Origin of the sequence: Pseudonocardia hydrocarbonoxydans (assembly GCF_006539565.1) — a bacterium.
Taxonomy (GTDB): domain Bacteria; phylum Actinomycetota; class Actinomycetes; order Mycobacteriales; family Pseudonocardiaceae; genus Pseudonocardia; species Pseudonocardia hydrocarbonoxydans.
This window is the reverse complement of sequence record NZ_BJNG01000001.1, coordinates 56,424-113,558: the sequence shown is the minus strand read 5'-3', so window position 1 is coordinate 113,558 and position 57,135 is coordinate 56,424. Positions and strand designations below refer to the sequence as shown.

52 protein-coding genes and 1 pseudogene (2 of these 53 running past the window's edge) are annotated in these 57,135 nt (G+C 74.8%); 28 read left to right on the top strand and 25 right to left on the bottom strand.

The genetic code is table 11. The features are described 5' to 3' along the window. Positions 1–146 carry the 5' portion of an Lrp/AsnC family transcriptional regulator gene (locus tag PHY01_RS00525; RefSeq protein ID WP_246085585.1) on the bottom strand. Its footprint begins 334 nt before the window's first position, so only the first 146 of its 480 coding nucleotides appear in the window; the start codon lies at positions 144–146; its stop codon lies beyond the left edge, outside the window. Between PHY01_RS00525 and PHY01_RS00520 the strand changes: the two genes are divergently transcribed. Both PHY01_RS00520 and PHY01_RS00515 read left to right on the top strand, forming a co-directional pair. Next, complete coding sequence (locus tag PHY01_RS00520; RefSeq protein WP_141276173.1) at positions 145–1,428, top strand: arginine deiminase; 1,284 nt, start codon at positions 145–147, stop codon at positions 1,426–1,428. The genes PHY01_RS00525 and PHY01_RS00520 overlap by 2 nt on opposite strands. Positions 1,429–1,459: 31 nt before the next feature. Continuing rightward, a complete protein-coding gene (locus PHY01_RS00515) occupies positions 1,460–2,497 on the top strand; it encodes a glycoside hydrolase family 183 protein (protein ID WP_141276172.1) in 1,038 nt (345 codons plus the stop codon). 49 nt (positions 2,498–2,546) lie between these two features. On the opposite strand, the gene PHY01_RS00510 is transcribed toward PHY01_RS00515, so the two are convergent. Beyond that, positions 2,547–3,878, bottom strand: a complete 1,332-nt coding sequence (locus PHY01_RS00510) for a replication-associated recombination protein A (RefSeq protein WP_246085606.1) — start codon at positions 3,876–3,878, stop codon at positions 2,547–2,549. 216 nt (positions 3,879–4,094) lie between these two features. Between PHY01_RS00510 and PHY01_RS00505 the strand changes: the two genes are divergently transcribed. From PHY01_RS00505 to PHY01_RS00470, 8 genes are all read left to right on the top strand, one after another. After that, positions 4,095–5,243, top strand: a complete 1,149-nt coding sequence (locus PHY01_RS00505) for an aminotransferase-like domain-containing protein (protein WP_141276171.1) — start codon at positions 4,095–4,097, stop codon at positions 5,241–5,243. A gap of 10 nt (positions 5,244–5,253) precedes the next feature. Continuing rightward, on the top strand, positions 5,254–5,745 hold the full coding sequence (locus PHY01_RS00500; RefSeq protein WP_170183585.1) for an Lrp/AsnC family transcriptional regulator: 492 nt from the start codon (positions 5,254–5,256) through the stop codon (positions 5,743–5,745). A 10-nt stretch (positions 5,746–5,755) separates the two neighbouring features. Next, positions 5,756–6,904, top strand: coding sequence for an aminotransferase class I/II-fold pyridoxal phosphate-dependent enzyme (locus tag PHY01_RS00495; protein WP_141276170.1), 1,149 nt, complete (start codon positions 5,756–5,758; stop codon positions 6,902–6,904). A 73-nt stretch (positions 6,905–6,977) separates the two neighbouring features. Continuing rightward, the gene (locus tag PHY01_RS00490; RefSeq protein WP_141276169.1) at positions 6,978–7,175 is read left to right on the top strand and encodes a hypothetical protein; all 198 of its coding nucleotides are present in this window, start codon (positions 6,978–6,980) and stop codon (positions 7,173–7,175) included. Between the two features lie 174 nt (positions 7,176–7,349). Further along, positions 7,350–8,648, top strand: coding sequence for an extracellular solute-binding protein (locus PHY01_RS00485; RefSeq protein WP_141276168.1), 1,299 nt, complete (start codon positions 7,350–7,352; stop codon positions 8,646–8,648). A gap of 73 nt (positions 8,649–8,721) precedes the next feature. Then, positions 8,722–9,684: a carbohydrate ABC transporter permease gene (locus PHY01_RS00480; RefSeq protein WP_141276167.1), complete on the top strand. Its 963-nt coding sequence runs from the start codon at positions 8,722–8,724 to the stop codon at positions 9,682–9,684. Next, complete coding sequence (locus PHY01_RS00475; RefSeq protein WP_141276166.1) at positions 9,685–10,518, top strand: carbohydrate ABC transporter permease; 834 nt, start codon at positions 9,685–9,687, stop codon at positions 10,516–10,518. Positions 10,519–10,526: 8 nt separating this feature from the next. After that, on the top strand, positions 10,527–11,768 hold the full coding sequence (locus PHY01_RS00470) for an ABC transporter ATP-binding protein (RefSeq protein WP_141276165.1): 1,242 nt from the start codon (positions 10,527–10,529) through the stop codon (positions 11,766–11,768). A 72-nt stretch (positions 11,769–11,840) separates the two neighbouring features. Here the strand turns inward: PHY01_RS00470 and PHY01_RS00465 are convergent, their stop codons facing one another. The 4 genes from PHY01_RS00465 to PHY01_RS26805 all read right to left on the bottom strand — a co-directional run bounded on the left by PHY01_RS00465 (position 11,841) and on the right by PHY01_RS26805 (position 17,905). After that, on the bottom strand, positions 11,841–13,034 hold the full coding sequence (locus PHY01_RS00465; protein WP_141276164.1) for a hypothetical protein: 1,194 nt from the start codon (positions 13,032–13,034) through the stop codon (positions 11,841–11,843). An 11-nt stretch (positions 13,035–13,045) separates the two neighbouring features. Next, positions 13,046–13,987: a DUF389 domain-containing protein gene (locus PHY01_RS00460; RefSeq protein WP_141276163.1), complete on the bottom strand. Its 942-nt coding sequence runs from the start codon at positions 13,985–13,987 to the stop codon at positions 13,046–13,048. A 6-nt stretch (positions 13,988–13,993) separates the two neighbouring features. Beyond that, positions 13,994–15,805 (bottom strand): aspartate--tRNA ligase, encoded by a 1,812-nt coding sequence (aspS, locus tag PHY01_RS00455; RefSeq protein ID WP_141276162.1) that lies wholly within the window; start codon positions 15,803–15,805, stop codon positions 13,994–13,996. A gap of 90 nt (positions 15,806–15,895) precedes the next feature. Further along, positions 15,896–17,905 (bottom strand): intein-containing Rv2578c family radical SAM protein, encoded by a 2,010-nt coding sequence (locus PHY01_RS26805; RefSeq protein ID WP_141276161.1) that lies wholly within the window; start codon positions 17,903–17,905, stop codon positions 15,896–15,898. 267 nt (positions 17,906–18,172) lie between these two features. Here PHY01_RS26805 and PHY01_RS00445 point away from each other — a divergent pair, with 267 nt between their 5' ends. From PHY01_RS00445 to PHY01_RS00435, 3 genes and pseudogenes are all read left to right on the top strand, one after another. Next, complete coding sequence (locus tag PHY01_RS00445; RefSeq protein WP_141276160.1) at positions 18,173–18,745, top strand: gluconokinase; 573 nt, start codon at positions 18,173–18,175, stop codon at positions 18,743–18,745. Further along, positions 18,745–20,128, top strand: a pseudogene (locus PHY01_RS00440) (GntP family permease); the annotation flags it as partial. The gene PHY01_RS00445 and the pseudogene PHY01_RS00440, both read left to right, overlap by 1 nt. Positions 20,129–20,502: 374 nt before the next feature. Continuing rightward, positions 20,503–21,627, top strand: coding sequence for a YibE/F family protein (locus PHY01_RS00435; RefSeq protein WP_141276288.1), 1,125 nt, complete (start codon positions 20,503–20,505; stop codon positions 21,625–21,627). 15 nt (positions 21,628–21,642) lie between these two features. Here PHY01_RS00435 and PHY01_RS00430 read toward each other — a convergent pair whose 3' ends face one another. From PHY01_RS00430 to PHY01_RS00420, 3 genes are read right to left on the bottom strand one after another with little or no spacing between them, the layout of a single operon-like run. Further along, complete coding sequence (locus PHY01_RS00430) at positions 21,643–22,173, bottom strand: class I SAM-dependent methyltransferase (protein ID WP_246085584.1); 531 nt, start codon at positions 22,171–22,173, stop codon at positions 21,643–21,645. Further along, positions 22,166–23,431: a histidine--tRNA ligase gene (gene hisS, locus PHY01_RS00425; RefSeq protein ID WP_141276159.1), complete on the bottom strand. Its 1,266-nt coding sequence runs from the start codon at positions 23,429–23,431 to the stop codon at positions 22,166–22,168. The genes PHY01_RS00430 and hisS overlap by 8 nt, the downstream gene beginning before the upstream one ends. Then, entirely contained in the window at positions 23,428–24,123 is a 696-nt protein-coding gene (locus PHY01_RS00420; protein WP_141276158.1) for an MBL fold metallo-hydrolase, read from the bottom strand. The genes hisS and PHY01_RS00420 overlap by 4 nt, the downstream gene beginning before the upstream one ends. 67 nt (positions 24,124–24,190) lie before the next feature. Here PHY01_RS00420 and PHY01_RS00415 point away from each other — a divergent pair, with 67 nt between their 5' ends. After that, the gene (locus tag PHY01_RS00415; protein WP_141276157.1) at positions 24,191–24,994 is read left to right on the top strand and encodes a peptidylprolyl isomerase; all 804 of its coding nucleotides are present in this window, start codon (positions 24,191–24,193) and stop codon (positions 24,992–24,994) included. A gap of 177 nt (positions 24,995–25,171) precedes the next feature. Continuing rightward, positions 25,172–25,768: a DUF4232 domain-containing protein gene (locus PHY01_RS00410; RefSeq protein WP_141276156.1), complete on the top strand. Its 597-nt coding sequence runs from the start codon at positions 25,172–25,174 to the stop codon at positions 25,766–25,768. Positions 25,769–25,778: 10 nt separating this feature from the next. On the opposite strand, the gene PHY01_RS00405 is transcribed toward PHY01_RS00410, so the two are convergent. From PHY01_RS00405 to ruvC, 8 genes are all read right to left on the bottom strand, one after another. Then, entirely contained in the window at positions 25,779–27,992 is a 2,214-nt protein-coding gene (locus PHY01_RS00405) for a RelA/SpoT family protein (RefSeq protein WP_174824065.1), read from the bottom strand. 242 nt (positions 27,993–28,234) lie between these two features. Beyond that, positions 28,235–28,783, bottom strand: a complete 549-nt coding sequence (locus PHY01_RS00400; protein ID WP_246085583.1) for an adenine phosphoribosyltransferase — start codon at positions 28,781–28,783, stop codon at positions 28,235–28,237. Continuing rightward, positions 28,780–29,964, bottom strand: a complete 1,185-nt coding sequence (gene secF / locus PHY01_RS00395; RefSeq protein WP_141276154.1) for a protein translocase subunit SecF — start codon at positions 29,962–29,964, stop codon at positions 28,780–28,782. Before secF ends, PHY01_RS00400 begins: the two co-directional genes overlap by 4 nt. Before the next feature lies 1 nt (position 29,965). Further along, positions 29,966–31,747, bottom strand: coding sequence for a protein translocase subunit SecD (secD, locus tag PHY01_RS00390; protein WP_141276153.1), 1,782 nt, complete (start codon positions 31,745–31,747; stop codon positions 29,966–29,968). Positions 31,748–31,811: 64 nt separating this feature from the next. Next, the gene (gene yajC, locus PHY01_RS00385; RefSeq protein WP_141276152.1) at positions 31,812–32,150 is read right to left on the bottom strand and encodes a preprotein translocase subunit YajC; all 339 of its coding nucleotides are present in this window, start codon (positions 32,148–32,150) and stop codon (positions 31,812–31,814) included. A gap of 53 nt (positions 32,151–32,203) precedes the next feature. Continuing rightward, on the bottom strand, positions 32,204–33,229 hold the full coding sequence (gene ruvB / locus PHY01_RS00380) for a Holliday junction branch migration DNA helicase RuvB (RefSeq protein ID WP_246085582.1): 1,026 nt from the start codon (positions 33,227–33,229) through the stop codon (positions 32,204–32,206). A gap of 63 nt (positions 33,230–33,292) precedes the next feature. Continuing rightward, the gene (ruvA, locus tag PHY01_RS00375) at positions 33,293–33,895 is read right to left on the bottom strand and encodes a Holliday junction branch migration protein RuvA (RefSeq protein ID WP_141276150.1); all 603 of its coding nucleotides are present in this window, start codon (positions 33,893–33,895) and stop codon (positions 33,293–33,295) included. 143 nt (positions 33,896–34,038) lie between these two features. Then, positions 34,039–34,605, bottom strand: a complete 567-nt coding sequence (ruvC, locus tag PHY01_RS00370) for a crossover junction endodeoxyribonuclease RuvC (protein ID WP_141276149.1) — start codon at positions 34,603–34,605, stop codon at positions 34,039–34,041. A gap of 154 nt (positions 34,606–34,759) precedes the next feature. Here ruvC and PHY01_RS00365 point away from each other — a divergent pair, with 154 nt between their 5' ends. From PHY01_RS00365 to PHY01_RS00355, 3 genes are all read left to right on the top strand, one after another. After that, entirely contained in the window at positions 34,760–35,788 is a 1,029-nt protein-coding gene (locus PHY01_RS00365; RefSeq protein WP_141276148.1) for an NAD(P)-dependent alcohol dehydrogenase, read from the top strand. Positions 35,789–35,861: 73 nt separating this feature from the next. After that, positions 35,862–39,248, top strand: a complete 3,387-nt coding sequence (locus tag PHY01_RS00360; RefSeq protein WP_170183584.1) for an ATP-binding protein — start codon at positions 35,862–35,864, stop codon at positions 39,246–39,248. 39 nt (positions 39,249–39,287) lie between these two features. Further along, a complete protein-coding gene (locus PHY01_RS00355; protein ID WP_246085581.1) occupies positions 39,288–39,860 on the top strand; it encodes a class I SAM-dependent methyltransferase in 573 nt (190 codons plus the stop codon). On the opposite strand, the gene PHY01_RS00350 is transcribed toward PHY01_RS00355, so the two are convergent. Beyond that, the gene (locus PHY01_RS00350; RefSeq protein ID WP_141276146.1) at positions 39,857–40,441 is read right to left on the bottom strand and encodes a P-loop NTPase family protein; all 585 of its coding nucleotides are present in this window, start codon (positions 40,439–40,441) and stop codon (positions 39,857–39,859) included. The two genes, PHY01_RS00355 and PHY01_RS00350, sit on opposite strands and share 4 nt — an antisense overlap. Before the next feature lie 19 nt (positions 40,442–40,460). On the opposite strand from PHY01_RS00350, the gene PHY01_RS00345 reads away from it, so the two are divergent. From PHY01_RS00345 to PHY01_RS00335, 3 genes are all read left to right on the top strand, one after another. Next, positions 40,461–40,991, top strand: coding sequence for a molybdenum cofactor biosysynthesis protein (locus PHY01_RS00345; protein WP_246085580.1), 531 nt, complete (start codon positions 40,461–40,463; stop codon positions 40,989–40,991). A 223-nt stretch (positions 40,992–41,214) separates the two neighbouring features. After that, positions 41,215–41,841 (top strand): AMP-binding enzyme, encoded by a 627-nt coding sequence (locus PHY01_RS00340; RefSeq protein WP_141276144.1) that lies wholly within the window; start codon positions 41,215–41,217, stop codon positions 41,839–41,841. A gap of 54 nt (positions 41,842–41,895) precedes the next feature. After that, positions 41,896–42,300, top strand: a complete 405-nt coding sequence (locus PHY01_RS00335; protein WP_141276143.1) for a hypothetical protein — start codon at positions 41,896–41,898, stop codon at positions 42,298–42,300. Positions 42,301–42,351: 51 nt separating this feature from the next. Here PHY01_RS00335 and polA read toward each other — a convergent pair whose 3' ends face one another. From polA to PHY01_RS00320, 3 genes are all read right to left on the bottom strand, one after another. Further along, positions 42,352–45,144, bottom strand: coding sequence for a DNA polymerase I (gene polA / locus PHY01_RS00330; protein WP_141276142.1), 2,793 nt, complete (start codon positions 45,142–45,144; stop codon positions 42,352–42,354). Positions 45,145–45,199: 55 nt separating this feature from the next. Then, complete coding sequence (locus PHY01_RS00325; RefSeq protein ID WP_141276141.1) at positions 45,200–46,072, bottom strand: DUF3824 domain-containing protein; 873 nt, start codon at positions 46,070–46,072, stop codon at positions 45,200–45,202. Between the two features lie 119 nt (positions 46,073–46,191). Beyond that, a complete protein-coding gene (locus PHY01_RS00320; RefSeq protein WP_141276140.1) occupies positions 46,192–46,689 on the bottom strand; it encodes a GNAT family N-acetyltransferase in 498 nt (165 codons plus the stop codon). A 173-nt stretch (positions 46,690–46,862) separates the two neighbouring features. Between PHY01_RS00320 and PHY01_RS00315 the strand changes: the two genes are divergently transcribed. The 7 genes from PHY01_RS00315 to PHY01_RS00290 are packed head-to-tail and all read left to right on the top strand — an operon-like array spanning position 46,863 to position 53,225. After that, positions 46,863–47,438, top strand: a complete 576-nt coding sequence (locus PHY01_RS00315) for a TerD family protein (protein WP_141276139.1) — start codon at positions 46,863–46,865, stop codon at positions 47,436–47,438. Between the two features lie 16 nt (positions 47,439–47,454). After that, positions 47,455–48,150 (top strand): TerD family protein, encoded by a 696-nt coding sequence (locus PHY01_RS00310; RefSeq protein ID WP_141276138.1) that lies wholly within the window; start codon positions 47,455–47,457, stop codon positions 48,148–48,150. Between the two features lie 53 nt (positions 48,151–48,203). Beyond that, positions 48,204–49,367, top strand: coding sequence for an HpcH/HpaI aldolase/citrate lyase family protein (locus PHY01_RS00305; RefSeq protein ID WP_141276137.1), 1,164 nt, complete (start codon positions 48,204–48,206; stop codon positions 49,365–49,367). Between the two features lie 32 nt (positions 49,368–49,399). After that, positions 49,400–50,758 (top strand): phosphoribosyltransferase family protein, encoded by a 1,359-nt coding sequence (locus tag PHY01_RS26930; RefSeq protein ID WP_218029950.1) that lies wholly within the window; start codon positions 49,400–49,402, stop codon positions 50,756–50,758. After that, entirely contained in the window at positions 50,755–51,900 is a 1,146-nt protein-coding gene (locus PHY01_RS26925; protein ID WP_218029949.1) for a cysteine protease StiP family protein, read from the top strand. The genes PHY01_RS26930 and PHY01_RS26925 overlap by 4 nt, the downstream gene beginning before the upstream one ends. After that, positions 51,897–52,739 (top strand): HAD family hydrolase, encoded by an 843-nt coding sequence (locus PHY01_RS00295; RefSeq protein ID WP_141276136.1) that lies wholly within the window; start codon positions 51,897–51,899, stop codon positions 52,737–52,739. The genes PHY01_RS26925 and PHY01_RS00295 overlap by 4 nt, the downstream gene beginning before the upstream one ends. A gap of 30 nt (positions 52,740–52,769) precedes the next feature. Beyond that, positions 52,770–53,225 carry a tellurite resistance TerB family protein gene (locus PHY01_RS00290; protein ID WP_141276135.1) on the top strand — a complete coding sequence of 152 codons (456 nt, stop codon included), beginning with the start codon at positions 52,770–52,772 and terminating at the stop codon, positions 53,223–53,225. Between the two features lie 48 nt (positions 53,226–53,273). Here the strand turns inward: PHY01_RS00290 and PHY01_RS00285 are convergent, their stop codons facing one another. From PHY01_RS00285 to PHY01_RS00270, 4 genes are all read right to left on the bottom strand, one after another. Further along, complete coding sequence (locus PHY01_RS00285; protein ID WP_141276134.1) at positions 53,274–53,852, bottom strand: TerD family protein; 579 nt, start codon at positions 53,850–53,852, stop codon at positions 53,274–53,276. Beyond that, a complete protein-coding gene (locus tag PHY01_RS00280; protein WP_141276133.1) occupies positions 53,849–54,961 on the bottom strand; it encodes a DUF475 domain-containing protein in 1,113 nt (370 codons plus the stop codon). The genes PHY01_RS00285 and PHY01_RS00280 overlap by 4 nt, the downstream gene beginning before the upstream one ends. A gap of 128 nt (positions 54,962–55,089) precedes the next feature. Continuing rightward, positions 55,090–57,051: an Ig-like domain repeat protein gene (locus PHY01_RS00275; RefSeq protein ID WP_141276132.1), complete on the bottom strand. Its 1,962-nt coding sequence runs from the start codon at positions 57,049–57,051 to the stop codon at positions 55,090–55,092. After that, positions 57,044–57,135, bottom strand: the final stretch of a protein-coding gene (locus tag PHY01_RS00270) for an Hsp70 family protein (protein WP_141276131.1). 1,588 nt of this gene lie beyond the right edge of the window; only the last 92 of its 1,680 coding nucleotides appear in the window; its start codon lies off the right edge, out of view — the gene reads right to left on this strand; it ends in the stop codon at positions 57,044–57,046. Before PHY01_RS00270 ends, PHY01_RS00275 begins: the two co-directional genes overlap by 8 nt.

Here is a 57,135-nt window from a genome sequence, read left to right as displayed (position 1 = left end):
CGGTCGACGCGCCGCTGCACCGCCGACGCCGACAGTCCCACCCGCTGCCCGAGGTCGGCGTAGCTGCGGCGGCCGTCGTCGACGAGCAGGGCCACGATCTGCTCGTCGAGCCGGTCGAGGTCCACGCGGTGCAGGATGTCACGCATGTCCCGCCCCGAATCCCTGCGCGCAGAGTCCTCCAGCGCAGGGTCCTTCCGCGTCGACTCCGAGGTCGGGCAGCTCCGCCAGGTCATCCTGCACCGCCCCGGCCTGGAGCTGAAACGGCTGACGCCGGGCAACAAGGACCGCCTGCTCTTCGACGACGTGCTGTGGGTGCAGCGCGCGCAGGAGGAGCACGACCGGTTCGCGCAGGTGCTCACGCAGCGCGGTGTCACCGTGCACCTGTTCGGTGAGCTGCTGCGCACGACCGTCGGGATCCCGGAGGCGCACGCCCACGTGCTGGACCGCATCTTCGACGAGCGCGTGTACGGGCCGATGGCGATCGACGCCCTGCGCAACTGCTTCGACGCGATGGACCTCGACACGCTCACCGCGCACCTGGTCGGCGGGATCACCAAGCGCGAGGTCCTCGACCGCATCCCCGAGCCCCGGTCGGTGGCCTTCCACGTCCTGGACCCCGACGACTTCGTGCTCGAGCCGCTGCCCAACCACCTCTACACCCGCGACACCTCGGCATGGATCGGCGGCGGCGTGGCGATCAACAGCATGCGCAAGCAGGCGCGGATCCGGGAGACCGTGCACTACGAGGCGGTCTACCGGTGGCACCCGCTGTTCGCCGACGCCGGGTTCCGCGTCTGGTCGGCGGGATCGGAGAACGGGGTGGCCACCACCGAGGGCGGCGACATGCTGGTGCTCGGCGCCTCTGTCGACGGGGGCGGGAGCGCCGTGCTGGTCGGCATGAGCGAGCGGACGACGGCCGCGGGCGTCGAACGGCTGGCCAGGGCGCTGTTCGCGGGGGGCGACGTCGACCGGATCGTCGCGCTGCGGATGCCCGAGACGCGCGCGCTCATGCACCTGGACACCGTGATGACGATGGTCGACCCGGAGACCTTCACCAAGTACGCCGGGCTCGGGATGCTCCCGGCGTACACGGTGCGCCCGGGCGACAACGAGAAGGAGCTGCACGTCACCGACCACGCCCCGGACGGCATGCACGCGGCCATCGCCGAGGCGCTCGGGCTGCCGGGGATCCGGGTGCTCACCGCGGAGCAGGACGTGCACGCCGCCGAGCGCGAGCAGTGGGACGACGGGTGCAACGTGCTGGCCGTCGCGCCCGGCGTCGTCGTCACCTACGAGCGCAACGTCACGACCAACACCTTCCTGCGCCGCCACGGCGTCGAGGTGCTGGACATCCCCGGCGGGGAGCTGGGCCGCGGCCGCGGCGGGCCGCGGTGCATGAGCTGCCCGATCCAGCGGGACGGCGTCTGACCCCGCCGCCGGGCGTGGGAGGCTCGCCGGCATGAACGCGGCGAGCGGGTCCCCCGTGCTCCGGGCCCCGGCCACCAAGGTCGCCGACCTCACCGGGCCGGGGCACACCGACGCGTTCGGCATCGGCGGCACCGACCTCGGGACCACCACCACGGCCCCGGACGGGCGGCTGGTGTCGGTCTTCGGCGACACCTTCGCCTCGCCCCGCGCGGGCGGGCGGGGCTGGCGCTCACCGGTCGTGCTGTTCGGCGACCCGGCCTCGGTCCCCACGGGCGTGCGCTGGACGGGCAGCGCCGGACGCGGGCCCCGGGCCCGGCAGGTGGTGCGCTACCTGCACCAGTTCCCGCGCTGGTTCGCCCGCAGGCCCCGCCGCGTCACGACCGTCCTGCCGACCGACGTCCTGACCGTCGGCGACACGATGTACCTGCACGTCATGGTGTGCCGCGAGCTGGGCCACGTGCACTGGACGGAGATCCACTCCTCGCGCGACCACGGCGTCACGTGGCGGCCCACCGGGGTGCGCTGGCCCGGCGGGCACCTCGGCGGCCTGTTCCAGATGCTCACCTGGGAGCTCGGCGACGACGGCTGGGTGTACGCGTTCACCACCGGGTTCCAGCGCGCGCACGGGCTGGTGCTGCACCGGGTGCCGGCCGACCGCCTCACCACCCCGGGCGCCTGGGAGAGCTGGGGCTTCGTCCCCGGGCAGGGGTGGGCGTGGGGCCTGCCCCCGACCGTCGCGCTGCCCGGCGCCTACGGCGAGCTGAGCCTGCGCCGGGTGCAGGACCGCTGGCTGCTGTCGGCGTTCGACGCCGGGAACTACCGCATCGACGTGCTCGACCTCGCCTCCCCGCTCGACGACCTGCACACCGCCCGCCGCGTGACGGTCCTCGACGGCTGCGCGTGGGAGCACGAGGACCACGCCGGCGGCCGGGTGGCCCAGCTCTACGGCGGCTACGTCCTGCCCGGGTCCCGGCTCGACGACCTGCACCTGGTGGTGAGCCAGTGGAACACCGCGCGGAACTGGCCGTACCGGGCGATGCAGTTCCGCACCGACCTGACCGGGGCCTGACCCGCAGCGGCCGGCGGACTCGGTCGCACGGATGTCCCGACTCGCGGGGTCAGCGGCCGCGGACGGCGCGGCGCAGCCGGGCCAGGCGCTCGCCCAGGGTCCGCTCGCCGCCGTGCGGGGTGGGCCGGTAGTAGTCCCTCCCGACCAGTGCGTCGGGCGGGTACTGCTGGGCGAGCACGCCGTCACCGGAGTCGTGCGGGTAGCGGTAGCCCACCGCGTTGCCCAGCTTCTCCGCCCCGGCGTAGTGCCCGTCGCGCAGGTGCGGCGGCACCGCGCCGACCGCGCCGCCCCGGACGTCGGCCATCGCCTCGTCGATGCCGACGATCACCGCGTTCGACTTCGGCGCCGTCGCCAGGTGCACCGTGGCCTGGGCCAGCGCGAGGCGGGCCTCGGGCATCCCGATGAGCTGCACGGTCTGCGCGGCGGCGACCGCTGCGAGAAGCGCGGTGGGGTCGGCGAGCCCGATGTCCTCGCTCGCGTGCACCACCAGCCGCCGCGCGATGAACCGCGGGTCCTCCCCCGCCACGATCATGCGGGCGAGGTAGTGCAGCGCGGCGTCGGGGTCCGAACCCCGGATCGACTTGATGAACGCGCTGATGACGTCGTAGTGCTGGTCGCCCTGGCGGTCGTAGCGCACGGTGGCCTCGGTGACGGCCCGCTCGACGGCCGGCACGTCGATCACCGAGCCCCCGGCGCCGGCCAGCCCGTCCGCGGCGGCCTCCAGGGCGGTGAGCGCGCGCCGGGCGTCGCCCGCGGCCAGGCGCACGAGCGCGTCCTCCGCGTCCGGCGCCAGCGCGACGGCACCCGCGAGGCCCCGCGGGTCGGCGACCGCCCGGCGCAGCAGCGCGCGCACGTCGTCCTCGGTGAGCGACTGCAGCTGCAGTACCAGCGAACGCGACAGCAGCGGCGAGACCACCGAGAACGACGGGTTCTCCGTGGTGGCCGCGACGAGCAGCACCAGCCGGTCCTCGACGGCGCCGAGCAGGGCGTCCTGCTGGGTCCGGGAGAAGCGGTGCACCTCGTCGATGAACAGGACGGTCTGCTGCTCGTGGTGGTCGCGCCGGCGCCGGGCGTCGGCGATCACCTCGCGCAGCTCCTTGACCCCCGACGACAGCGCGGACAGCGCGACGAAGTGCCGGGAGCCGACCTGCGAGAGCAGCCGCGCGATCGTGGTCTTCCCGGTGCCGGGCGGGCCGTAGAGCAGCACCGACGCCGCCGCCCCGCCCTCGACGAGGCGGCGCAGCGGGGCGCCGGGGGCGAGCAGGTGGGCCTGGCCGACGACCTCGTCGAGCGTGCGGGGGCGCATCCGGGCGGCCAGCGGGGCGGTCGCGCGCGGCGCCTCCGCCCGTGCCGTGGGCGCGGGCCCGTCGAGCTCGAACAGCCCGTCCGCGTCGGTGGTCACGCCACCAGCCTGCCACCGGCGCACGACCGTTCCCGCGGCACCCACGCCCCGCTCCCGACCTCGTTCCCATTGAATGAGATGTCGGTTCCGTAGAACGGGACGGTGCGGGAGCATCGGTGAGGGCCCGCCACCCCGCGCCCGCACCCGTCACCGCCCTGCCGATCCAGGACGCCCCGATCGGACGGAAGGCGTCCCGTGCACCTGTCCACCGCGTCCCGCGCCGTGCGCGGCTCCGCGATCCGCGACCTGCTCTCGCTCACCTCCCGGTCGGAGGTGATCAGCCTGGCCGGGGGCCTGCCCGCCGCCGACCTGCTGCCCCGCGAGCGGATCGCCGCCGCCGCGGCGGCGGCGCTCACCGACCCCGCGGCGGTGCAGTACGGCGAGACCGCCGGGCTGCCGTCCCTGCGCGCCGTCCTCACCGCCCACGAGACGGCCCTCTGCGGCCGCCCGGTCACCGACGTGGTCGTCACCTCGGGGTCGCAGCAGGGCCTCGACCTCGTCGCCCGCGCCCTGCTCGACCCCGGTGACCCGGTGGTCGTGGAGGAACCGGCCTACGTCGGGGCCCTGCAGGTGTTCCAGGCCGCCGGCGCCGCGATGCACCCCGTCCCGCTCGACGCCGACGGCCTGCAGGTCGACGTGCTGGAGCGCCGCCTGCGCGACGGGCTGCGCCCCCGGCTGGTGCACACCGTCCCGACGTTCCACAACCCGCGGGGGGTCACCCTGTCCGCGCAGCGGCGCGTCCGGCTCGCCGCGCTGGCCGAGCGGTTCGGCTTCCTCGTCGTGGAGGACGACCCGTACGGCCTGCTCGCCTTCGACGGCGTGCCGCCGGTGCCGGTCGCGGCCCACTCCGACCGCGTGGTGCGGCTGGGGAGCGCGTCGAAGGTGCTGGCCCCGGCCCTGCGCGTGGGGTGGCTGTCCGGGCCGCCCGAGCTGCTCGCCGCCGTGGAGCGGCTCAAGCAGTGCACCGACCTGTGCACCTCGTCGCTGACCCAGACGATCACCGCCGACCTGCTCGGCGACCCCGCCTGGTTCGACGCGCACCTGCGCCGGGTCCGCGACGCCACCGCGGCGCGTGCCGCGGCCTTCACCGCCGCCGTCGCCGGGCACCTACCGGGCGCGAGCTGCTCGGTCCCGGCCGGCGGGATGTTCTGCTGGCTGGAGCTGCCCGGCGTCGACACCACCGCGCTGCTCCCCCGGGCGCTCGGGCACGGGGTCGGGTTCGTGCCCGGCAGCGCGTTCGCGGTGGACACCCAGCAGCCGCACTCGCTGCGGTGCTGCGTCGTCTCACACCCCGAACCGGTGGTCACCGAGGCGGTGCGCCGGCTCGCACGGGCCGCGACGTAGGGTCGCCGACGTGCGCCAGATCCTCGAACTGCTGGAACGCGACGCCCAGCTCTCCCACGACACCCTCGCCACGATGACGGGCATCCCGGTGGCCGAGGTGAGCGCGGCGATCGCGGCATGGGAGTCCTCCGGCGCGATCCGGCGCTACAAGGCCGTGGTCGACTGGGACGCCGTCGACGGCGACTCCACGGCCGAGACCGTCACCGCCTTCATCGACGTCTCGCTGGCCCCGGCCCGCGGCGTCGGCTTCGACGACGTGGCCGAGCGCATCGCCCGGTTCCCCGAGGTGCGCAGCGTGTACCTGGTCTCGGGCAGCCAGGACCTGCGCTGCACCGTGGAGGGCCGCACCATCCGCGCGGTGTCGGACTTCGTCTCCCAGAAGCTGTCCACGATCGACCGGGTGCGCGCCACGGCCACACACTTCGTGCTCAAGACCTACAAGCGCGACGGCGACTCCTTCGCCACCCCCGAGGCCGACCACCGCCTGCCGGTGACCCCGTGAGGAGGACACAGTGAGGCCGCTCAACCCGGTCATCGCGGCGTGCCCGCCGTCGGGGATCCGGCGGTTCTTCGACATCGCGGCCGAGATGGACGACGTCATCTCCCTCGGCGTCGGCGAGCCCGACTTCGTGACGCCGTGGCGCATCCGCGAGGCCGGGATCTACGCCCTGGAACACGGCTATACCACCTACACCTCCAACGCGGGCCTGCCGAGGCTGCGCGAGCTGATCTGCGACGACCTGGCCACCCGCTACGGCGCGACCTACGACCCGCGCGAGGAGTGCCTGATCACCACCGGCGTCTCCGAGGGCCTGGACCTCGTGCTCCGCGTGCTGCTCGAGCCCGGTGACGAGGTGATCGTGCCGGAGCCGTGCTACGTGGCCTACGAGCCGTGCGTCGGGTTCGCCGGCGGCACCCCGGTGCGGGTGCCGACGCGCTGGGAGGACGACTTCGCGATCGACGCCGACGTCGTCGCCGCCGCGATCACCCCGCGCACCAAGGCGATCCTGATCGGCTCGCCCGCCAACCCGACCGGCGCCGTGCAGCCCCGCGCCGCCCTCGACGCGCTGGTCCGCCTCGCCCGCGAGCACGACCTGTACCTGGTCTCCGACGAGATCTACGACCGGCTGACCTACGACGGGGCGCACACCTGCCTCGGCACGCTGGCCCCCGAGCGCACCGTGCTGCTCGGCGGCTTCTCCAAGGCCCACGCGATGACGGGCTGGCGCGTCGGCTGGATCTGCGCGCCGCAGGCCGTCGCCGAGCTGTGCGTGCGGGTGCACCAGTACACGATGCTGTGCGCGCCGCACGTCTCGCAGCTCGCCGCGGTGGAGGCGCTGTCCGGCCCGGACGACGACGTCGACGCCATGGTGGCCGACTACGACCGCCGCCGTCGCGTGTTCGTCAAGGGCCTGCGCGAGATCGGGCTGGACTGCCCCGAGCCCGGCGGCGCGTTCTACGCGTTCCCCTCGATCCGCTCCTCGGGTCTCGATTCGGAGACCTTCGCCGAGCGGCTGCTGCACGCCGAGAGCGTGGCCGTGGTGCCGGGCAACGTGTTCGGCCCGTCCGGTGAGGGGCACATCCGCTGCTCCTACGCCACGGCGCTGCCGCAGCTGGAGGAGGCGCTGGTGCGCATCGCGAGGTTCCTGAACGCCGGGTAGTCGGACGTCCACGCACTGCAGGTTTCCCGCGCCGTTCACACACCGGAAAAGCGGGGCGGCCAGGCTCGACGCCATGGACACCTGCCCCCTGTGCGCCCTCCCCCACACCCCCGGCGACCTGGCCTGGAGCAGCCAGCACGAGGTCGACGGCTCCATCACCCGGATCTGCCCGACCTGCACCCGGGCGCAGCTCTGGCTCATCGAGGCCGGCCTGACGTTCGCGACGCCGTGGGCGCCCGCGGCGCCGGTGCCGTCCCGCCGCGCCGCCTGAGGGCCGTCCGGAACGCGGCCTTCCTCCGGTCGCTCGGTTGCGGATGGGCCGCAACCCTGGATTTTGTCCGGGATGCCGGGTTGCATGACGTGATGGATCTCTCCGATTCGCCGAACCCGTCCGCAGGGTCGAGGCTGTCCGGGTGATCGACCGTCGACCCGATGGAGGAGCAGCATGCGTCAACGACGACGGCGTCGCCTGGGCACCGCGGCTGTGGCCGCGCTGGCCCTGTGCGGCCTGGCCGGATGCGGGGTCTCCGACCCTGGGCCGCCCACTCTGACCTGGTACATCAACCCCGACTCGGGCGGCCAGGAGGAGATCGCCGCCCGCTGCTCCGCCGCGGCGGGCGGCGCCTACGACATCGACGTCTCGGTGCTGCCGCGCGAGTCCTCCGAGCAGCGCCAGCAGCTCGTGCGGCGCCTCGCGGCCGGTGACTCCTCGATCGACATCATGAGCCTGGACCCGCCCTACATCCCGGAGTTCGCCCAGGCCGGGTTCCTCGCCCCGATGCCGCCCGAGGTCGCGAGCGACGTCTCCGACGGCGTGGTGCAGAGCGCGATCGACGGTGCCACCTGGGACGGGCAGCTGGTGACGGTGCCGTTCTGGGCCAACACCCAGCTGCTCTGGTACAAGAAGTCCGTCGCCGAGGCGGCCGGGCTGGACATGACCCAGCCCGTCACCTGGGACCAGCTGGTCACCGCGGCGCAGGAGCAGGACACCCAGATCGCGGCCCAGGGCCGGCGTGCCGAGTCGCTGGTCGTGTGGTTCAACGCGCTGATCGCCTCCGCGGGCGGCGCGGTGATCGCGCAGACCGCCGACGACCCCGCCGACATCCAGCTGGGGCTCGACACCCCGCAGGCCGCACGCGCGGCGGAGGTCATGCGCGCGGTGGCCGACAGCGGGGCGGTCGGCCCGGCGTTCACCACCGCGGGCGAGGACGAGAGCGTCGCGTCGTTCGAGAACGGCGACGCCTCCTTCATGGTCAACTGGCCGTTCGTGTGGGGCCGGGCGGGCAGCGGCGTCGAGGGCGGCACCCTGGACCAGTCCGTCGTCGACGACTACGGCTGGGCGGTGTACCCGCAGGTCGAGGCGGGCACGCCGAGCGCGCCGCCCTACGGCGGCATCAACCTGGGGGTCGGCGCGTCGAGTCGCCACCCCGACCTGGCCTACCAGGCCACGCAGTGCATCACCTCCGACGAGAACCAGGCCTACTACTTCGTGTCCAACGGCAACCCGGCGGCCAGCCTCGCGGTGTTCGAGGACCCGGAGGTCGTCGCGGAGTTCCCGATGGCCCCGGTGATCGCGCAGTCCCTGCAGCAGGCGGCCCCCCGGCCGCAGACGGCGTACTACAGCGAGGTCTCCGGCAGCCTGCAGCGCATCTACCACCCGCCGACCGCCGTCACACCCGACGTCACCGGCCCGGCCGCGGCCGAGCTGATCCGTGCCGTCCTGTCCGGGGAGGAGCTGCTGTGACCGAGCTTGCGAGGGCACCATTCGACACAGCGACCCACGGAACGGCTCCGACGAGCGCCAGCGAGGAGGAGTCGTGACCACCACCGCACCCCCGCCCACCGACGTCGCCACCGGCCGTCCGGCGCCGACCGGTGGGGCCAGCGACCGCGTCCGCGCGGAGCGGCGCCTGGGCTGGATCCTGGCCGGCCCGGCGTTCGCGGTGATGCTGCTGGTCACCGCGTACCCGATCGTCCAGGCCGTCTACGACTCGCTGTTCTCCTACCGGCTCACCGACCCCGGCAACCGGTCCTTCGTGGGCCTGGGCAACTACTGGGTCGTGCTCACCGACACGCTGTGGTGGCAGTCCTTCGGCGTCACGGTCCTGATCACCGTCGTCACCGTGGCCGTGGAGCTGGTGCTCGGCTTCGCCCTCGCACTGGTGATGCTCAAGGCCCTCAAGGGGCTGCGGCCGATCCTGCGCGCGGCGATCCTGCTGCCCTACGCGATCATCACCGTCGTCTCGGCGTTCGCCTGGCAGTTCGCCTTCGACCTCACCTCGGGCTTCGTGAACACCTGGTTCGCGTGGCTGCCGGGGGTCTCGGCCGACACCGACTGGTTCGGCGGCACCGGCACCTCGCTGCTGGTGATCTGCCTGGCCGAGATCTGGAAGACCACCCCGTTCATCTCGCTGCTGCTGCTCGCGGGCCTCGCGCAGGTCCCCGACGTCCTGCAGGAGGCCGCCCAGGTCGACGGGGCGACCTGGTGGCAGCGGATGCGCAAGGTGACCATCCCGAACATGAAGGCCGCGATCATGGTGGCCCTGCTGTTCCGCACGCTCGACGCGTTCCGCGTGTTCGACAGCGTCTTCGTCATGACGGCGGGGGCCAACGGCACCGAGACGGTGTCGTTCCTGGCCTACCGCCAGACCATCGCCCGACTCGAGATCGGCCTGGGTTCCGCGGTGTCGGTGCTGCTGTTCCTGTCGGTCGTGCTCATCGCGTTCGGGTTCATCAAGGGGTTCAAGGTGGACCTGTCGCAGGCCAGGGGGGAGAAGTAGATGTCCACACGAGAACGCAACTGGTGGATCGTCGCGGGCATCGGGATCATCCTCTACGCGTTGTTCCCGATCGCCTGGATCGTGTCGCTGTCGTTCAAGGCGCCCGCCGACATCGCCAACGGCCAGTTCCTGCCGACCGTGTTCACCTGGGAGAACTACTCGCTGATCCTCACCGGGGACGCGAGCGAGCTGTTCCTGCCCGCCCTGCTCAACTCGTTCGGGATCTGCCTGATCGCCACGTTCCTGTCCTGCCTGCTGGCGATGTTCGCCGCCTACGCGATCGCCCGGCTCGACTTCCCCGGCAAGAAGATCATCCTGTCCACCGCGCTGGCCGTGGCGATCTTCCCGGTGATCTCGATCGTCACGCCGCTGTTCAACCTGTGGCGCCAGATCGGGCTCTACGACACCTGGCCCGGCCTGATCATCCCCTACCTGTCGCTGACGCTGCCCATCTCGATCTGGACGATGTCGGCGTTCTTCCGGGAGATCCCGTGGGAGATGGAGCAGGCGGCCCAGGTCGACGGGGCCACCACCTGGCAGGCGTTCCGCAAGGTCATCGTGCCGCTGGCGGCGCCCGGGGTGTTCACCACCGCGATCATCGCGTTCTTCCTGGCCTGGAACGACTTCGTCTACGGGATCTCGCTGACCTCCACCGGGGCCGCCCGACCGGTCCCGGCCGCGCTCGGGCTGTTCTCGGGCGCGTCGCAGTTCGAGGACCCGACGGGCGCGATCGCGGCGGCCGCGGTGGTCGTCACCATCCCGGTGATCATCCTGGTCCTGTTCTTCCAACGGCGCATCGTCGCCGGTCTCACCAACGGCGCGGTCAAGGGTTAGGAGAAGTCATGGCTTCGATCGAGATGCGCAACATCGTCAAGAAGTACGGCGACGGCTTCCCCGCCGTCAACGACGTCAGCCTGGACATCGCCGACGGTGAGTTCATGATCCTGGTCGGCCCGTCGGGCTGCGGGAAGTCCACGCTGCTGCGGATGATCGTCGGGCTGGAGGACATCACCTCGGGCGACATGGTCATCGGCGGCACGCGCGTCAACGACAAGGCGCCGCGCGACCGCAACCTGTCGATGGTCTTCCAGAACTACGCCCTCTACCCGCACCTGTCGGTCTACGAGAACATCGCGTTCCCGCTGCGCCTGCAGAACGCACCCGACGACGAGGTGCGCAAGCGGGTCACCGAGGCGGCCGACGTGCTGGAGCTGCACGAGCACCTGGACCGCAAGCCGGCGAACCTGTCCGGCGGGCAGCGCCAGCGCGTCGCGATGGGGCGGGCGATCGTCCGCGCCGCCGACGCGTTCCTGTTCGACGAGCCGCTGTCCAACCTCGACGCCAAGCTCCGCGGGCAGATGCGCACCGAGATCGCGCGTCTGCAGCGGCGGCTGGGCATCACCACGGTCTACGTCACCCACGACCAGACCGAGGCGATGACGCTGGGCGACCGCGTCTGCGTGCTGCGCAAGGGGCTGATCCAGCAGGTCGCGTCGCCGCGCGAGCTCTACGAGCAGCCGGTCAACCTGTTCGTGGCCGGGTTCATCGGCTCGCCGCCGATGAACTTCCTGCCCGCCACGGTGTCCGGGTCGAGCCTGGAGACCCCGTTCGGGACGATCGAGCTCGACGAGCGGCGGGCGAAGGCCGTCGAGGGCAAGGAGCTGGTGCTGGTCGGCATCCGCCCCGAGTACTTCGAGGACGCCTCGCTGGTCGACGAGGCGAAGCGGCCGCTGGGGTCGGTGTTCACCGCGCGCGTCGACGTCACCGAGTGGCTCGGCGACTCGCAGTACGCCTACATCCCCTACGACGCGCCCGAGGACGTGACGCTGCAGCTCAAGGAGCTCTCCCGCGAGCTCGACTCCGACCAGCTGCGGACCCAGGCCATCGTGTCGATCGACGCGACCAGCCGCATCCGCGAGGGCCGCGAGGCCGAGTTCTGGCTCGACAGCCGCAAGGTGCACGTGTTCGACCCGGAGACCGGGGACAACCTGACCCGCGACGCCGACGCGGGTGCGGAGCTGACCCGGATGGCCGCGCAGGACCGGGTGGAGCAGGTCGAGCAGGCGCGGCAGAAGGCGGGCTGAGCCCGGGGCGCGGCGGGTGCCGGTCCATCCCGGGCCGCACCCGCCGCGCCCCGCCGCCCAGGTTTCCGAGGCTCAGGCGACCGACCGGAACGCCGGGTACACCGCGAGCTCGTCCGGGGCGTCGATGTGCCGGTCCCGCAGCACCTCGGCGACCGCGACGCCGAGGTCGGCGCTCGCGTGGCGCCCGGCCGCCGCCGCGGACGCGGCCATCTCGCGCCAGTAGTGCGCGAGCACGGTGCTGATCCGCGGGGTGCGGGTCGGGTCGGGCCCCAGCAGGGCGTCACGGCCACGGATCCGCGGCAGCAGCCACCACGTGCACAGCCACACCCACAGCAGCTGCGCGTCGAGCAGCCGGCGCCCGAGCAGCTCCGGGTCGTCGAGATCGGGCCACACCCCGGAGATCTCGTTGCGCCAGGCATCCAGCATCACCGCGGTCACCCCGGGCGGCAGCGCGAAGCTCGCCTCGCAGGCCGGGAACGGCACGCGGAAGTAGGCGGCGTCCAGCGCGACGTCGCGGAAGCAGCCGCCCTCGAAATCGACGAACCGCACCCCGCGGCTGGTGACGAGGTTGTTGTCCGGGCAGGTGTCCGACGGGCTGAACGCGCGGTAGCGGGTGCCGCCGAGCAGCCGCGCGGAGCCCTGGGCGTCGCGCAGCGCCGCGTCCGGCACCGGCACGCCGAGCACGTCGGTGAGCATCGCCGAGACCCCGGCCAGCGCGGCGCGGGCGTCCTCGGCGACGGGGTCGCGCCAGGACCGCTCCCCCAGCCGGCGCAGCAGCGCCCCGAAGTCGTTCTCCCGGCCGGCCGTGGTGGCCTGCATCCGGCCCAGGCCGCGGGCCCACCCCAGCAGGCAGCGCTGCGCGGCGGCGGGGTCGGGGCCGAACAGGGCGTCGGCGAGGGTGGAGCTGCGCCCCAGGTCCTCCAGGACCAGCAGCCGAGCCTGCGGGTCGTGGGCGATCAGCTCCGGGCTGGCGCGGGCCTCGGAGGGCAGGGCGGTGAACAGCTGGCAGCTCGCGACCTCGTGGTGGAACGGGTCGGGCCTGCCCGGCTCGGGGTCGGCCAGGTAGTGCTTGACCACCAGCGTGCGCGGCAGGGAGAACGGGTTGCGGGCCACCCGCGCCCGGGCCACCACCGACCGGTCGCTGCCGCCCAGGTCCTCCGGGTCGGCCAGGACGACGCTCGCCCCCGCCCGGCGGGTGAGCAGGCGTTCGGCTGCAGCCAGCGCCATGAGCACCGGTCTGGGGAAGGCGCCCAGGTTGCTGACCATCGCCCGCGACACTACCCCGTGGACAGCCGCCTCAGCCGGTGGCGCCGCCCCCGGGCCCGGCGGGACAGCAGCAGCACCACCACCGCGGCGAGCACGATCCCGACGAGGTTCACGACCAGCTGCGTGACCGAGCCCGCCGCCTCGGCGAAGCGACCCTCGACCAGCGCCACGCTGGCGAAGGCGGCCGCGGGCACGGTGGTGACGGAGATGAACACGCCCACCAGCGACGCCGACTTCGCCGAGGTCAGGGCCAGCATCCCGGCGGCCCCGGCCAGCAGCGCGACGATGAGGGAGAACCAGCCGACCTGGTAGATGAAGTCGACCTGGTCCAGGGTGTCGAGGGTGGTGGCGTCGAGCAGGCCGAGCGCGTCGAACGCCAGCGTGGCCACGGCCGTCACGGCCATGGCGAGCGGGAAGCCTGCGGCGAGCGCGATCCCGCCCCGGCGGACGAGGTCGCCGCGCCGCAGGACGACGCCGACGGCGACGGCGGCCAGCGGCCCGAACTCGGGGCCGAGCACCATCGCGCCCACCACCGTGACCGGCGAGTTCGTGATCGCGCCGATCGCCGCGAGCAGGCAGGCGACGGTGAGGAAGATCTGGAAGCTGATCGACAGCCGGGAGTCCTCCCCGGTGCGCGCCACGACCTCGTCCCAGATGACGGCGTCCTGCGGGTCGCCCGGCACCACCTCCTCGGCGGTGTCGGCGGCGTCGGACAGCGTGGTGTCGATGGCCTCCAGGGTCACCCCGCCGGAGCGGTCGACGCCCAGGGCGCACAGCCCGTCGAGCACGGAGTCGACCGCCTCGCGGGTGACGTCGGCCTCGACGACGTCCCCGGCCGGCTGGATCGCCGCCCCGGCCAGCACCGTGACGTGGGTGGCCCCCGGCTCCGCGACCAGCAGGTCGCGGACGGCGGCGGTCGACGCCGCCGGGGAGATGACCCGCAGGTGCTGCACCGCGGGCTACCGCGCGTCGGGCGCGGGGGCCGCGGCGGGGCGGGCGGGCTTGGCGTCCACCCCGGCCTCCCTGCGCTGCTCCGGGGTGATCGCGGCGGGTGCGGCGGTGAGCGGGTCGTAACCGCCACCGGTCTTGGGGAACGCGATGACCTCACGGATCGAGTCGACCCCGGCCAGCAGCGCGGTGATCCGGTCCCAGCCGAACGCGATGCCGCCGTGCGGGGGCGGGCCGAACGCGAACGCGTCGAGCAGGAAGCCGAACTTCTCCTGGGCCTCCTCCTCGCCCAGCCCCATGATCTCGAAGACCCGCTTCTGCACATCGGCGCGGTGGATTCGGATGGACCCGCCACCGATCTCGTTGCCGTTGCAGACGATGTCGTAGGCGTAGGCCAGCGCGTTGCCCGGGTCGGACTCGAAGGTGTCGATCCACTCGGCGGTGGGCGAGGTGAACGCGTGGTGCAGCGCGGTCCACTGGCCGCTGCCGACGGCGACGTCGTCGGTCTCCGCGGTGGACTCGAACATCGGGGCGTCGACGATCCAGACGAACGACCACGCCGACTCGTCGAGCAGCCCGGTGCGCCGCGCGATCTCCCCGCGGGCCGCGCCCAGCAACGCGCGGGCGTCCTTGGCCGACCCGGCGGCGAAGAAGATGCAGTCCCCCGGCGCCGCGCCGACGGCCTTCGCCAGCCCCTCGCGCTCGGCCTCGGAGAGGTTCTTGACCACCGGGCCGCGCTCGTCGACGGTGCCGTCCTCGCCGATCAGCACGTAGGCCAGACCCCGCGCGCCGCGCTGCTTGGCCCAGTCCTGCCAGGCGTCGAGCGCGCGGCGGGCCTGCGAGGCACCCCCGGGCATGACGACCGCGCCGACGTAGGGGTTCTGGAAGACCCGGAACTGCGTGTCGGCGAAGTACTCCGTCATCTCGGTGAGCTCGATGCCGAAGCGCAGGTCGGGCTTGTCCGAGCCGAAGCGGCGCATCGCCTCCGCGTAGGTCATCCGCGCGATGGGCCGCGGGATCTCGTACCCGATCAGCTCCCACAGGGCGGCCAGGATCGCCTCGGCCAGCTCGATGACGTCGTCCTGCTCGACGAAGCTCATCTCGATGTCGAGCTGGGTGAACTCCGGCTGGCGGTCGGCGCGGAAGTCCTCGTCGCGGTAGCAGCGGGCGATCTGGTAGTAGCGCTCCAGCCCGCCGACCATCAGCAGCTGCTTGAACAGCTGTGGGCTCTGCGGCAGCGCGTACCAGTTGCCCGGGCGCAGGCGGGCCGGGACCAGGAAGTCCCGCGCGCCCTCGGGGGTGGAACGGGTCAGCGTCGGGGTCTCGACCTCGACGAACTCGCGGGCGTCGAGCACCGCGCGGGCGGCCTTGTTGACGGAGCTGCGCAGGCGCATCGCCGCGGCCGGTCCGCTGCGGCGCAGGTCGAGGTAGCGGTGCCGCAGGCGGGTCTCCTCGCCCACCTCGGCGTGCTCGTCGACCGGGAAGGGCAGGGGCGCCGACTCCGACAGCACGGTGAAGTCGGTGACCGTGACCTCGACGGCGCCGGTGGGCAGCTCGGGGTTCTCGTTGCCCTCGGGGCGCACGACGACCTCGCCGGTGACCTGCACGCAGAACTCCGAGCGCAGCCGGTGGGCCCGCTGGGCGAACTCCGGCCGGGCCATCTCGCCCTCGCGGAACACGACCTGCGCCGACCCGGAGGCGTCGCGGAGGTCGACGAAGATCACTCCGCCGTGGTCACGGCGGCGGGCCACCCACCCGGCGAGGGTCACGGACTGTCCGGCGTGCTCGGCGCGCAACGTGCCGGCGGGGTGGGATCGCATCACGGCGTCGAGGCTATCCGGCGGCCCCCGGCGCCCGGCCAGCAGGTTTCCCCTACCTCCGGTCACCTCCGCGCGACCGGTGCGCGAGCCCCGTCACAGCAGGCTCAGCTGTTCGGCCTCGGGGGCGTGCACCGCGCTGCGGGCCAGCTCGGACGGGTCGGGCCCCGCCCGCACGACGCCGGTGGACGCGGTGAGTCCGTGCCGGCGCAGCAGCGGCGCGACCCGGGCCGCCAGACCCCGCCGGTACGCCGCGTCGACGTAGGACCCGCGCCGGTAGAGCCGGGCGTAGGGCTCCACCAGCCCCGGGTGCTCGCGCGAGAGCCAGGCGAGGAACCACTCACGGGCCCCCGGGCGCAGGTGCAGCGCCAGCACGCTCACCCCGGTGGCGCCGGCCGCGCGGATCCGGCCGAACAGGGCGTCGAGCGCGTCGTCGGAGTCGGTGAGCAGGGGCAGCACGGGCGCCACCATCACCCCGCAGGCGAGCCCGGCGTCGGTGATCCGGCGGACCAGGTCGAGGCGGGCCCGCGGGGAGGGTGTGCCGGGTTCCAGCCCCGCCTGCACGGCCCGGTCGAGCAGCGCGACGGAGACGCCGAGCCCGACGGGGACGTCGCGGGCGGCGGCGGCGAGGCGCGGCAGGTCGCGGGCCAGCACCGTGCCCTTCGTCAGCAACGACAGCGGGGTGCCCGACCGCGCCAGGGCGTCGATGATGCCCGGCATCAGCCGGTAGCGACCCTCCGCGCGCTGGTAGGGGTCGGTGTTGGTGCCCATCGCGACCGGCTCGCGGGCCCATCGCGGGCGCCGCAGCTCGCGGTCGAGGACCCGGCCGACGTTGACCTTGACGACGATCTGGGAGTCGAAGTCGGCCCCGGCGTCGAGGTCGAGGTAGGTGTGGGTGCCCCGCGCGAAGCAGTTGTGGCTCACGACCCCCTCGGCCACGAAGTCGCCGGTGCCGGTGGTGATGTCGAACATGGGCTCGGTGCGCCCCGTGGGCTCGATCGCCACCACCTCGGCGGCGACCCCGACCGGGCCGCCCGACAGGTCCCGTCGCCGCCCCACCGCGGGGCCGGTGAGCTGCAGGAACCGCGCGAGTGCCGCCGGCCCGCCGGTGAGCCGCACGACCCGCTCCCCGCGCTCGGCCGACTCCATCGCGAACCCGAGGCCCAGCCGGTGCAGCGCCCCGGCCACGCGCCCGACCACCTCCTCGTCGGAGTGCCGGACCCGCAGCTCACCGCACGACACCGAGCCCCGCGCGTCGACGACCCCGGCGAGGAACCCCGCGCACCAGTCGGCACCCGCGTCCCGTGGCCAGCGGGCGACCTCGGCGACGGGAGCGATCCCCGCTCCGGCGGCGCGGCGCGGCGGAGGGGCGATGCGGCCGTCGACCACGGCGCCGACGGCGACCGGCTCCCGGGTGCGCGGCGCCCGCCCGAGCTCGGCCAGGTAGTGGTGCGCCCGCCCCAGCGCCTCCAGCTCCAGGTGCACCGACGGGAAGCAGCGGTCGGGCTCGGCGGGGGTGGGGCCGTCGGCGCGGACCAGCCCGGCCAGGTAGCCGCGCCGGTAGCCAGGTGTCGGCGGGCCGGCCTGCTGCGCGGCGAACGGGCCCGGCCCGAGGACCGTGCCCCCGACCCGCAGCCGGGGACGGCGCCCGGACCGGCACCAGCCCCCGGTGACGTGGCGCCACCCGGAGCCGGTGAGGAACCGGTGCTCGCCGCTCGTGACGATCTCGGTGCCGCCGGTGAGCCGCAGCCGCACCGCGGGCCGGACGGTCGACCAGTGGGCCAGCACGGTGGTGCGCACGTATCGGCGGCGCCCGCCGGCCCGCTCGGTGCCCACGACCGCGTCGCCGACGCGCAGCTCCGCGATCGGCCGCGTCGACCCGTCGGCCATCAGGACCCGGGTGGGACCGGCGAGGCAGTAGACGCACGCGTGCGAGCACCCCCGGTAGGGGTTGACCGTCCACCGGAACGGCACCGGCGACGTGCCCGGCACCCGGTTGAGCGCCGAGCGCGCCTCCACCTCGTGGAACACCGTGCCCGCGAACTCCGGCACCCGGACCGACCGGAGCAGCCCACGCATCCCCGGCAGCACCGCCGCCGGACCCACGCCCTCGTCCCTCACCTGCTGCCCGCTCCACCGCATGCCGCTATTCGAACATGTGTTCGATCCCACCGCAAGCCCGTCCCGCGCCGGACGGCCGGTGCCGGGGTGGCGCCGCGCGCCCGCGGCCCGACCGGCGCGCACCGCGCCCCCGCACGCGCACCGTCGAGGGTGCGCGCCGGGCCACAGCGTGCGCGCCGGGGCCCACCCGAGCCGTCGGACACCACCTCCCCCGCGCGGCGCGCCGGGTGGCTCTGGTGCACGCTGCGAGGTATGTCCGACAGCACCGTCCGCACCGTGGTCGTCATGGGGGTGTCGGGGGTGGGCAAGACCTCCGTCGCCGCGGAGCTGGTGCGGCGCACGGGATGGGTTTTCGTCGAGGGGGACGACCTCCATCCCGAGGCCAACCGGGCCAAGATGGCGGCCGGCCACCCCCTCGACGACGACGACCGGTGGCCCTGGCTGCGGCGGATCGCGGCCTGGATCGGGGAGCGGGAGGCGGCCGGGACCGGCGCTGTGCTCACCTGTTCGGCGCTGAAACGGTCCTACCGCGACCTGCTCCGCGACGGCCACCCGTCCGTGCGCTTCGTCCACCTGCTCGCCCCGGAGCCGCTGATCTCCGAGCGGCTGACCGCCCGCCGGGGCCACTACATGCCGGCGTCGCTGCTGGGCAGCCAGCTCGCGACGCTCGAACCGCTGCAGGACGACGAGCCGGGCGTGCGCGTCGAGACCACCGGGAGCCCCGGTGACGTCGCGGCCCGCGCACTCGCCGCCCTGGACGTCGACCCGCGCCCCGACACCGGGGCCGACACCGACACCGACACCGCCGAGGACGGGACCCGCTGATGGACGACTTCGTACCCGTGCACGGCACCGCCGTGCTACTGCTGATCGCCGTGGGCGCGGTCGCGCTGCTGCTCGTGCTGATCATGGCGCTGCGGCTGCCTTCGTCGCGCTGATCGGCGTCACGCTGCTCACCGCGCTGGCCGCGGGCATCCCCGTCGACCAGGCCGTTCCCGCCCTGCTCGACGGCTTCGGCACCACCCTGGCCAGCGTCGCGCTGCTGGTCGGGCTGGGGGCCATGATCGGGAAGCTGCTGGAGGTGACCGGCGGGGCGCAGGTGCTGGCCGACACGCTCGTCGGGCGCTTCGGGGAGCGGCGCGCACCGCTCGCGCTGGCGTGGCCTCGCTGCTGTTCGGCTTCCCGATCTTCTTCGACGCCGGGTTCGTCGTGTTCCTGCCGATCATCTTCAGCGTGGCGCGGCGCTTCGGCGGGTCGGTCCTGACCTACGCGCTGCCCTCGGCCGGGGCGTTCGCCGTCATGCACGCGTTCGTGCCGCCGCACCCGGGACCGGTCGGCGCGGCCGGGATCCTGGGGGCCGACATCGGTCTCGTGCTCGTCGTCGGCCTGGTCATCGGCCTGCCCACCTGGTACGTCGCCTCGTACCTGTTCGGCCTGTGGAGCGGGCGACGCGACGACGTGCCGGTGCCCGAGCTGCTCTCCGCCGACGGGCCCGCCGGGGGCGCCGTCCGCACGGAGGTCCGCACGGCGCCGCCGCGGTTCTCCACGGTGCTGGCCCTGCTGCTGCTGCCGCTGGTGCTGATCCTGCTCAACACCGGGCTCAACACCCTCGCGACGGCCGGCGTCGTCGACGGCGACACCACCACCGTCGGCGCGCTGCGGCTGCTGGGTCAGACCCCGGTCGCCCTGCTCATCACCGTGCTGGTCGCGCTGGTCGTGCTGGGCCGGGAACGGTTCAGCCGGGCCGAGGCCGAGTCGATCGTCAACTCCTCGCTCGGCCCGGTCTGCGCCATCATCCTCATCACCGGGGCCGGTGGGGCGTTCGGCGGCGTGCTGCGGACCAGCGGCATCGGCGACGCGCTCGCGCAGTCGCTCGACGCCGTCGGTCTGCCGGTGATCGTCGCGGCGTTCCTCATCGCCACCGCGCTGCGCGTCGCCCAGGGCTCGGCCACCGTCGCGCTCACCACGACCGCGGGCCTGGTCGCCCCGGTCGTGGCCGCGGAGGCGCTGAGCGGGATCGACGTCGCGCTGGTCGTCATCGCGATCGCGGCCGGGTCGACCGTGCTCTCCCACGTCAACGACTCGGGGTTCTGGCTGGTGGGCCGGTTCCTCGGGATGGACGTGCGCACCACGCTGCGGACCTGGACGGTGATGGAGACGCTGATCGGTCTCGTCGGCTTCGCGCTGGCGTTCGTGGCGAGCCTGGTCCTCGAGAGCGCCGGGGCGGGCGCCCGGTGGCGGGGCGCACAGGTCAGGATGGGTCCGTGTCCGTACCCGGCGCTCCCCCTCCGGCCGGCGCGGCCCGCGAACCCGGCGGGTCCGCCCGGCGACCACCCCACGATCCCGACGCCCCGACCGGGCCGATCCGCGCGGTACCCGGCGTCGACGGTCCTCCGGCGGCGCCGGACCCGGACCCCGCCGACCCGCCGACGTCCGCGCCCCCCTCCGCGGCCCCGGACACGGCGGCCGGGTCCCCCGCGGTGGGCCGCGCCGCGGCCCGGCGGGCCCGGGCCGGGCGGCGGGCGCCGGTCACCGGGCACGGGCACTCCCACGGCGGCCCGACCGCCCCCGCGGGCCGCCGGGTGCGGCTGCTGATCGCGGCGTTGCTGGTGCCGTGCGCGCTGGCCACGCTGATCGGGCTGGTGGTGCTGTGGCCGGACGGGGTCGCCACGGCCCCGCCCGCCACCGCGCAGACCCCGGTGCGCGCCGAGGTCACCGCGGCGCAGGCCACGGACTGCACGCCCGGCTCGGGCGAGGGCGGCTGCGTCGCGCTGGTCGTCCGGATGGCCGACGGGCCGCTGCCCGGCCGCGACCTCGTGCAGGTCGTGCCGGTCGAGCCCAGCACCCCGACCTTCGGGGTCGGCGACGACGTCGTGCTGGGCTTCTCCGGCGGCGACCCCACCGATCCGGGCTCCTACCAGGTCGTCGACTTCCAGCGCAGCGGGGCGCTGGTGTGGCTCACCGTGCTGTTCGCCGCCGCCGTCCTGGTGCTGGGGAGCTGGCGGGGCCTCGCCGCGCTCGGCGCGCTGGTGCTGAGCTTCGTGGTGCTGCTGGGGTTCGTCCTGCCCGCGATCCTCGACGGGCGCGACCCGCTCGCCGTCGCCGTCACCGGGTCCTGCGTGATCATGTTCGCGGTGCTCTACCTGACGCACGGGCCCTCCGCGCGCACGTCCACCGCCGTGCTGGGCACCCTGGTGTCCCTGGCCCTGATCGGGGTGCTGGGCGCCCTGTTCTCCGTCGCCGCCCGGCTCACCGGCCTGGACGAGCAGACCACCACCCTGATCGCCTCGCTCGGCACCGGCGTCGACGCGCGCGGACTGCTGCTCGCCGGGGTCGTCATCGGGGCGCTGGGCGTCCTCGACGACGTCACGGTCACCCAGACCAGCGCGGTGTGGGAGCTGCGGCGCGCCGACCCGGGGATGAGCGCGGCCGGGCTGTTCACCGCGGCCATGCGGATCGGGCGCGACCACGTCGCGTCGGCCGTCAACACCCTGGTGCTCGCCTACGCGGGCGCCTCGCTCCCGCTGCTGCTGCTGTTCTCGCTGTCCGGGCAGACGCTGGGCGACGTCGCCACCTCGCAGGCGGTGGCCACCGAGATCGTGCGGACGCTGGTCGGGAGCATCGGGCTGGTCGCGTCGGTGCCGATCACCACGGCGCTCGCCGCGGTGGTGGCGCGCCGGGAGTCGCCGGAGGCCCTGCGCGTCTGACGGGGCCGGTCACGATCACCCGGGCCGGCGGGCCACCAGCGTCGCCTCGCCGTCGGCCTCGACGTGGACGAGCTGCTCCAGGTCGGGGAACGCCGCCGCCAGCTCGCCCGGCGCGGCCCGGAACGCGCCACCGGAGTCGCCCACCGACGACAGCACGGTGAGCACCAGCAGCCCACCGGGAGCCAGCACGGCGGCCAGCGCCGGGTAGAGCGCCGGGTCGCGGTAGCGCTGGCAGACCACCACGTCGTAGGGCCCCGACACCGGCAGCCCGGTGCTCAGGTCGTGCTCGATCCAGGTGACGTCCGGCGCGAGCGCGGCGCCCGCCGCCAGCCCCACCGGCGAGACGTCGACCGCGTCGACGGCGAACCCGCGACCGGCCAGCCACGCGGCCACCGCCCCCCGCCCGCACGCGACGTCCAGCGCCCGGCCGCCGGCGGGCAGCAGGTGCTCGCGCCCGCGCAGTGCGCCGGGCGGCATCGGGACGCCGGGCCCGGCGACGGCGTGCCGGGCGTCCCAGCGGGCCGCGTCCGGGGACGTGTCACCCACCGAGCAGCGCGACCAGCTCGTCGACGACCGCGTCCAGCGGCACCGACCGCTGCTCCCCCGACCCCAGCTCCTTGACGCCCACGGTGCCGGCGTCGAGGTCGCGGTCGCCGAGCACGAGGGCGTAGCGGGCGCCGGAGCGGTCGGCCGCCTTCATCGCGCCCTTGAGCCCGCGCCCGCCGTAGGCCAGGTCGACGCGCACCCCGGCCCGGCGCAGCGCCCCGGCGAGCACGACGAGCCGGCGCTTCGCGGCGTCGCCCAGCGGCACCCCGAACACCTCGACGCGCGCGTCCGTCCAGGGCGTGACGCCCTCGGCGCGGCAGGCCAGCAGGGTGCGGTCGACGCCGATCCCGAACCCGACGCCCGACAGCGGCTGCCCGCCGAGCGTGGCCATCAGCCCGTCGTAGCGCCCGCCGCCGCCGATCCCGGACTGCGCCCCGAGCCCGTCGTGGACGAACTCGAAGGTCGTCTTGGTGTAGTAGTCCAGGCCGCGCACCATCCGCGGGTTCTCCACGTAGGCGATGCCGAGGTCGTCGAGGTGCTCCTTGACCGCGGCGTGGTGGTCCTTCGCCGCGGGCGAGAGGTGGTGCAGCAGCAGCGGCGCGTCGGCCGTGAGCGCGCGGACCTCGGGGCGCTTGTCGTCGAGCACCCGCAGCGGGTTGACCCGGGCCCGCTCGCGGGTGGCCTCGTCGAGGTCCAGGCGCGACAGGAAGTCGGTGAGCAGGTCGCGGTAGGCCGGGCGGCACTCGTCGTCGCCCAGCGAGGTCAGCTCCAGGCGGTAGCCGCGCAGGCCCAGCGCCTTGTAGCCCTCGTCGGCGACGGCGATGACCTCGGCGTCCAGGGCCGGGTCGTCGACGCCGATCGCCTCGACGCCCACCTGCTGGAGCTGGCGGTAGCGGCCGGCCTGCGGGCGCTCGTAGCGGAAGAACGGGCCCGCGTAGTGGACCTTGACCGGCAGCCCGACGCGGTCGAGCCCGTGCTCGATCACCGACCGGACGACGCCCGCCGTGCCCTCGGGGCGCAGCGTCACCGAGCGCTCCCCGCGGTCGGCGAAGGTGTACATCTCCTTGCTGACGACGTCGGTCGACTCGCCGACCCCGCGCGCGTAGAGCCCGGTGTCCTCGAAGACCGGCAGCTCCAGCAGCCCGTAGCCGGCGCGCGTGGCGGCCGCGACGAGGGTGTCGCGGACGCAGGCGAACGCCGCGGACTCGGGCGGGGTGTACTCCGGGATGCCCTTGGGTGCGGCGAACGAGGCGCTCACAGGCCACGCCCCGGGACCGGGAGACCCTGCAGGAACGGGTTGGACGCCCGCTCGCGCCCGATCGTCGTGGTGGCGCCGTGCCCGGGCAGCACCAGCGCGTCGTCGGAGCGGGTGAGCAGCTTGTCGCGCAGGCTGGCCAGCATCTGGCCGTGGTCGCCGCCGGGGAGGTCGGTGCGCCCGATCGACCCGGCGAACAGCGTGTCGCCGGCGATGATCACCTCGGTGCCCTGCCCCCCGTCGGCGGCCGAGGTCGGGGTGAAGATCACCGAGCCGCGGGTGTGGCCCGGGGTGTGGTCGACGCGCAGCGTGAGCCCGGCGAGATCCAGCGTGGCGCCGTCGGTCATCTCCTCCACCGAGCGCGGCTCCCGCATCTCCAGCCGCCCGCCGAAGAACGCCGCCGACTCCGTCGACAGGCCCTTCATCGGGTCGGCGAGCATCTCGCGGTCCTCGGGGTGGATCCAGGCCGCGATGTCGTGGCCGTCGCAGACCGGGGTGACGCTGAAGGTGTGGTCGAAGTGCCCGTGGGTGAGCAGCACCGCCACCGGGGTCAGGCGGTGCTCGGCGAGCAGGGCGTCGAGGGGCTCCACGGCGTCCTGGCCGGGATCGACCACGACGCACGCCTCCCCCGGACCCTGGGCCACCACGTAGCAGTTGGTCTGGAACGAACCTGCGGGGAATCCGGCGACGAGCACCCGACCAGCCTAGAGCCCGGCGCCGCTGGATATCGTGGCGGCCGATCGGCGGACCCGGAGGTACACGGTGGCGACCAACCAGATGCGGCGCGAGGCGGCCAAGCGGAAGCTCGAACGCCGGCAGGAGCGGCGGGCGCAGCAGGCGAAGCGGCGCCAGCGCGTCGCCGTCGTCACCTCGGTGGCCGTGGTGGTCGTGGTGGTGGTCGGGATCGTGCTGTTCACCACGCTGTCCGGGGGCGAGGAGACCACCCCCGAGGCCGCCGCGCCGACCGCGACACTCGGCGACTGCGCGTTCGTGCCCGGTGACGCCGCGGCGAAGCCCGCCCCGGTGCCGACGATCACCTCCGCCCCGACCTCGGGCACCGCCGCGGTGACGCTGCAGACCGACCAGGGCGCCGTCCCGCTGACCCTCGACCGTGCGCAGGGCCCGTGCGCCGTCGAGAACTTCCTCAGCCTGACGACCGCCGGCTACTACGACGGCACGCCGTGTCACCGCCTCACCGGCGGGGGGTCGCTCAGCGTCCTGCAGTGCGGGGATCCGACGGGCACAGGCTCCGGCGGGCCGGGCTACACCGTCAACGACGAGCCGCCCACCGGGCTCAGCCCCGACCCGTCCGGTGGCGGCGTGACCTACCCGCGCGGCACCGTCGCGATGGCGAAGACGGCGGCGCCGGACTCGGCCGGCAGCCAGTTCTTCCTGGTCTACGCCGACTCGGTGCTCCCCCCCGAGTACACGGTGTTCGGCTCCATCGGGGACGAGGGGCTCGCCACCCTGGACGCGATCGCGGCCGGTGGCAACGACGGGTCCAACGGCCCAGGTGACGGCGCACCGCTGATCCCGACGACCATCGAGACGGCCGCCGCCTCGTGATCGGCGAGATCGGGACACGGCCGCCACCGGTGGCGCTCACGTCCCGGTCCTGACGATCATGACTGCGCCCGGTGGCGCCCCGGCTCCGGTGTCGCCGGCTCGGGACCGCGGACGGAACACCTGAACGTGCGGCGGCCACCGCCGGACCGTCCCGACGGCCGGCACTACCGTGCAGCCATGATCGTCAAGCGGACCGCCGTACTCGCCCCCCTGCTGCTCCTGGCGCTCGCCGGCTGCGGCTCCGCGGACCGGAGCCCGGACCCCGCCGCGGCGTCCGGCACCCCGTCGGCACCGACGTCGGCATCGACCTCCACCGCCCGCGCCACGGCCGACGCGACGCAGGCCGCCCGCTGCGTCGCCGCCGACCTGCGGGTCGCCCTGGGCGAGGCCACCGGCGAGGGGCAGCGGACGGTGCCGGTCGTCTACACCAACGTCTCCGACCGGGCCTGCGAGGCGACCGGGGTGCCCGGCGTCGACCTGCGCGGTCCCGAGGACCCCAACGGCCCCAGCTACTCGGTGGTGCGCCAGGAACCCGACGGTACGACCGTGACGCTCGAACCGGGGGCGGCGGCCGTCGCGGTGCTCACCTACCTCACCGACTCCCCCGGCTCCGTCGGCACCCTGGGCTCCACCGGCTGGGTGCCCACCGAGCTCGTGACGACCCCGCCCGGCGACACCGCGCAGCTCACCGTGCCGTGGAACGGCGACCCGGTGCTGCGCCAGGACGGCGCCACCCGGCCCGGGACCTACGTCGGGCCGCTGGCCGGGTCCTGAACGGGGCGGCTCAGCCCGCCGACGTCACCCGGTACACGTCGTAGACCCCCTCGACGTTGCGCACCACCTTCAGCACGTGCCCGAGGTGCTTGGGGTCGGCCATCTCGAAGCTGAACCGCGACACCGCGACGCGGTCGCGCGAGGTCGTCACCGACGCCGAGAGGATGTTGACCTTCTCGTCGGCCAGCACCTTGGTGATGTCGGAGAGCAGCCGGTGGCGGTCGAGCGCCTCGGCCTGGATCGCGACGAGGAACACCGAGCCCGCCGAGACCGACCACGCGACGTCGACGATCCGCTCCGAGCGGCTCTGCAGCTCGGTGGCGTTGGTGCAGTCGGTGCGGTGCACCGAGATGCCCCCGCCGCGGGTGACGAACCCGAGGATCTCGTCGCCGGGCACGGGTGTGCAGCAGCGGGCGAGCTTGGTGTAGAGGTCGGCCAGGTCGGCGGAGTCGCCGCGCACGACCACCCCGGCGTCACCGGTGGCACGGCGCGTCCGGATCGTCGACGGGGTGGCGCGCTCGGCCAGCTCCTCCTCGGCGTCCTCCATCCCGCCCAGCAACGCGACGAGCCGCTGCACGACGTGCCGGGCGCTGGCGTGGCCCTCCCCGACCGCGGCGTAGAGCCCGGAGAGGTCCGGGAAGTGCAGCTCGCGCGACAGGGCGGCCATCGCGTCGGCGGAGACCAGCCGCTGCAGCGGCACCCCGGTGCGGCGGGCCTCGCGGGTGATGGCCTCCTTGCCGCCCTCGATCGCCTCCTCGCGGCGCTCCTTGGCGAACCACTGCTTGATCTTCGTGCGGGCCCGCGGGGATGCGGCGAAGGCCAGCCAGTCGCGCGAGGGGCCCGCCCCCTCGGCCTTGGAGGTGAAGATCTCCACGACGTCGCCGGACTCGAGCTTGCGCTCCAGCGCCACCAGCCGGCCGTTGACGCGCGAGCCGATGCAGCGGTTGCCCACCTCGGTGTGCACGGCGTAGGCGAGGTCGACGGGGGTGGAGCCGAGCGGGAGCGTCAGCACGTCGCCCTTGGGCGTGAAGACGAAGATCTCCTTGGTGCCCAGGTCGAAGCGCAGCGACTCCAGGAAGTCACCGGGGTCGGCCGCCTCCCGCTGCCAGTCCAGCAGCTGGCGCATCCAGGACATGTCGTCGACCTCGACCGTAGACCCGACGGCGCCCTTGGACTCCTTGTACCGCCAGTGCGCCGCGATGCCGTACTCGGCGGTGCGGTGCATCTCCGCGGTGCGGATCTGGCACTCCAGCGGCTTGCCGTCCGGCCCGATGACGGTGGTGTGCAGCGACTGGTACACCCCGAAGCGCGGCTGGGCGATGTAGTCCTTGAACCGGCCCGGCATCGGCTGCCACAGCGCGTGCACCATGCCCATCGCGGCGTAGCAGTCGCGCACGTCGTCGACCATCACGCGCACGCCGACGAGGTCGTGGATGTCGTCGAAGTCGCGACCCTTGACGATCATCTTGCGGTAGATCGACCAGTAGTGCTTCGGCCGGCCCTCCACGGTGGCCGCGATGCGCGCGGAGTCGAGCTGCGCGGTGATCTCGTCGATGACCTGCTTGAGGTAGGTGTCGCGCGAGGGCGCGCGGGTGGCGACCAGCCGCACGATCTCCGAGTACTTCTTCGGGTGCAGGATCGCGAAGGACAGGTCCTCCAGCTCCCACTTGACCGTGGCCATCCCGAGCCGGTGCGCCAGCGGGGCGAAGACCTCCAGGGTCTCCCGCGCCTTCTTCGCCTGCTTCTCCGGCGGCAGGAACCGCATCGTGCGCATGTTGTGCAGCCGGTCCGACAGCTTGATCACCAGCACGCGGGGGTCGCGGGCCATCGCGACGATCATCTTGCGGATCGTCTCGGCCTCGGCCGCGTTGCCGTACTCGACCTTGTCGAGCTTGGTGACGCCGTCGACGAGCTGGGTGACCTCGTCGCCGAAGTCGGCCCGCAGCCGTTCCAGCGAGTAGTCGGTGTCCTCCACGGTGTCGTGCAGCAGCGCCGCGACCAGCGTGGTGGTGTCCATGCCCAGCTCGGCCAGGATCGTGGAGACGGCGAGCGGGTGGGTGATGTAGGGGTCGCCCGACTTGCGCTTCTGGCCCTCGTGCTTGGCCTCGGCGACGTCGAAGGCGCGCTGCAGCAGCGCGAGGTCGGCCTTGGGGTGCACGGCGCGGTGCACGCTGGCCAGCGGCTCCAGCACCGGCGCCACCACCGCCACGCGCTGGGGTGTCATCCGGCGCGCGATCCGCGCCCGGACACGGCGCGTGGCCGAGGGCTTGGCGGGTCCGTCCGGGCTGGGGACCGGGGGTGCCGCCGGCTGGACTTCGGTCACACCCACTCCTCGCTGACGCTCGTCGCCGGCGTGCCCGCCGGTGCTGTGCCCGACCGTGCCCTCGCAGGCTCGGTCACACCCACTCCTCGCAAACAGTGCGCGGTGCCCTCGCGGGCTCGGTCACCCCGGTGAGGATAGTCGCTTCAGGCGTGCAGCAACGCGTGCACCGGCAGCGGGGCCAGCGCCTGGCGCCCGGACAGCGCGGTGAGCTCCAGCAACGCCCCGAACCCGACCACCTCGGCGCCCGCGTCGGCCAGCAGCGCCGCGGTCGCGGCCGCGGTGCCGCCGGTGGCCAGCACGTCGTCGACGACGAAGACGCGCGCCCCGGGCGACACGGTCTCCGCGGGCAGCTCCAGGGTGGCCGTGCCGTACTCCAGGTCGTAGGTGCGCGACCCGGCCACGCGCGGCAGCTTGCCCGCCTTGCGCACCGGGACCACCCCCAACCCCGCGACCAGCGCCACCGCGGCCCCGAGCAGGAAACCGCGCGCCTCGATCCCGGCCACGACGTCGGCGTCGCCCACGCAGGCCGCCAGCTCGGTGGCGACCGTGGTGAACGCGCGCGCGTCGGCGAACACCGGGGTGAGGTCCTTGAACAGGATCCCCGGGCCGGGGAAGTCGGGCACGTCCCGGACCAACCCGACGACGTGGGTCAGCGAGCCGTCCTCGTCGAGCTCGGGATCGGCGACGGTCACTTCCGCCGCCGACCGGTGGGCCGGTTGGCCTGCGGCCGGGCGGTGCCGGCCGGGCGGGCGCGCGCGGGCACCCCGGACGCCGCGGTGAGGGCCTTCTCCCGGCGCAGCTCGGTGGCCAGCGTCGCGTCGTCGGTGAGGTCGGGGTCGGCGTCCGGGTCGCCGCCCGCGGGCGCGGCGGCGTGCAGGCGCCGCTTCCGCACCCGCTCCGCCTGGTCCCGCACCTTCGGGTCGCGCAGCTTGAGGTCGACGAGCAGCGGCGTGGCCAGCAGCAGCGACGACACCGCGCCGGCGAGGATGCCGACCATCTGCACCAGCGCCAGGTCGGCGAGGGTGCCGACACCCAGCAGGCCGACGCCGATCACCAGCAGCCCGATCACCGGCAGCACCGCGATCAGCGAGGTGTTGATCGACCGCATCAGCGTCTGGTTGAGCGCGAGGTTGGCCGCCTCGGCGTAGGTGCGCCGCGAGAGGGCGAGCAGGCCGCGGGTGTTCTCCTTGACCTTGTCGAACACCACGACGGTGTCGTAGAGCGAGAAGCCCAGGATCGTCAGCAGGCCGATCACCGTGGACGGGGTGACCTCGAAACCGACGATCGAGTAGATGCCCGCGGTGACGACGACGTCGTGCACCAGCGCGACGAGCGCGGCGATCGCCATGGACCGCTCGAAGTAGAACGCCAGGAACAGCGTGACCAGCACCAGGAACACCACGAGCGCGATGAGCGCCTGGCGGGTGATCTGGTCGCCCCAGCTGCCGCTGACGGCGCTGTCGCTGATCGCGGCCGGGCTCGGCACGCCGTCCGGCCCGGCGGGGCCGAACGTGTCGAACAGGGCCTGCTTGAGCGTCACCAGCTGGGCCGGGTCGAGCGTCTCGGACCGGATCTGCACCGACTGGGCGGCGCCGGTCCCGGCGACCTGCACGGTTGCCGGCTCCTCGCCGATGGCCTGCTCGTACACGGCGCGGACGGCCTCCACCTCGACGGGTGTGCTGGTGGCCGCCGTCGGGAACTGGATCTGGGTGCCGCCGGTGAAGTCGATGCCCAGGTTGAAGCCGCGCAGCACGATCGAGAGCACGCACACCAGCATCAGCACGCCGAACGCGACGTACCACGTCCTCCGGCGGCCGACGACGTCGAACGCGCCGGTGCCGGTGTAGAGCCGGGAGAACACGCTGCCGGTCATGTCAGGCCCCCTTCGAGGTCGATACGGGGCGCCCGGCCACGGCCTTCTTGCGTTCGGCGCCCATCCGGGCGGCCGACCCGAGGCCGGACCACCGCGAGCTGCCGAACACCTTGTTGTTCGACGCCAGCGCCACCAGCGGGTGCGTCACCAGGAACACCACGACCAGGTCGAGCACCGTCGAGAGGCCGAGGGTGAACGCGAAGCCCTTCACCTGTCCGACCGCGAGCACGTAGAGCACCACCGAGGCCAGGAAGCTGACGGCGTCGGCGGCCAGGATCGTGCGGCGTGCCCGCACCCACGCCCGGGGCACCGACGAGCGGAACGTGCGGCCCTCCCGCATCTCGTCCTTCAACCGTTCGAAGAAGATCACGAACGAGTCGGCGGTGATGCCGATGGCCACGATGAACCCGGCGACGCCCGCGAGGTCGAGGGTGAACCCGATCCAGCGCCCGAGCAGCACCAGCACCGCGTAGACGACGGCCCCGGACAGGATCAGCGACAGGATCGTCAGCAGCCCCAGGACGCGGTAGTAGACCAGGCAGTACAGGAACACCAGCAGCAGCCCGACGCCGCCGGCGATCAGGCCCGCCTGTAGCGAGGCGAGCCCCAGGGTGGCCGACACCGTCTGCGCCTCCGACGAGGTGAACGACAGCGGCAGCGAGCCGTAGCGCAGGATGCCCGCGAGCTCCTGGGCCTCCTCCGGGGTGAACTGACCCTCGATCCGCGTGTCGCCGTAGATCGCCGAGTTGATGGTGGGCGCCGAGACGACCTCGCCGTCGAGCACGAACGCCGCGTTCCGGCCGATGTTGGCTGCCGTGTACTCGCCCCAGATCGCCGCGCCGCTGCTGGTGAACTGGACGTTCACGACCGTGCCGATGCCGCCCTCCGCCGGCTGGGCCTGGGCCCCGGCGATCTCGGTGCCCTCCAGCAGCGCGGGGGCCAGCAGGTACTTCGCGGTGCCCTCGACGTCGCAGGCCACCAGGGGAAGCGCCGGGTCGTCGTAGCCCTGCAGCGGGTCGTTCGCGGCGCAGTCCAGCGCGGCGAACGCGGCCGCCTGGGCCGGCTGGGAGATCGCGGGGTCGGGGTCGACCAGCTCCGGGGCCTGGCGCAGCGCCCGGGCCTGCTCGATCGCGGCGGCCAGCTCCGGATCGGCCGGGGCGTCCGGGACCGCATCGGACGGGGCCGGCTCCGGTGCGGGCTCGGGGGTGGGGGTCGTGAGCGGCGTGGTCTGCGCCACCGGCGCCACGTCGGTCTCGACGACCGGCGGCCCGGCACCCTGCGGCGTCTCCGCGGGTGCGGCCGGGTCGGCGGGGGCGGCCGGGTCGGCGGGCGCGGCCTCCTCCGGCGCGGCGGGATCGGCCGGGGCCGCCGGGTCGGCGGGGGCGGCCGGGGCGGCCGTGGCCGGGACCGGCCCGCCGACGACCTCGCGGATCCGCAGCTGGGCGGTCTGGCCCAGCGACCGGGCCTGCTCGCCGTCGTCGCCGGGGACGGTGATCGTCAGGTTGTTGCCGTCGAGCACGACCTCCGAGCCGCCGACACCCAGCCCGTCGACGCGCTGCTGGATGATCGCCTGCGCCTGGAGCAGCTGGTCGCGCGGGGCCTGGGCGCCGGTCTCGGTGCGGGCCTCCAGCGTGACGCGGGTGCCGCCCTGCAGGTCGATGCCCAGCTTCGGGGTGAGGTTCCCGTCACCGGTGAAGAAGACCAGCGAGTACAGGACGGCGATGACGCCGACGAACGACGCGAGATAGCGCCAGGGGCGGATCTGCCCCGGGGTGGTGGCCACGGTGTCTCTTCCTGACGTCACGCCGCGACCACGGGGCCGCGGCGGGGTTTTCAGCTCGGCGCGCTCAGTTCTGGGTGGCGCCGTTGGCGTCGTTGTCCTTGACCAGCGACGGCGGCGCCTCGTCGGTGCCCGGCTCGTCCGGGGCCACGACCTTCTCCCGGACCGCGGCCCGCACCCAGGTGGTGACGACGTCGTCGGCGATCTCCAGGTCGACGGTCTCCTCGTAGGAGGCGTCGACCACGGTGGCGCGCAGCCCCGAGGTGGTCACGACGATGTCGCCGACGGCCAGCTCGGACTGCATCTGCTGCATCTCCGCCATCTGCCGGCGCTGCTTGCGCCCCGACAGGAAGATCGGGATGAACAGCAGCAGGATGAACAGGGGGAACAGCAGCGAGAGGTCCATGGTCTCCGTATCTCCGCACGTCGTCGGCCTGGCTGGAGTCTGCCAGCCCGGCCTCAGAACAACGGCGGAGGGCCACCCGGTGCGACGTCCGGCGGAGCGGTGAGCCCCAGATGGGCCCAGGCCGACGCGGTGGCGACCCGGCCCCGCGGCGTGCGGGCGAGCATGCCGGCACGTACGAGGTAGGGCTCGCAGACCTCCTCGACGGTACCCGGCTCCTCCCCCACGGCGACGGCCAGCGTCGACACCCCCACCGGCCCACCGCCGAACGAGCGCACCAGTGCGCCGAGCACCGCGCGGTCGAGGCGGTCCAGGCCCAGCTCGTCGACGTCGTAGACGGCCAGGGCGTCCTGCGCGACGGCCCGGGTGACGGCCCCGTCCGCGCGGACCTCGGCGAAGTCGCGCACCCGGCGCAGCAGCCGGTTGGCGATGCGCGGCGTGCCACGGGAGCGCCCGGCGATCTCGGCGGCGCCGTCCGCGTGCAGGTCGACCCCGAGGATCACCGCCGCCCGGCGCAGCACCCGCTCCAGCTCGTGCGGCTCGTAGAACTCCATGTGGGCGGTGAAGCCGAAGCGGTCGCGCAGCGGCCCGGTCAGCGCGCCGGACCGGGTGGTGGCCCCGACCAGGGTGAACGGGGCGATGTCGAGCGGGATCGAGGTGGCGCCGGGCCCCTTGCCGACGACGACGTCGACCCGGAAGTCCTCCATCGCCAGGTACAGCATCTCCTCGGCGGGGCGGGCGATGCGGTGGATCTCATCGATGAACAGGACGTCGCCGGGGGCGAGGTTGGACAGCATCGCGGCGAGGTCGCCCGCCCGCTCCAGCGCCGGGCCCGACGTCAGCCGCACGGCCGCACCCAGCTCCTCGGCGACGATCAGCGCGAGGCTGGTCTTGCCCAGCCCCGGCGGGCCCGACAGCAGGATGTGGTCCGGCGGGGTCCCGCGGCCCTGGGCGGCCTGCAGCACCAGCTCCAGCTGCTCGCGCACCCGCGGCTGGCCGATGAACTCGGTGAGGGTGCGCGGCCGCAGCGAGGCGTCGACCTCGACGTCGTCCGGCTCGACGGACGGGCTCAGCTCACCCACGCCGACCCCGGCTCTGCGCACCGATACGCACCGGTGCGGCCGACCCGCCGCTCCGCGACGCGCTCACCGGGACCGGCCCAGGCTGCCCAGCGCGGCGCGCAGCAACGTGGCGGCGTCGGCGTCGGCGTCGTGGGCCAGCGCGGCGTCGACCGCGGTCTCGGCGGGCTGCGCGGTGAACCCGAGCCCGACCAGCGCCTCGACGACCTCGTCCCGGCGGGTGCCGGACACCGGGGTCGGGAGCACCGACGCCGAGGGTCCGGCGGAGTGCGCCACCACCTTGTCCCGCAGCTCCAGCACCATCCGCTGCGCCACCTTCGGCCCGATGCCTGGCACCCGCGTCAGGACCTTGGTGTCACCGTCGAGCAGGGCACGGGTGACGTCGTCGGGGCTCAGGACCGCGAGCGTGGCCAGCGCGAGCCGGGGCCCGATCCCGGCGACGGACTGCAGCAGCCCGAACAGCTCCCGCTGCTCGGCGTCGGCGAACCCGAACAGCGTCAGGGAGTCCTCGCGCACGACCAGCACCGTCGACAGCCGGGCCTGCTCGCCGCGCCGCAGCCCGGCCAGGGTGTTCGGGGCCGCGACGACCGCGAGCCCCACCCCGCCGACCTCGACGACGGCGTGGTCCAGCGCGATCTCGGTCACCTCACCCCGCACCGACGAGATCACGCAGCACCCTCCTCCGACGACGAACAACCGTTCGCACGCTACCGACCCCGACGGCCGCCCGCGGGGAGGCTCGCACACACCGTCCGGTGGTCGCACACAGGTCCGGCCCCGTGTGCCGACCCCGCACCCCGTGTGCGAGCGGGCTAGCGCGCCGCCCTCGCCGCCGCGGCCAGCCGGGCCCGGTGGGCCCTGGCCAGCTCGTCGGAGCGGGCCTTCGCCTGCGCCATCCGGTCGAGCATGGGGGCCCGCCAGCAGTGGCAGATCGCCAGGGCGAGCGCGTCGGCGGCGTCGGCGGGGCGGGGGGCCTGCGCGAGCCCGAGCACCTTGGTGACCATCGTCGTCACCTGCTCCTTGCCCGCGCGGCCCTCCCCCGTGACGGCGGCCTTGACCTCGCTGGGGGTGTGGAACGCGACCGGCAGCCCCGCGCGGGCCGCGAGCAGGGCGACGACTCCGCTGGCCTGGGCCGTGCCCATCACGGTGCGCACGTTGTGCTGGCTGAACACCCGCTCGATCGCGACGACGTCGGGCCGGTGCCGCTCGATCCACCGCTCCACCTCCGCGCCGACGGCGAGCAGGCGCTGCTCCAGCGGCAGGTCGGCGGCGGTGCGCACCACGTCGACGGCGACGGCGCGCACCGTGCGGCCCGAGGAGCCGTCGACGACGCCGAGACCGCACCGGGTCAGCCCCGGGTCGACTCCGAGCACCCGCACTCCGACCCCCTCCGCGAACAGTCGTTCGAGTGCGCACGCTACCGGCGACCCGGGCCGGGGCCGCGGGGGCGCGCCGGGTGCGACCGGAGCACGACCGGGCCGCGACCGCCCCGGGCCACCCTCGGGACCCCGTTCCCGACATGGAGGTCGCGACATGAGAGCCGTCCGCCTGCACGCCTACGGCGAGCCCCCGCAGCTCGACGAGGTGCCCGAGCCCACCGCGACCGGACCGCACGACGTCGTCGTCCGCGTCGGCGGGGCGGGCCTGTGCCGCACCGACCTGCACATCCGCGACGGCTGGTTCGCCCCGGCCGTGCCCACCGACCTCCCGCTCGTCCTCGGGCACGAGACGGCGGGCTGGGTGCACGAGGTCGGGACCGCGGTGGGCAACGTCGCAGTCGGCGACGCCGTCATCTGCCATCCGCAGTCGTCCTGCGGGACCTGTCCGGCCTGCCGCGTCGGCGACGACATGCGCTGCGTGCGCGGGATGGACTTCACCGGCCTCACCCGCGCGGGTGGCTTCGCGGAGCTGATGCGCACGACCGACCGCGCGGTGCTGCCGCTGCCGTCGGGCCTGGAACCCGCCGCCGTCGCCCCGCAGGCCGACGCCGGGCTCACGGTGATGCACGTCGTGCGCAAGGCCGTCCCGCTGCTCGGGCCGGGCACCTGCGCGGTGGTGGTCGGCGTCGGCGGGCTGGGCCACATCGCGGTGCAGTGCCTGCGCGCCCTCACCCCGGCCGTGGTGGTCGCGGTCGACCCGGACCCCGAGTCGCTCAAGCTCGCCGCCGACTGCGGCGCCCACCACGTCGTGCCGGCCGACGGGACCCACGGCGAGCGGGTGGCCGAGCTCACCGGCGGCGCGGGCGCCGAGGCGGTGCTGGACTTCGTCGGCGAGGGGGACGCGGTCGCGTCGTCGCTGGCGATGGTCCGGGCCCGGGGCACCTACTTCGTCGTCGGGTACGGCGGCGAACTGCGGGTGCCGACGTTCAACGTGGTACTGCCCGAGATCAGCATCGTCGGGAACGCCGTGGGCACCCACGACGACCTGCGGGAGCTGATCGCCCTGGCCGCGGCGGGCGGCGTGGGCGTGCGGACCCGCACCTACCCGCTGGAGGCGTTCGCCGACGCGCTCGCCGATCTCGAGGCCGGCCGTACGCACGGCCGTGCGGTGCTGGTCCCGTAGCGCCCGGCCGGTTCCCGCCGAACGGCTCCTGGACAGCGGCCGCGGCGGCGCGGACGCTGTGCGGATGCCGCCGGTGGCACTGCGACTCCTCGGGCCGGTCGAGGTGCTCGGCCGCGACGGGTCGGTGCGCCCGGTCGGGCCCAAGGAGCGGCGCTGCCTGCTCGCGGTGCTGGCCGTGCACCGCGGCGAGGTCGTCGCCGAGGACCGCCTGGTCGAGGCGCTCTGGGCCGGGTCGCCGCCGCGCACGGCCGCGAAGACGCTGCAGAACTACGTGCTGCGCCTGCGCCGGGCGCTCGACGGCGGCGGCGTCGCGATCCGCACCCGCTCACCCGGCTACCTGCTCGACGGCACCGACGCCGGGGGCGCCGGCCCGCCGGACACCGACGCCGCACTCGCCGAGGCCCGGATCGCGGCGGGTCGGCGCGCCGCCGCGCGCGACGACCACGCGGGCGCGGTCACCGCGTTCGACGAGGCGCTGGCGCTGTGGCGCGGGCCCGGCCTGGTCGAGTTCGCCGACCGGGACTTCGCCCGGACGACCGCGGCCCGGCTCGCGGAGCTGCGGGCGTCCGCGGAGGAGGACCGCGTCGCGTCGCTGCTCGCGCTGGGCCGCCACCGGGAGGCGGTGGCGGCGCTGGAGGCGATGGTCGCCGACCACCCGTTGCGGGAGCGCAGGTGGGCCCAGCTGATGCTGGCGCTCTACCGCGACGGGCGGCAGGCCGAGGCCCTGGAGACCCACCGCAGGTTGCGTGCCGTCCTGGCCGGGGAGCTCGGGGTCGAGCCCGGTCCCGACGTGCGGGCGCTGCACGCGGCGGTGCTGGCGCACGACCCGGCGCTGGCCGTGCTCCCCACGGCCGTGCCGGGTGGTCGTGGCGCGTTCGTCGGCCGCGAGCGTGAACTCGGCGCGCTGCGCGGGCACGTGGCCGACGCCGCGGCGGGCCGGGGCGGGGTCGTCCTGGTCCGCGGAGAACCCGGCATCGGCAAGACGCGGCTGCTCGCCGAGCTCGCGTCCGCGGCGGAGGCCGGCGGAGCGCGCGTCCTGACCGGTCGCTGCCCGGAGGGCGGGGCGTTGCCGTTCCACCCCTTCGCCGAGGCGCTGGGACAGCAGGGCGCGGAGGGACAGCACGGCGCCGACGATCCGGCCGTCGCCGCGCTCGTGTCCGCCGCGCCCGGGGAGGCGGCGGAGGTCCTGCGCCCCGACGAGCTGCGCACCCGGCTGCTCGACGCCGTCGCCCGCCGGGTCTGCGCGCTGGCCGCCGCGGCGCCGCTGGTGCTGCTGCTCGACGACCTGCACTGGGCCGACAGCGGCACGGTCGCGATGCTCCGCCACACCGCGCGGGTGACGGGGCACGCCGCGGTGCTGCTCGTCGGCGCCTACCGCGGCGAGGAGGTCGACGCGCGGCACCCGCTCGCCGACGCGCTCGGCGCGCTGCGCAGCGAGGCCGAGTGCCGGGAGCTGCGGCTGCGCGGCATCGACGGCGCCGCGCTCGCCGAGCTGCTCGGCGCCACCGCGGGGGCACCGGTGGCCGCGGACCTCGTCGCCGCGGTGCGCGCCGAGACCGACGGCAACCCGTTCCTCGCCCGCGAGATCGTGCGGCACCTGGCCGACGACGGGGCGCTGCGCCCCGACGGCGACGGGCGCCTGGGCACCGGACTGCCGCTGGCCGCGGTGCCCGAGGGGGTCCGGCAGGTCGTCGCCCGGCGGCGGGCGCGGCTCCCGGACCGGGCCAACCGGCTCCTGGACGCCGCGGCGGGCATCGAGGGGCCGTTCCCGTTCGAGCCGGTCCGCGCCGTCGCCGGGCTCGACGACACCGAGGCGCTCTGCGCCCTCGACGACGCGCTGGGCGCCGGGTTCATCGTCCCCGACAGCCGGCCCGATCGCTACGACTTCACCCACGCCCTGATCCGGCACGCGGTGCACCGCGAGCTCAACCCCTCGCGCCGGCTGCGGCTGCACCGCGACCTCGCCGTCGCGCTGCAGGCGGCCCGCGAGGCCGGCCTGCGCGTCGCCGCGGCCGAGGTCGCCACGCAGTACCACCGCGCGGCCGGGCTCCCGGGCGCCGGGGCCGGGGTCGGCCCGGCACTGGACGCGGCCGAGCAGGCCCGTCGCACGGGCGCGCACGACGAGGACGCGGCGTTCCTGCGGATCGCGCTGGACCTGCTCCCCGCCGGGGACGAGCGGGGCCCGGAGCTGATGGCGCGCCGGGCGGTGGCACTGGCCTGGGCGCTGCGCTTCGACGAGGCCGTCGAGGTGGCCCGGGCCGCCGCGGCGCCGAGCGTGGCCGCCGAGGTCGCCTCGGTGCTGGCGCAGGCCGGGAGCAACCGGCACGCCTGGTCGCTCGCCCCCTCCGCGCTCGCCGCCGTGACGGGCCCGGACGGGCCGGACGCCGTCGCGTGGGCCGCGCTGACCCTGCTCGACCTCGACCGGCGGGAGGCGGCCGACCCCGACCACCCGGGCATCCCGCTCGACCTCCCCGGCCGCCGCGAGGCCCTGCGCGTGCTGCTGGGGTCGGGGCGCCTGGCCGGGCGCGGCGACCTGGCCCGCTACGCCGTCGCCGCGGTGCACGGCAGCCGCGCCGCGATCCCGGCGGAGGCGGCCGACGACCCGACGGTCGCGGCGTTCCTGGTCGGCGACTACGCCGCCGCGGTGCCGCTGTTCGAGCGCGACGCGGACCTCGCGGAGGCGACCGGGCAGCTGGCGCTGGAGGTGTACTGCCGCGCCGGCGCGGCGCGGTGCCGGGTGGCACTGGGCGACCTCGACGGGGGCGCGGCGGTGATCGCGCACGTCCACGGGCTGGTCGCCCGGCTGCACGGTCTCGGGCCCGGGTGGCAGCTGCTGCACCACGAGGGCGCCCAGGACGCGCTCACGATGGCCCGCGACGAGGGCTGGCCCGCGCGGATCGCCGACTTCGCCCGCTGGCGGGACCCGGCACCCGACCGGCACTGGGGCAGCGCCGCGATCGACGCGATCAGCGCCCGCGCCGAGGCGCGGATCGGGCACACCGGGGCGGCGCTGGGCCTGCTCGGTCGCCCGGTCCGCGCGCTGCGCGACGGTCCCGCGTGGGCCCCGAACTACGCCCGCACGGCCTGCGAGGTCGCCGAGGTGCTGTGGCTGCTCGACCGGCGCGACCACCTCGCCGTGGTCGAGCGCGCCCTGCGCGAGCGCGCCCTGCCCGCCGACTTCCGGTTCCCGATGACCGACGCCCGGCAGGCGTTGGCCCGGCTGTGCGCCCTCGACGGCCGCCGCGACGAGGCCCACCGCTGGTTCGACGCCGCCCGTGACGTCCTGGACGCGCAGGGCGCACTCCCCCTGCGCGCGGTCGTCGACCACGACGAGGGGCTGATGCACGCCAGGGCGGGCGACCACGGCCGCGCCGCGCCGCTGCTCGACCGGGCCGCGGCCGCGTTCTCCCGGCTCGGCATGCCCGGCTGGGCGCGGCGCACGGCGGCGGCCGGTCGCTAGGTCATCGTCCGTTCACCCGCGCTCCCTACCCTGCGGCCCGTGTCCGACTCCCGCCTCCTGTTCCGCGAGTTCCTGCGCGCGCCCACGAGCGTCGCCACCCTCACCGCCAGCTCTGACGCGCTGGTCGCGGCGATGCTGGCCCCGCCGGCGCTCGAGGGCGACGACCCGGTCGTCGTCGAGCTCGGCGCGGGCACCGGGCGGGTCACCGACGCGCTCGCCCGCGCGCTGGGCGGGCGCGGGCGACACGTCGCCGTCGAGCTGAACCCGGCCCTGGCCGCGCGGCTGGCGGCCCGGCACCCGGGCGTCACCGTCGTGCCGGGGGACGCGGGCGACCTCCCGGCGCTGCTGCGCGGGCTGGGGATCGACCGCGTCGACGCCGTGTCCAGCCTGCTGCCCTGGGCGGCGTGGGCGGCGGCGCCCGTCGCGCGGCTGGCGGGTTCGGTGCTGGCGCCCGGCGGTACGTTCACCCAGGTCTCGCTGCTGCCGACGGCGTGGCTGCCCCCGGCCCGGCGACAGCTGGCCGCGCTGCGCGCCGAGTTCGGCGCCGTGACCGTCGGCGGGCCGGTGTGGGCCAACCTGCCACCGGCCCGGGTGCTGGTGGCGCGGCGCTAGCGACCGGCCGCGTCCTGCAGCGGGCCGTGCAGCCAGGTGCGGACGTCGCGTCGGCCCCGAAGTCGCACCACGACCGGTGGGCCCGGGGCCGCGAGCACCTCCGCGACGCGCTCGGCGGTGCGCCCGAACGTGCGCCAGCCCCAGCGGAACAGGTGGTCGGGATCGGTGAACACGGTCCACAACGGCGGCTCGACGTTGCCGTTCCACAGCTCGACGCGCCGCAACCGGCGGTGCACCGTGCGCGGCACGAGCTGGCGGGCGACCTGGGCGCGGGTGAGGTCCAGCCAGACCAGCAGGTCGGCGCGGGCGAGCAGCAGCGGCCGCACCGCCGAGTACTGCCACTCCGTGACCCACCGCTCGGTGGCGGCGAGGGCGGCGACGTCGGTGGCGAACTCCGGGCGCGGCGTCCAGCCCGGGCCGTGGAACAGCGCGTCGAGCTCGTGGTGCGGGACCCCGAGCACGTCCGCCACCGACCGGGCGAGCGTCGTCTTGCCCGAGCCGGTGCAGCCGGTGACGAGCACGCGGCGCGGCCGCAGGGGCAGCGGATCGGTGGCGGCCAGCGGCGTCGACCCGGAGGTCATGCGCGGTAGCGTCGCACAGGTGCCGGGGGTCGAGATCGTCGCGTTGCACACCTCCCCGCGGCACGCCTACGAGGGCCGGCCCGCCGAGGGCCCGCGGCCCGATCCCGAGGGCGGTGCCCGCGACCACGTCGTGATCCGGGCCGGGCACGGCGCCGTCGGCGACCGCTACGCCGGGCGCCCGGCCCACCGCGAGGCCGCCGTCACCGTGATCGCCGTCGAGGCGCTGGAGCACGTGGCCGCCGTGCTGGGCCTGCCCGCGGTGCCCGACCCGTTGCTCACCCGCCGCACGATCGTGCTGCGCGGCGCCGACGTCGACGGGCTGGCCCGCACCCGGGACCGGCCCGGCGCGGTGTTCACCCTCGACTCCGGCGACGGACCCGTCCGGTTGCGGGCCCACCGGCCGGCAAGCCCCTGCGCGTGGATGGAGACCGTGCTCGGGACGGGTGCGTTCCGGGCCCTGTGGGGGCGCGGCGGGGTGCGCTGCGAGCCGCTGACCGACGGCGTCCTGCGGGTCGGCCCCGCTCGGCTGGAGACCGGGACCGGGCGCTGAGCCCCGTACCCGGGTTCACCGGCCCGCGCGGCTGACCACGGCCGCATTGCGACCGCTCCGCGACCGCGCTCCCCCACTCTGCACGCCCACGACCATCCGGAGGAGGAACGACCATGACCGACCTGAGGCAGCGCGCCGTCGACTCGGTGGAGCTGTTCAACGCGGCCAACCACGACGGGATGCGGGCGCTGCTCGGACCCGCGGGTTCACCCAGGCCTACGGGATGACCGAGCTGTCGCCCGTCGCCACGGTGCTGACCCCGGACGACCACGCCGACCCGGTGCTGCGCCGCTCGGCGGGCCGGGCCGTCACCTGCGCGGAGGTGCGGATCGTGGACCCCGACGACCGGGAGGTGCCGCACGGGACCGTCGGCGAGATCGTGGTCCGCGGCGGGCACGTCATGCTCGGCTACTGGGGCCGGCCCGAGGAGACCGCGACGGCGCTGCGCGGCGGCTGGATGCACACCGGCGACGCGGGCCGCATGGACGAGCGCGGCTACGTCTTCGTCGTCGACCGGATCAAGGACATGATCGTGACCGGCGGCGAGAACGTGTACTCCGCCGAGGTCGAGAACGTGCTCGCCGCGCACCCGGCGGTGGCCGCGTGCGCCGTCATCGGGGTGCCCGACGACGAGTGGGGCGAGCGGGTGCACGCGGTCGTCGTGCTCGCCCCCGACGCGACCGTGACGCCGGAGGAGCTGCGCGAGCACTGCGCCGGTCTGGTCGCCGGGTACAAGGCGCCGCGCTCGGTCGAGTTCCTCGACGCCCTTCCCGTCTCCCCCGCCGGGAAGGTCCTCAAGCGCGAGCTGCGGGCCCCGCACTGGGCCGGGACCGACCGGGCCGTCCACTGACCCGGCCTCCACGACGACGGGAGACACCCCGCACCCGCGGTCGCCCACGCGGGCGTGTCCTGCCACCGGATCAACGCGACGGGAGCGGGCCAGCAGACCGGCCCGACGACCACCGTCGCCACGATCCGCGGCGGCGGGCTGCTGAACGGCACGACCGTCGGCGACTTCCCCGAGGCGACCCCGACGCCGACGGGGGCCCTCATCGCGGGAACCGTCACGTTCACGGTCAACCGGGCGACGCTGGCCGTGGCGGTCACGGGACGGCTCGACGCCGATCCCACCCGGCCGCCGGGCTCGATCACCTTCGACGTGAAGTCGACCGAGAACGGGATGACCGGGACGGGCCGGCTCTCCGGGGCCACGGGCACCCTCCGCCTGGCCGGGACCGGCGACCCGGACGGCCGCTTCACCGAGACCGTCGCCGGGGAGATCTGCGTGGACCTGTCCCCGCGCGCGTGACGGGACGTGCGCCGTCGGAGCCCGGGTGTGGCGCGGGCCGGGCGGGCGGGGTCAGTGGGCGGCGTCGTCCCAGCTGCGGCCGTAGCCGACCGACACCTCCAGCGGCACCGACAGCTGCGCGGCGGCGGCCATCTCCCGGCGCACAAGCGTCTCGACCTGCTCGCGCTCACCTTCGGCCACCTCGAGCACCAGCTCGTCGTGGACCTGCAGCAGCATCCGGCTGCGCAGGCCCTCGGCGGCCAGCGCGCGGTGCACCCCGAGCATCGCGACCTTGATGATGTCGGCCGCGCTGCCCTGGATCGGGGCGTTGAGCGCCATCCGCTCGGCCATCTCGCGGCGCTGGCGGTTGTCGCTGGTGAGGTCGGGCAGGTAGCGGCGGCGGTCCATGATGGTGGCGGTGAAGCCGTCCTTGCGGGCCTTGTCGACGACCGTGGCCAGGTAGTCGCGCACCCCGCCGAAGCCCGCGAAGTAGTCGTCCATCAGACCGCGGGCCTCCTCGGTGGAGATCCGCAGCTGGTTGGACAGGCCGAACGCGCTCAGTCCGTAGGCCAGGCCGTAGTTCATCGCCTTGATCTTGGCGCGCTGCGCCGGGGTGACCGCGGTGGCCTCGACCCCGAACACCCGGGCCGCGGTCTCGGCGTGGAAGTCGTGCTGCGACCGGAACGCCTCGATCAGCGCGGTGTCCTCCGACAGGTGCGCCATGATCCGCATCTCGATCTGGCTGTAGTCGGCGGTCATCAGCTCGGCGTACCCGGGGCCGACGACGAACGTCTCGCGGATCCGGCGGCCCGCCGCGGTGCGGATCGGCACGTTCTGCAGGTTGGGCTCGGTGGAGCTCAGCCGCCCGGTGGCCGCGATGGTCTGGCTGTAGGTGGTGTGGATGCGGCCGTCGTCGGCGACGGACTTGAGCAGCCCGTCGACGGTGACCTTGAGCCGGGTGGCGTCGCGGTGCAGCAGCAGGTGCTGCAGGAACTCGTTGCCGGTCTGCTCGTAGAGCGTCTGCAGCGCGTCGGCGTCGGTGGTGTAGCCGGTCTTGGTGCGCTTGGTCTTGGGCATGTTCAGCTCGTCGAACAGCACCACCTGGAGCTGCTTGGGCGAGCCCAGGTTGATCTCCTTGCCGATGACGGCGTACGCGTCCTGGGCGGCCTGCTTCACCTGGCCCGCGAAATCGGCCTCCAGCGCGGCCAGCGCCTCGCCGTCGACCGCGATGCCCGCGGTCTCCAGGTCGGCCAGCACGTACTCCAGCGGAAGCTCCAGCCCGGTGAGCAGCGACGTGGCCGCCTTCTCGGCCAGCTCGACGTCGAGCGCGTCGGCCAGCTCGGCCACCGCCGAGGCCGCCACCATCTGCGCGCTCGCGCGGGCGGCGTCGGCCTCCTCCTCGCCCCCGAGGAGCGAGAGCTGCCCGCCGTCGTCCTCGCCCTCGACGCGCAGCTCGCGGCGCAGGTGCCGCAGCGCGAGGTCGGCGAGGTCGAAGCTGCGCTGGCCCGGCCGCGTCAGGTAGGCGGCGAGCGCGGTGTCGCTGGTGAGCCCGGCCAGGGTCCAGCCCCGCCCGCGCAGCGCGTGCAGCGCCGACTTCGCGTCGTGCGCCGCCTTGGGCACGCCCGGGTCGGCCAGCCACTCACCGAGCGCGGCCTCGTCGTCGGGGGTGAGCGTGGTGACGTCGAAGTAGCCGCCCTGCGGGACACCGGCGTCGGCCCCGGCCGCGCGGGCCTCCACCGACGGCTCGCCCGCCGCCAGCGCGATGCCCGACAGGTCGCCCGAGGTGGCCCCGCCGGTGATGCCGTGGAAGGCGAGCCCGACGCGGCGGCCGTCGCGGGCGTGCGCGTCGAGCCAGGCCCGGACCCCGCCCGGGGCGACCGCGCCGCCCTGCACCTCGATGCCGCCCTCGGCCTCGGGCTCGGCGGAGACCAGCGTGGAGAACAGGCGCTCGCGCAGCACCCGGAACTCCAGCTCGTCGAACAGCCGGTGCACGGCGTCGCGGTCCCAGGGGCGCACCTCGAGATCGGCGGGCGCCGCCTCGAGCGGGACGTCGCGGACGAGCTCGGTGAGCTGGCGGTTGAGCAGCACGTTGGCCAGGTTGGCGCGCAGCGCGTCGCCCGCCTTGCCCTTCACCTCGTCGACGCGGTCGGTGAGCTCGGCGAGCGAGCCGTACTCGCGCACCCACTTCGCCGCCGTCTTCTCCCCGACGCCGGGGATGTTGGGCAGGTTGTCGCTGGGGTCGCCGCGCAGCGCCGCGAAGTCCGGGTACTGGGCGGGGGTGAGGCCGTAGCGGTCCCGCACCGCGGCCGGGTCGATCCGGCCCAGCTCGGAGACCCCCCGCGTCGGGTAGAGCACCATCACGTTGTCGCTGACGAGCTGGAACGCGTCGCGGTCGCCCGTGGTGATGGCGACCTGGAAACCCTGCGCCTCGGCCTGCGTGGCCAGGGTGGCGATGACGTCGTCGGCCTCGAAGTTGTCGACGGCGAAGAACGGGATGGACAGGGCGCGCAGGACCTCCTTGATGAGGTCGACCTGGCCCCGGAAGTCGTCGGGGGTGGACGAGCGGTTGGCCTTGTACTCGGAGAACCTCTCCGACCGGAACGTCTTGCGCGAGACGTCGAACGCCACGGCCAGGTGGGTGGGCGCCTCGTCGCGCAGCAGGTTGATGAGCATCGAGGTGAAGCCGTAGACCGCGTTGGTGGTCTGCCCCGTGCCGGTGCGGAAATTCTCCGCGGGCAACGCGAAGAACGCCCGGTAGGCCAGGGAGTGGCCGTCGAGCAGCAGCAGGCGCCGCGCGGCGGGCGGGGGCGCCGCCACGGGCGGCGTGGCGGGCGGGGCGGCGGGCGTGCGGGCTGCGGGGCTCATCGCCGCCAGAGTCTAGGACCGACCCCCGACAGAACCCGGCGGCACCGTCCCGCGCTCACCGCACCTGGGTCGCCAGGGCCAGCGCCAGGTCGCAGTTGGCGTCGTCGGTGCCGAAGCGGATCGCCTCCGACGGGCCGCCCGCGGTGTCGAACTCGATGTCGGGGACGGTGCCCGCCCCGCCGCCCGCGGCCGTCGTGGACACGTAGACGAGCAGCTCGCCGGTGCGCAGCAGCACCCCGGCCGAGGCGATGAAGTCCCCGGTGGTGCAGAACGCCTCGTCACCGGCCTCGACGTCCTTGTTGAAGTAGGCCGCGCTCGACACGCTCAGCCCGTCGCCGCGGTCCTCGGTGGTGCCCATCGCCGCGGTCCGCTCGGCGGCGAACCGCTCCGCGGCGTCGGGGCCGGAGTAGCGGGCGACGCGGGCCAGGCGTCCACCGGTGTCGCCGGACTCCACCGCCCAGCACGTGGGCGCGTCGGCCAGCACCCGGGAGTCCAGGACCGGCCCGGCGGTGCCCGCCAGCCCGCCGAGCTGCACGACGTCGTAGCTGCCGCCCAGTGCGCCGTTCACCGCCTCGGTCGAGACGGCGTCGCAGTCGGTGCTCGCGGTCAGCCCGCCCACGCCCTCCCCGATCCCCGCCACCAGCCGGTTCAGCGCGATCCCGCCGAGGACGAGCAGGGCCACCACGACGGCGCCGACGACGAGCAGCACCGTGCGCGGGCCACGCCGGCGTGGGGCGGGCGGCGGTGCCGACGCCCCGTACTGCGTCCCGTACGGAGCCGGCCCGTACGGAGCCGGCCCGTACCCGGTGTCCCCGTACTGCGGGGCGGCGTGCAGCCGGGTGGGGTCCGGCGACCCGGCGGGCGGGGGGTACCAGCGGCCGTCCGCGGCCCGGTACCAGCCCGGGGGCGGGCCCGACGAGGTGGTCATGCGGCACTCCGATCCGCCGGCCCCGCGGGCCCGGCCAGACGCGACGAACGAGGTACCCCGACGGCGGGCCGGAGGACCGGGCCGCGAGCGGGAAGTCTCTTCCGTCGCACGGGCCCACATCAAGGACCGTGACCGCACCGTGCTGATACCCCGCGCTCCCGCTCCATCCGCACCAGCTCCACACCCGCGGCGTCGACGGCCGTGCCCGCCTCGCGGTAGCCCGCGGCGGCGTAGAGGCGCCGGTTGTCGTGGCTGGCCGATCCGGTGACCAGCCAGAACCGGACGACGACGGCCGGCGCCGCGGCGTGCACCGCCGCCAGCAGGGCCCGCCCGACGCCGCGGCCCTGGACGTCGGGCGCCACGGTGAGGCGCGCGATCTCCATCCGGTCGCCCTCGACGCGCCCGCGCACCGAGCCGACCAGCCGCGGTCCCAGCCACGCGGCGGCCGCGGGGACGTCGCCCGCGAGGTCGGCGCGGACCTGCTCGAGGGTCTCCAGCAGCGGCGGGATCCGCGGCGCGTCGTAGCGCTGGGCCTCGCTGACGTAGGCGGCGCGCTGGACGGTCCACAGCTCGCCCGCGTGCCGCGGACCGGGGCGGCCGACGCGCAACTGGTCCATACCGGGCACGGTAGGGGGGAACCACCCGACGTCGTTCACCGTTTGGCACCTTGACAGCGGGTCCGGTCCGTCCCGATATGCTCGGCCCGGTTCGACTCGGGCTGTGCAGAGCGAGAATGGGCAGGGCGAGATTGGGGGGAACGAGCCCCCCACGACAGATTCGGAGCAAGTACGTGGGAGTCAGCCTCACCAAGGGTGGAAACGTCAGCCTCACCAAGGAGGCCCCCGGCCTCACCGACGTCATCGTCGGCCTGGGCTGGGACGTCCGCACCACCACGGGCACCGAGTTCGACCTCGACGCCTCCGCGATCGTCCTCAACGCGGAGGGCAAGGCCGTCTCCGACAAGCACTTCATCTTCTTCAACAACCTCACCAGCCCCGACGGCACCGTCGAGCACACCGGCGACAACCTCACCGGTGAGGGCGAGGGCGACGACGAGCAGGTCAAGGTCAACCTGGCCGGCCTGCCCGCCGAGGTCGACAAGGTCGTCTTCCCGGTCAGCATCTACGACGCCGACGCCCGCTCGCAGAGCTTCGGTCAGGTCCGCAACGCCTTCATCCGCGTGGTGAACTCCGCGGGCGGCGCCGAGATCGCCCGCTACGACCTCACCGAGGACGCCTCCACCGAGACCGCGATGGTCTTCGGCGAGCTCTACCGCAACGGTGCCGACTGGAAGTTCCGCGCGGTCGGCCAGGGCTACGCGTCGGGTCTGGCGGGCATCGCCCGCGACTTCGGCGTCAACGTCTGAGTCGGGAGACCACACCGTGGCCATCGACTACAACAAGCGGCCCTCGAAGAACGAGCAGCCCCCGGCTCCCGCGAGCGGGGGTGGGGTGTCGCTGTCGAAGGTCACCCTGACGAAGTCGGCGCCCAGCATCTCGCTGCGCAAGGGCGGCGGCGGGAGCGGTCAGCTGCGGGTCAACCTGCAGTGGAGCACCGGCGCCGCCCCGGCCAAGAAGGGCCTGTTCAGCAAGCTGACGGGCGGGGGCGGCGGAGGCGTCGACCTCGACCTGGCCTGCCTGTGGGAGTTCACCGACGGCTCCAAGGGCGTGGTGCAGGCCCTGGGCAACGCGTTCCAGGCGCCCTACCAGGGCGCGCCGATCATCCGGCTCGACGGCGACGACCGCTCGGGGTCGAACGTCGGCGGCGAGAACATGTTCATCGACCTGTCGCGGATCGACGAGATCCGCCGCATCCTGGTGTTCACCTTCATCTACGAGGGTACGCCGAACTGGGCGAGCGCCGACGGCGTCGTCACGCTCTTCCCGACGGCCGGCCCCGAGATCGAGGTCCGGCTCGACGAGTCCGACCCGGGCTCTCCGACGTGCGTGATCGCACTGCTGGAGAACCGGGGCGGTGAGCTCGTCGTCAACCGGGAGGTCCGCTACATCCGTGGCGGGCAGGCCGACGTCGACCGGGCGTACGGCTGGGGCATGGAATGGGCCCGCGGGCGCAAATGATCTGACGGATCCCGGCCACAGCGCAGTGGCCTCCCGCACCGAGAGGCACTGCGATGAGGCACTTCGGGTTCCTGGGCGCGTCCGAGCAGGACGAGCTCTTCGAGCGGCCACCGGAGCAGTTCACCCGCGACAGCGGGCACGACCTGCTCTCGGTGGCGCTCGGCGCCACGCTCTACATCCCGGCCGACCGGCCCTCGCTGGTCGCCGACATCACCAAGCAGGCCGCCGCCGGGGTCACCTCGGTGGTGGTCTGCCTGGAGGACTCCATCGCCGACGAGCACGTCGAGGCGGCGGAGGACAACCTCGTCCACGCCCTCGCCGACCTGCACGCCGACGCCGCGGCCGAGCTGCCGCTGCTGTTCGTGCGGGTGCGCGAGCCCCGCCAGATGCCGGCGCTGGTGGCCCGCCTGGGGCGCTCGGTGCGCGTCCTCGACGGCTTCGTGCTGCCCAAGTTCACGGCCCTGTCGGGCACCGACTACCTGCACGCCCTCGACGACGCCGACCGCATCGGCGGCCGCCGGCTGCTCGCCATGCCGGTGATCGAGTCCGGGGCGGTGCTCTACGCCGAGACGCGCGTCGACGAGCTCACCCGGCTGCGGGCGCTGCTGCACCGCGACCGCGCGCGGATCCTGGCCGTGCGCCTGGGCGCCACCGACCTGTGCGCGCTCTACGGGCTGCGCCGCTCCCCCGAGCTGACGATCTACGACGTCAAGGTGGTGAGCAACCTGATCGCCGACGTCGTCAACGTGCTGGGCCGCGCCGACGGCACCGGGTTCACCGTCACCGGGCCGGTCTGGGAGTACTACGCCTCCGCCGAACGGATCTTCAAGCCGCAGCTGCGGCAGGCCCCGTTCGACGTCAACGACGAGCGTGAGCTGCGCAGCCGCCTGGTCTCCCGGGCCATCGACGGGCTCATCCGCGAGGTGGAGATGGACAAGGCCAACGGGCTGCGCGGCAAGACCGCGATCCACCCGAGCCACGTCTCGGTCGTCAACGCGCTGTCGGTGGTGTCCTCCGAGGAGTACCGCGACGCCACGGCCGTGCTCGGCGCGGGCCGCGGCAGCGGGGTCATGGCCTCCGGGCACGGCAACAAGATGAACGAGATCCGGCCGCACATGGCCTGGGCCCGGGTCACCGCCCTGCGCGCGCAGGTGTTCGGGGTGGCGCGCGACGGGGTGTCGTTCGTCGACCTGCTCGCCGCCAGCCTGCCGCGGTGAACGGTGCTCCCGCGATCTTGCAGACTGCTCCGGTGACCCCCACCGAGCACGCCGCCCCGCCCTCCTCCCCCATCGCCGACCGCCTCGGCGTCCGGGTGCGCCGGGCCGGGCCGGGCGCCGACCCGGAGGTGCTGCTCGGACTCGCGCTGCGACGCAACCCGCGGCGGGCCCAGCTGCTGGTGTCCCGGGTCCTGGGCAAGCACGTGCCGACCGATCCGCGGCTCGTCCGCTCGGCCGGGCTGCTCCTGGGCGGACTGGTCGCCGACGTGCTCGCCGGCCGGGAGCCGCGGGCGCTGCCGACCGACCTGCTGCACGGCGCCGTCGGCGGCGACCGGAGCGCCGCGATCACCCTCGGTCTGACGGCCGGCGCGGGCCGCTCGCCCGCCGACGCGCTGGTGCTCGGCTACGCGGAGACCGCGACCGCGCTCGGGCACTGCGTCGCGGAGGCGCTGCAGTCCGACTACCTGCACTCCACCCGCCGCCCGGTGGCCGGGTTCGCTGCAGCAGGCGGGTTCACCGAGGAGCACTCGCACGCCACCGACCACCTGCTGCTGCCCGCCGATCCCGCCCTGCTGCGCGGCGACCGGCCCCTGGTACTGGTCGACGACGAGCTCAGCACCGGCCGCACCGTCGTCAACACGATCACCGCGCTGCACCGGGCCCACCCCCGCGCCCGCTACGTCGTGGCGACGCTGGTGGACGCCCGCCCCGACGACTCCCTCGTCGACGCCGTCGGCGCGCTGGGTGCCCGCGTCGACGTGGTGGCGCTGAGCCGGGCGACGGTGGCCCTGCCCGCCGACCTCGCCGAGCGCGCGGCAGCCCACCTGGCACCCCTCCCGGACCCGTCCCCGGGCGGCCGGGACTCGGGCGGCCGGGACCCGGGCGGCCGGGGCCCGGGCGACGCCGTCGTGCGCCTGGCCGACCACGGGTGGCCCGCCGGGCTCCCGGTCGGCGGGCGCCACGGGTTCCGCGCCGCCGACCACGCCCGGCTCGACACCGCCCTGCCCGCGCTGGCCCGGTCCGTGGGCGCCCGCCCCGGGGAGACGACGCTGGTGCTGGGCACCGAGGAGCTGATGGCGCTGCCGCTGCGCCTCGCGCAGACCCTGGCCGACGCCGGGTGCACCGTCCGGTTCTCCACGACCACCCGCTCCCCCGCCGTCGTCCTGGACGAACCGGGCTACGCCCTGCGCAGCGGCCTGGAGTTCCCGGCCCACGACGACCCCGCCGACGGACCGGGCCCGCGGTTCGCCTACAACCTCGGCGGCCCCGGGTCGTGGGACCACGTCGCCGTCGTGGTCGACCCGCCCGCGGTCACCCCGGCCCTGCACGACGGCCTGCTCGCCCGCCTCGCCCCGCTGACCCGGAGGACCACCCTGGTGATCACCCCGTGACCCCCGAGCCGCTGCGCGGTCCCGCGTTCGGCAGCTACGCCCCCGACGAGGTGGCGTGGCTGCTCACCGACCTGTCCGGGGTGGAGCTGGAGACCCCCACCGAGGAGCGCGAGGAGGCGATCCAGAGCGGCGGGGCGCACTACGCGGAGTCGCTGCCGGTGGAGTTCCAGCCCGACGCCGCCTATCTGCGGGTCTACGACGGCGCCCTGGCCGCCACGGCGGGCCGGCTGGCGCAGGCCGTCGGCACCGTCACCGAGCTGGTGCTGCGCGAGCGCGGGCCCGACGTCGTGCTGGCCTCGCTGGCCCGCGCCGGCACGCCGGTCGGGATCCTGCTGCGCCGCTGGGCCGCGGCCCGGCACGGGCTGGAGCTGCCGCACTACGCCGTGTCGATCGTGCGGGGCCGCGGCATCGACCGCGTCGCGCTCGACCACCTCGCGGCCCACCACGACCCGTCGCGGGTGGTGTTCGTCGACGGCTGGACCGGCAAGGGCGCGATCAACCGGGAACTGGCCGCGGCCCTGGAGGGCACCGCCTTCGACCCCGACCTCGCCGTGCTCGCCGACCCGGGCCGCTGCGCCCGCACCTTCGGCACCCGCGACGACTGGCTGATCGCCTCGGCGTGCCTGAACTCCACGGTGTCCGGCCTGGTGTCGCGGACCGTGCTCAACGACCGGCTCATCGGGCCCGGTCAGTTCCACGGCGCCAAGTTCTACGCCGAGCTGGCCGGTGCCGACGTCTCGAACGCCTTCCTCGACGCCGTCACCGCGCGGTTCCCCGACGTCACCGACACCACCGCCCCCGCCGACCGCGAGCCCGACCACGCCGGCTGGGCCGCCGTCGAACGCATCGTGGCCGAGTACGGGATCGGCGACGTCAACCTGGTCAAGCCCGGGGTCGGCGAGACCACGCGCGTGCTGCTGCGCCGCGTCCCGTGGAAGGTCCTGACGCGGGCCGGGGCGCCGGAGGCCGACCTCGCGCACGTGCGGATGCTGGCGGCACAGCGCGGCGTGCCGGTGGAGCAGGTCCCCGAGGACGAGGCCGGGGACCTGCCCTACAGCTGCGTCGGGCTGATCCACCCGCGCTTCACCCGGGGCGCCACGGGGGCCGACGGCCTGGCCGCGGCGACGGGCACACGCCGGTGACCGTCGCCGCGTTCCTCGACCTCGACCGCACCCTGATCTACTCCGCCGCCGCGCTCGACCTGCGGATGCCCGATCCCGACGCCCCGCGCCTGCTGTGTGTGGAGGTGTACCGCGGAGCCCCGCTGTCGTTCATGACCGAGGACGCGGTGGCCGCGTTCGCCGCGCTGCGCGGGGTCGCCGAGGTCGTCCCCACGACGACCCGCACCCCCGAGCAGCTCGCCCGCGTGCACCTGCCCGGGGCGCCGCCGCGGTACGCGATCGCCGCCAACGGCGGGCACCTGCTCGTCGACGGCGAACCGGATCCCGACTGGGCCGCGGTGGTCCGCGAGCGACTGACGGGCTGCGCGCCGCTGGCCGGGGTGCAGGAGCACCTGGCGCGGGTGAGCGGCGACTTCGTGCTCAACCGGCGCACCGCGAGCGACCTGTTCTGCTACGCCGTGGTCGACCGCGCCGCCGTGCCCGCAGGCTGGGTGGAGGCGCTGTCCGGCTGGTGCGCCGAGGGCGGCTGGTCGGTGTCGCTGCAGGGCCGCAAGGTCTACGCCGTGCCGCGGGCGCTGACGAAGTCGGCCGCGGCCCGCGAGGTCGCGGCCCGGCTGGGCGCGCACCGCACCCTGGCCGCAGGCGACTCCCTGCTCGACGCCGACCTCCTCGACGCCGTCGACCACCCCGTCCGCCCCGCCCACGGCGAGCTGCACGACACCGGCTGGACCCGCGACGGCCTCATCGTCACCACCGCGCGCGGAGGTGCGGCGGGCGCGGAACTCCTGGGGCACCTCCGGGAGTTGGCGGTGCAGACGTCGGCGGTGCGGAGGCGCACCGCGGCGCATGGCAGGGTGTGAACCCTCCGACGAGAGGACGATTGCGACACCATGGGCTTCTTCGACCAGCTCAAGACCCGGATGGCCGGCCTGCAGGCCACCGCCACCACCGAGGTCGCCAAGTTCAAGTCCAAGGACTTCGCCAAGGCGAGCATGGCGATGTGCGCGCTCATCGCCGCCGCCGACGGCACCATCACCGCCGACGAGCGGCGCAAGACCGCGGGCTTCATCGGCAGCAACGAGGCGCTGAAGGTCTTCGAGCCCAGCGAGCTGCAGGACCACTTCACCTTCTACGCCTCGAAGCTGGAGTCGGACTACGACTTCGGCAAGGTCGAGGCGATCGCCACGATCGGCAAGCTGAAGAAGGACCCGCCCGCGGCCCGGGCCGTCATCCAGGTCGGCATCATCGTCGGCGGAGCCGACGGCGACTTCGACAAGGACGAGCAGCAGGCCGTGCGTGAGGCGTGCCTCGCGGTCGGGATCGCGCCGAGCGAGTTCGACCTCTGAGGCCCGTGCGCGGGGACCGTGGCCCCGGCCACGGTCCCCGCGCACGACCTACAGGTGTGCCGCGGTGGCCGGCAGCAGGTCCTGGAACGTGCGGCCCGAGGCGATGGCGCCGATCGCCGTCATCGACCAGCCGCCGTCGGCGGCCCGGCCGACCTTGGCCATGATCTGCGCGTTGTGCCTCCCCGAGCCCGACAGCTCGTAGCGCGCGAGCTCCTCGTCCGTCGTCTCGTCGACCAGGCGGCAGAACGCGTTCTCGATCTGCGAGAAGTCCTGGCCGGTGAACGAGTTGACGGTGAACACGATCTGGCTGATCGCGGGCGGGAGCCGGGTCAGGTCGACGATCACGGACTCGTCGTCGCCCTCCCCCGCGCCGGTGAGGTTGTCGCCGGTGTGCTGGACCGAGCCGTCCTTGCTGCGCAGCTGCCGGAACCACACGGCGTCGACGAGCGCGCCGGAGGCGTCGAACAGCAGCGCGGAGGCGTCGAGGTCGATCGACTGGCTCTTGGAGCCGAACAGCCCACGCTTGCGCACCGCGTCCCAGCCCAGGCCCATCCGCACCACCGACAGCGAGCCGCCGCCGCGCTTGGCCAGCGAGACCTTCTGACCCTTCTGCAGGCTGACGCTCACTTCGCCGCCAGCTCGTCGGCCGTCTTGTGGGTGTCGATGCCCTGGGCCTCCAGCCTGCGGTTGCGCAGGATGCTCGACAGCAGCGCCGCGCCGATGAACGCGACACCGATCAGGCCGGTGAGGATCTCGTTGACGTGGTAGCCGATCCCGACCAGCAGGATCACCGCCAGCGCGCCGATCGCCCAGTGCGCACCGTGCTCGAGGTAGACGTAGTCGGCCAGCGTGCCCTTGCGCACCAGGAAGACCGTGAGCGAGCGGACGAACATCGCGCCGATCAGGCCGAGGCCCAGGGCGATGATGATCGGGTCCGGGGTGATGGCGAACGCGCCGATGACGCCGTCGAAGGAGAACGCGGCGTCGAGCACCTCGAGGTAGAGGAACAGGAAGAACCCGGCCTTGCCGGTGGCCTTCGCGAGCTGCGTGGGCCCGCCGGAGCCGTCGGCGGCCGCCTCCTCCTGCATCTGCGCGTGGCCGGCCTGCTCGAAGAACTGGCCCAGGCCCTGCACGCCGAGGTAGGTGATGAGGCCCAGCGATCCGGAGAGCAGCACGATGGCGGGGTCCTCGGCGAGGAACTCGGCGAGCAGCACCAGCGCCAGCACGGCCAGCACGATCGAGATGCGCTCGATCTGCCCGATCCGGGACAGGAACCGCTCGATCGGCTGCAGCCACTTGACGTCGCGGTCGGTGAACATCCAGTCCAGGAACAGCATGAACAGGAACATGCCGCCGAACGCCGCGATCTGCGGGTAGGCCTCGTCGAGCAGCGCTGCGTAGCTGGTGGGGTCGCTCTCCGGCCGCTGCTCCAGCGCCAGGGTCAGCGACTCGACGGGGTTCAGGCCCGCGGTGACGGCCACGATGACCAGCGGGAACACCAGCCGCATGCCGAACACGGCGATGAAGATGCCGATCGTGAGGAAGATCTTCTGCCAGAACTCGCTCATCCGCTCGAGGATCGTGGCGTTGACGACCGCGTTGTCGAAGGACAGCGAGATCTCCAGGATGCCCAGGATCGTGCAGAGGATCAGCGCCTGCCAGCCGCCGTACAGGAACGCGATCACGAGCGACACGACCGTCACCCCGTACGACCAGCCGAAGATGCGAAGGTTCATGTCCTGATGGTCCTGTCCCCTGTCGATGAGCGGAGCGAGAGCGCCGTCACGGTAGCCGGTTCGGATCACCACCGACGGACCGCGCCGTCCAGTGTGCCCGCCCGGGCCCCGTCCTGCGGCGACGGCGCTCAGCGCGTGCTGATCTCGGCCGACCGCCCGCCGTCGACGGCGGCGCTGACGGTGTACTCCGGCACCGCGCCTGCCGGGGCGCCGCCGTCCTCGATCTCGTGGTCGCGGGTGCGTCCGACGACCCGCCAGCCCCCGCCGGGCACGGCGCAGCGGACCCGGAACTCCGCGCCGGGCGGGCCGTCCCAGCACACGACGACCGACCCGGACGGCCGTCGCCGCGCCCGGACGCCGGTCGGGGCGGGCGGGCCCGCGGCGGGGACCGGCTCCGGCGGGGTCTGCTCGTCCGAGCGCACCGGCACCGAGCTGCGCCCGGCCTGCACCGCCTCCACCGCGTACACCGGTGCCTCCACGGCCGGGGGCGCGCCGCCGTCGAGCACGGAGGTGTCGCTGACCCGCCCGACCACCCGCCACCCGCCGTCGGCGCCCCGGCGCGAGACCTTGTAGCGAACCTGCGGGGTGGGCGAGGCGGCCCAGACGACGAGCACGTCGCCCCGGCCGTCGCGGGTGGCGCGGACCCACGGGGGCGGCGCGACCGGGACGGCGGCGAGCGCGGCCTGCGCCCCCGGGTGCCCGGGGCAGGCGTCGAGCACGTCGAGCAGCGCCGCGGCCGGGTCGGGCCCGGCGAGCGCGGCGGCCACGGCGGCGTCGGCCGACGCGACCTCGCGGCGCGCCGCGGCCAGCAGCGCGTCGAGGTCGGCGCCGTCCGGGCCCGGGACGTCGGCGGCGGTGCGCTCCAGGTGTTCCAGGTGCTCCAGGGCCTCGGTGCTGCGGCGCGCAGCCACCGCCGCGATCGCGGCCCGCCACCGCAGCGCCGCCTCGTCGAGGACGGCGGTGATCTCGTCGGCCACCGCCCGGACCGGCGTGGCGCCCTCGGGCCCCGCGAGGCGCTGCGCCTGCCCGACGAGCCGGTGGGCCTCGGTCGGGCGCGCGGCACGCAGGGCCGCCCGGGCCGCCCGCAGCGGGGCCTCCCACCCCCGGTCGTCCCGCCGCGGCGGGGCCGGGTCGGGTGCGGGGGCCGTCGACTCGACCGGGGCCCCCAGCTCGGCGGCGACGGCGGCGAGGACCCTCCGGGCGCGGGCGTCGTCCAGGCCCAGCGCGCGGGCCTCCTCGAGCAGGTGCGCGTGGTCCTCGGCGACGAGCCGGTCCTCCACCAGCACGGCGGCCCGGACGCGGGGGCGCAGGTGCTCGGCGACGTCGAGGGCGACGGCGTCGAGGTAGCCCGCCGCGCCCGGCTCGACCAGCTCCGCGACGTGCACCAGCAGCTCGTCGACGACGGCGCGCAGCCGCGCCGGCGGCAGCTCCCGGGCGCGCGAGCGCCAGGCGGCGGCGCTCGCCCGCACCTGCTGCTCCGACGCGGCGGGGTCGAGCCCGAGCAGGACGAGCAGCGTCGGCGGGGCGGGGGCGTCGGTGAGCCGGCCGAACTCGTCGAGCAGGGCCCGGACCTGGCGGCGGCGCTCGGGCGGGACGCCGGTCGCGGCCGGCGCCGCCGCGAGGAGCCGGTGGCGGCGCAGCCGGGCGGTGACCTCGTCGCGGGTCAGCCCGGCGAGCGCGCCGACCTCGTGCAGGCCCTCGACCTTGTCGGCGGGGACGCCGCGGTGCCGGTCGACGAGCCGGGAGACCGCGGCGTCGAGCAGGGCGTAGCGACCGGAGTCGCGCTGCTCGCGCTCGGCCCGGACCCGGGCGACGGCGCTGCGGCGGCGCCCGGCGTCGAGCAGCTCGGCGCTGCGCGTGTCGTGCCCGGCCACCAGCTCGGCGACCAGCACGCGGTACTTGGGGTGGTCGCGCTGGCGCTGCCAGGCCCCCCAGACGTCGGCGACGCGTGCGGCGACGGCGGCGTCGTCGAGGTCGCCGTCGAGCGGCAGGTCGTAGAGCTCGAACGGGTCGGAGGTCTCCGGGCCGCCGCGCTTGAGCACCTCCGCGAGCACCCGCCTGCGGTAGTCGCCGGGGTCGAACTCAGCCACGGCGGCGCATCCGCCCCAGCCGGTCCCGCTCGCGCGCGACCTCCGCCTGCGAGAGCGTCGCGCCCGTCGTCACCGTGAGGGTGA

What these genes read in the sequence shown, in the direction of transcription:
- PHY01_RS00515 (WP_141276172.1), top strand. Translation starts at nt 1,460, where the DNA reads ATGAACGCGGCGAGCGGGTCCCCCGTGCTCCGGGCCCCGGCCACCAAG.
- PHY01_RS00405 (WP_174824065.1), bottom strand. Translation starts at nt 27,992, where the DNA reads ATGACACCCCAGCGCGTGGCGGTGGTGGCGCCGGTGCTGGAGCCGCTG.
- PHY01_RS00445 (WP_141276160.1), top strand. Translation starts at nt 18,173, where the DNA reads ATGTCCGACAGCACCGTCCGCACCGTGGTCGTCATGGGGGTGTCGGGG.
- PHY01_RS00290 (WP_141276135.1), top strand. Translation starts at nt 52,770, where the DNA reads ATGGGCTTCTTCGACCAGCTCAAGACCCGGATGGCCGGCCTGCAGGCC.
- PHY01_RS00410 (WP_141276156.1), top strand. Translation starts at nt 25,172, where the DNA reads ATGATCGTCAAGCGGACCGCCGTACTCGCCCCCCTGCTGCTCCTGGCG.
- PHY01_RS00325 (WP_141276141.1), bottom strand. Translation starts at nt 46,072, where the DNA reads ATGACCACCTCGTCGGGCCCGCCCCCGGGCTGGTACCGGGCCGCGGAC.
- yajC (WP_141276152.1), bottom strand. Translation starts at nt 32,150, where the DNA reads ATGGACCTCTCGCTGCTGTTCCCCCTGTTCATCCTGCTGCTGTTCATC.
- PHY01_RS00340 (WP_141276144.1), top strand. Translation starts at nt 41,215, where the DNA reads ATGACCGAGCTGTCGCCCGTCGCCACGGTGCTGACCCCGGACGACCAC.
- PHY01_RS00485 (WP_141276168.1), top strand. Translation starts at nt 7,350, where the DNA reads ATGCGTCAACGACGACGGCGTCGCCTGGGCACCGCGGCTGTGGCCGCG.
- secF (WP_141276154.1), bottom strand. Translation starts at nt 29,964, where the DNA reads ATGACCGGCAGCGTGTTCTCCCGGCTCTACACCGGCACCGGCGCGTTC.
- PHY01_RS00350 (WP_141276146.1), bottom strand. Translation starts at nt 40,441, where the DNA reads ATGACCTCCGGGTCGACGCCGCTGGCCGCCACCGATCCGCTGCCCCTG.
- PHY01_RS00365 (WP_141276148.1), top strand. Translation starts at nt 34,760, where the DNA reads ATGAGAGCCGTCCGCCTGCACGCCTACGGCGAGCCCCCGCAGCTCGAC.
- PHY01_RS00490 (WP_141276169.1), top strand. Translation starts at nt 6,978, where the DNA reads ATGGACACCTGCCCCCTGTGCGCCCTCCCCCACACCCCCGGCGACCTG.
- PHY01_RS00320 (WP_141276140.1), bottom strand. Translation starts at nt 46,689, where the DNA reads ATGGACCAGTTGCGCGTCGGCCGCCCCGGTCCGCGGCACGCGGGCGAG.
- polA (WP_141276142.1), bottom strand. Translation starts at nt 45,144, where the DNA reads ATGAGCCCCGCAGCCCGCACGCCCGCCGCCCCGCCCGCCACGCCGCCC.
- PHY01_RS00470 (WP_141276165.1), top strand. Translation starts at nt 10,527, where the DNA reads ATGGCTTCGATCGAGATGCGCAACATCGTCAAGAAGTACGGCGACGGC.
- PHY01_RS00475 (WP_141276166.1), top strand. Translation starts at nt 9,685, where the DNA reads ATGTCCACACGAGAACGCAACTGGTGGATCGTCGCGGGCATCGGGATC.
- PHY01_RS00280 (WP_141276133.1), bottom strand. Translation starts at nt 54,961, where the DNA reads ATGAACCTTCGCATCTTCGGCTGGTCGTACGGGGTGACGGTCGTGTCG.
- PHY01_RS00305 (WP_141276137.1), top strand. Translation starts at nt 48,204, where the DNA reads ATGAGGCACTTCGGGTTCCTGGGCGCGTCCGAGCAGGACGAGCTCTTC.
- PHY01_RS00465 (WP_141276164.1), bottom strand. Translation starts at nt 13,034, where the DNA reads ATGGTCAGCAACCTGGGCGCCTTCCCCAGACCGGTGCTCATGGCGCTG.
- PHY01_RS00520 (WP_141276173.1), top strand. Translation starts at nt 145, where the DNA reads ATGTCCCGCCCCGAATCCCTGCGCGCAGAGTCCTCCAGCGCAGGGTCC.